General features: G+C 59.2%; 45 protein-coding genes and 4 pseudogenes (1 of these 49 only partly in view). 28 read left to right on the forward strand and 21 right to left on the reverse strand.

The features are described from left to right. The 3 genes in view from ACN0SD_RS11120 to ACN0SD_RS11130 are tightly spaced (each overlapping or abutting the next) and all read right to left on the reverse strand, a layout consistent with a single transcriptional unit that may run on beyond the window. Window positions 1-975, reverse strand: the start of a protein-coding gene (locus tag ACN0SD_RS11120) for a DUF4159 domain-containing protein (protein WP_417808311.1). It extends 1,767 nt beyond the left edge of the window; 975 of the gene's 2,742 nt are visible here — the first part of the coding sequence; its start codon is at window positions 973-975; the stop codon falls past the left edge of the window. After that, window positions 972-1,883 carry a DUF58 domain-containing protein gene (locus ACN0SD_RS11125; RefSeq protein ID WP_417808312.1) on the reverse strand — a complete coding sequence of 304 codons (912 nt, stop codon included), beginning with the start codon at window positions 1,881-1,883 and terminating at the stop codon, window positions 972-974. Before ACN0SD_RS11125 ends, ACN0SD_RS11120 begins: the two co-directional genes overlap by 4 nt. Then, a complete protein-coding gene (locus tag ACN0SD_RS11130) occupies window positions 1,880-2,911 on the reverse strand; it encodes an AAA family ATPase (RefSeq protein WP_417808313.1) in 1,032 nt (343 codons plus the stop codon). The genes ACN0SD_RS11125 and ACN0SD_RS11130 overlap by 4 nt, the downstream gene beginning before the upstream one ends. A gap of 73 nt (window positions 2,912-2,984) precedes the next feature. Here ACN0SD_RS11130 and ACN0SD_RS11135 point away from each other — a divergent pair, with 73 nt between their 5' ends. Both ACN0SD_RS11135 and ACN0SD_RS11140 read left to right on the forward strand, forming a co-directional pair. After that, complete coding sequence (locus ACN0SD_RS11135) at window positions 2,985-3,578, forward strand: DUF1285 domain-containing protein (RefSeq protein WP_417808314.1); 594 nt, start codon at window positions 2,985-2,987, stop codon at window positions 3,576-3,578. Beyond that, complete coding sequence (locus ACN0SD_RS11140; RefSeq protein ID WP_417808315.1) at window positions 3,579-4,343, forward strand: hydroxypyruvate isomerase family protein; 765 nt, start codon at window positions 3,579-3,581, stop codon at window positions 4,341-4,343. 78 nt (window positions 4,344-4,421) lie between these two features. Here the strand turns inward: ACN0SD_RS11140 and polA are convergent, their stop codons facing one another. Beyond that, on the reverse strand, window positions 4,422-7,238 hold the full coding sequence (polA, locus tag ACN0SD_RS11145; RefSeq protein WP_417808316.1) for a DNA polymerase I: 2,817 nt from the start codon (window positions 7,236-7,238) through the stop codon (window positions 4,422-4,424). Window positions 7,239-7,414: 176 nt separating this feature from the next. Between polA and ACN0SD_RS11150 the strand changes: the two genes are divergently transcribed. Then, window positions 7,415-7,549 carry a hypothetical protein gene (locus ACN0SD_RS11150; protein ID WP_417808359.1) on the forward strand — a complete coding sequence of 45 codons (135 nt, stop codon included), beginning with the start codon at window positions 7,415-7,417 and terminating at the stop codon, window positions 7,547-7,549. A 33-nt stretch (window positions 7,550-7,582) separates the two neighbouring features. On the opposite strand, the gene ACN0SD_RS11155 is transcribed toward ACN0SD_RS11150, so the two are convergent. Next, a complete protein-coding gene (locus ACN0SD_RS11155) occupies window positions 7,583-7,789 on the reverse strand; it encodes a zinc-finger domain-containing protein (protein ID WP_417808317.1) in 207 nt (68 codons plus the stop codon). Window positions 7,790-7,871: 82 nt separating this feature from the next. Between ACN0SD_RS11155 and ACN0SD_RS11160 the strand changes: the two genes are divergently transcribed. From ACN0SD_RS11160 to ACN0SD_RS11200, 9 genes are all read left to right on the forward strand, one after another. Beyond that, window positions 7,872-8,804, forward strand: a complete 933-nt coding sequence (locus tag ACN0SD_RS11160; RefSeq protein ID WP_417808318.1) for an ABC transporter ATP-binding protein — start codon at window positions 7,872-7,874, stop codon at window positions 8,802-8,804. 827 nt (window positions 8,805-9,631) lie between these two features. Beyond that, entirely contained in the window at window positions 9,632-10,480 is an 849-nt protein-coding gene (locus tag ACN0SD_RS11165) for a PAS domain-containing protein (protein WP_417808319.1), read from the forward strand. Further along, entirely contained in the window at window positions 10,477-11,907 is a 1,431-nt protein-coding gene (locus ACN0SD_RS11170; protein WP_417808320.1) for a sigma 54-interacting transcriptional regulator, read from the forward strand. The genes ACN0SD_RS11165 and ACN0SD_RS11170 overlap by 4 nt, the downstream gene beginning before the upstream one ends. Continuing rightward, the gene (locus ACN0SD_RS11175; RefSeq protein WP_417808321.1) at window positions 11,904-12,959 is read left to right on the forward strand and encodes an ABC transporter substrate-binding protein; all 1,056 of its coding nucleotides are present in this window, start codon (window positions 11,904-11,906) and stop codon (window positions 12,957-12,959) included. Before ACN0SD_RS11170 ends, ACN0SD_RS11175 begins: the two co-directional genes overlap by 4 nt. Before the next feature lie 78 nt (window positions 12,960-13,037). Continuing rightward, window positions 13,038-14,114 (forward strand): ABC transporter ATP-binding protein, encoded by a 1,077-nt coding sequence (locus tag ACN0SD_RS11180; protein ID WP_417808322.1) that lies wholly within the window; start codon window positions 13,038-13,040, stop codon window positions 14,112-14,114. Further along, on the forward strand, window positions 14,111-14,974 hold the full coding sequence (locus ACN0SD_RS11185) for an ABC transporter permease (protein WP_417808323.1): 864 nt from the start codon (window positions 14,111-14,113) through the stop codon (window positions 14,972-14,974). The genes ACN0SD_RS11180 and ACN0SD_RS11185 overlap by 4 nt, the downstream gene beginning before the upstream one ends. After that, the gene (locus ACN0SD_RS11190) at window positions 14,971-15,765 is read left to right on the forward strand and encodes an ABC transporter permease (RefSeq protein WP_417808324.1); all 795 of its coding nucleotides are present in this window, start codon (window positions 14,971-14,973) and stop codon (window positions 15,763-15,765) included. Before ACN0SD_RS11185 ends, ACN0SD_RS11190 begins: the two co-directional genes overlap by 4 nt. A 22-nt stretch (window positions 15,766-15,787) precedes the next feature. Next, the gene (locus ACN0SD_RS11195; RefSeq protein WP_417808325.1) at window positions 15,788-17,275 is read left to right on the forward strand and encodes an aldehyde dehydrogenase family protein; all 1,488 of its coding nucleotides are present in this window, start codon (window positions 15,788-15,790) and stop codon (window positions 17,273-17,275) included. Window positions 17,276-18,157: 882 nt separating this feature from the next. Next, window positions 18,158-18,580, forward strand: coding sequence for a hypothetical protein (locus ACN0SD_RS11200; protein WP_417808326.1), 423 nt, complete (start codon window positions 18,158-18,160; stop codon window positions 18,578-18,580). Window positions 18,581-19,196: 616 nt separating this feature from the next. Here the strand turns inward: ACN0SD_RS11200 and dapA are convergent. Beyond that, window positions 19,197-20,069, reverse strand: coding sequence for a 4-hydroxy-tetrahydrodipicolinate synthase (gene dapA, locus ACN0SD_RS11205; RefSeq protein WP_417808327.1), 873 nt, complete (start codon window positions 20,067-20,069; stop codon window positions 19,197-19,199). Window positions 20,070-20,238: 169 nt separating this feature from the next. Between dapA and ACN0SD_RS11210 the strand changes: the two genes are divergently transcribed. Further along, the gene (locus ACN0SD_RS11210; RefSeq protein ID WP_417808328.1) at window positions 20,239-22,182 is read left to right on the forward strand and encodes a transglycosylase SLT domain-containing protein; all 1,944 of its coding nucleotides are present in this window, start codon (window positions 20,239-20,241) and stop codon (window positions 22,180-22,182) included. Between the two features lie 7 nt (window positions 22,183-22,189). Here ACN0SD_RS11210 and ACN0SD_RS11215 read toward each other — a convergent pair whose 3' ends face one another. Then, window positions 22,190-23,062 carry a DMT family transporter gene (locus tag ACN0SD_RS11215; protein WP_417808329.1) on the reverse strand — a complete coding sequence of 291 codons (873 nt, stop codon included), beginning with the start codon at window positions 23,060-23,062 and terminating at the stop codon, window positions 22,190-22,192. Further along, window positions 23,055-23,729, reverse strand: coding sequence for a tRNA (5-methylaminomethyl-2-thiouridine)(34)-methyltransferase MnmD (gene mnmD, locus ACN0SD_RS11220; RefSeq protein WP_417808330.1), 675 nt, complete (start codon window positions 23,727-23,729; stop codon window positions 23,055-23,057). The genes ACN0SD_RS11215 and mnmD overlap by 8 nt, the downstream gene beginning before the upstream one ends. Before the next feature lie 49 nt (window positions 23,730-23,778). Between mnmD and ACN0SD_RS11225 the strand changes: the two genes are divergently transcribed. After that, complete coding sequence (locus ACN0SD_RS11225; RefSeq protein ID WP_417808331.1) at window positions 23,779-24,828, forward strand: NAD(P)/FAD-dependent oxidoreductase; 1,050 nt, start codon at window positions 23,779-23,781, stop codon at window positions 24,826-24,828. An 85-nt stretch (window positions 24,829-24,913) separates the two neighbouring features. On the opposite strand, the gene ACN0SD_RS11230 is transcribed toward ACN0SD_RS11225, so the two are convergent. From ACN0SD_RS11230 to ACN0SD_RS11245, 4 genes are all read right to left on the reverse strand, one after another. After that, window positions 24,914-26,485: a GMC family oxidoreductase gene (locus tag ACN0SD_RS11230; protein ID WP_417808332.1), complete on the reverse strand. Its 1,572-nt coding sequence runs from the start codon at window positions 26,483-26,485 to the stop codon at window positions 24,914-24,916. Between the two features lie 10 nt (window positions 26,486-26,495). After that, entirely contained in the window at window positions 26,496-27,020 is a 525-nt protein-coding gene (locus ACN0SD_RS11235) for a Twin-arginine translocation pathway signal (protein ID WP_417808333.1), read from the reverse strand. A gap of 36 nt (window positions 27,021-27,056) precedes the next feature. Next, window positions 27,057-27,452: a VOC family protein gene (locus tag ACN0SD_RS11240; RefSeq protein ID WP_417808334.1), complete on the reverse strand. Its 396-nt coding sequence runs from the start codon at window positions 27,450-27,452 to the stop codon at window positions 27,057-27,059. A gap of 115 nt (window positions 27,453-27,567) precedes the next feature. Beyond that, on the reverse strand, window positions 27,568-27,861 hold the full coding sequence (locus ACN0SD_RS11245) for a ribbon-helix-helix domain-containing protein (protein WP_417808335.1): 294 nt from the start codon (window positions 27,859-27,861) through the stop codon (window positions 27,568-27,570). Between the two features lie 240 nt (window positions 27,862-28,101). Between ACN0SD_RS11245 and ACN0SD_RS11250 the strand changes: the two genes are divergently transcribed. Beyond that, complete coding sequence (locus ACN0SD_RS11250; protein ID WP_417808336.1) at window positions 28,102-31,236, forward strand: valine--tRNA ligase; 3,135 nt, start codon at window positions 28,102-28,104, stop codon at window positions 31,234-31,236. An 18-nt stretch (window positions 31,237-31,254) separates the two neighbouring features. Here ACN0SD_RS11250 and ACN0SD_RS11255 read toward each other — a convergent pair whose 3' ends face one another. After that, window positions 31,255-32,547, reverse strand: coding sequence for an MFS transporter (locus ACN0SD_RS11255; RefSeq protein ID WP_417808337.1), 1,293 nt, complete (start codon window positions 32,545-32,547; stop codon window positions 31,255-31,257). A 118-nt stretch (window positions 32,548-32,665) separates the two neighbouring features. On the opposite strand from ACN0SD_RS11255, the gene ACN0SD_RS11260 reads away from it, so the two are divergent. The 3 genes from ACN0SD_RS11260 (at window position 32,666) to ACN0SD_RS11270 (ending at window position 34,556) form a co-directional block, all read left to right on the forward strand. Then, on the forward strand, window positions 32,666-33,784 hold the full coding sequence (locus ACN0SD_RS11260) for a pyridoxal phosphate-dependent aminotransferase (RefSeq protein WP_417808338.1): 1,119 nt from the start codon (window positions 32,666-32,668) through the stop codon (window positions 33,782-33,784). A 61-nt stretch (window positions 33,785-33,845) separates the two neighbouring features. After that, window positions 33,846-34,238 (forward strand): DUF6858 family protein, encoded by a 393-nt coding sequence (locus ACN0SD_RS11265; protein WP_417808339.1) that lies wholly within the window; start codon window positions 33,846-33,848, stop codon window positions 34,236-34,238. 111 nt (window positions 34,239-34,349) lie between these two features. Beyond that, window positions 34,350-34,556, forward strand: coding sequence for a hypothetical protein (locus ACN0SD_RS11270; protein WP_038132835.1), 207 nt, complete (start codon window positions 34,350-34,352; stop codon window positions 34,554-34,556). A gap of 16 nt (window positions 34,557-34,572) precedes the next feature. Here the strand turns inward: ACN0SD_RS11270 and ACN0SD_RS11275 are convergent, their stop codons facing one another. Continuing rightward, a complete protein-coding gene (locus tag ACN0SD_RS11275) occupies window positions 34,573-35,772 on the reverse strand; it encodes a pyridoxal-phosphate-dependent aminotransferase family protein (RefSeq protein WP_417808340.1) in 1,200 nt (399 codons plus the stop codon). A gap of 191 nt (window positions 35,773-35,963) precedes the next feature. Between ACN0SD_RS11275 and ACN0SD_RS11280 the strand changes: the two genes are divergently transcribed. Continuing rightward, on the forward strand, window positions 35,964-37,664 hold the full coding sequence (locus ACN0SD_RS11280; protein ID WP_417808357.1) for an ABC transporter ATP-binding protein: 1,701 nt from the start codon (window positions 35,964-35,966) through the stop codon (window positions 37,662-37,664). Between the two features lie 159 nt (window positions 37,665-37,823). Here ACN0SD_RS11280 and ACN0SD_RS11285 read toward each other — a convergent pair. Both ACN0SD_RS11285 and ACN0SD_RS11290 read right to left on the reverse strand, forming a co-directional pair. Next, a pseudogene (locus tag ACN0SD_RS11285) lies at window positions 37,824-38,009 on the reverse strand (IS3 family transposase); the annotation flags it as partial. A gap of 363 nt (window positions 38,010-38,372) precedes the next feature. After that, entirely contained in the window at window positions 38,373-39,608 is a 1,236-nt protein-coding gene (locus ACN0SD_RS11290; protein WP_417808341.1) for a response regulator, read from the reverse strand. Between the two features lie 373 nt (window positions 39,609-39,981). Between ACN0SD_RS11290 and ACN0SD_RS11295 the strand changes: the two genes are divergently transcribed. Both ACN0SD_RS11295 and ACN0SD_RS11300 read left to right on the forward strand, forming a co-directional pair. Next, entirely contained in the window at window positions 39,982-40,953 is a 972-nt protein-coding gene (locus ACN0SD_RS11295) for a response regulator (RefSeq protein WP_417808342.1), read from the forward strand. 17 nt (window positions 40,954-40,970) lie between these two features. Then, window positions 40,971-41,345 carry an Hpt domain-containing protein gene (locus ACN0SD_RS11300; RefSeq protein ID WP_417808343.1) on the forward strand — a complete coding sequence of 125 codons (375 nt, stop codon included), beginning with the start codon at window positions 40,971-40,973 and terminating at the stop codon, window positions 41,343-41,345. Window positions 41,346-41,359: 14 nt separating this feature from the next. On the opposite strand, the gene ACN0SD_RS11305 is transcribed toward ACN0SD_RS11300, so the two are convergent. From ACN0SD_RS11305 to ACN0SD_RS11325, 5 genes and pseudogenes are all read right to left on the reverse strand, one after another. Beyond that, window positions 41,360-44,521 carry a PAS domain-containing protein gene (locus tag ACN0SD_RS11305; protein WP_417808344.1) on the reverse strand — a complete coding sequence of 1,054 codons (3,162 nt, stop codon included), beginning with the start codon at window positions 44,519-44,521 and terminating at the stop codon, window positions 41,360-41,362. A gap of 160 nt (window positions 44,522-44,681) precedes the next feature. Beyond that, entirely contained in the window at window positions 44,682-45,077 is a 396-nt protein-coding gene (locus tag ACN0SD_RS11310; protein ID WP_417808345.1) for a response regulator, read from the reverse strand. Window positions 45,078-45,803: 726 nt separating this feature from the next. Continuing rightward, window positions 45,804-45,953, reverse strand: a pseudogene (locus ACN0SD_RS11315) (ATP-binding protein); the annotation flags it as partial. 167 nt (window positions 45,954-46,120) lie between these two features. Further along, window positions 46,121-46,291, reverse strand: a pseudogene (locus ACN0SD_RS11320) (ATP-binding protein); the annotation flags it as partial. Next, window positions 46,243-46,486, reverse strand: a pseudogene (locus ACN0SD_RS11325) (hypothetical protein); the annotation flags it as partial. The pseudogenes ACN0SD_RS11325 and ACN0SD_RS11320, both read right to left, overlap by 49 nt. A 356-nt stretch (window positions 46,487-46,842) precedes the next feature. On the opposite strand from ACN0SD_RS11325, the gene ACN0SD_RS11330 reads away from it, so the two are divergent. Genes ACN0SD_RS11330 through ACN0SD_RS11360 form a run of 7 tightly spaced genes read left to right on the forward strand, consistent with a single transcriptional unit; the run spans window position 46,843 to window position 53,228 of the window. Further along, window positions 46,843-48,438, forward strand: coding sequence for an ABC transporter substrate-binding protein (locus tag ACN0SD_RS11330; protein WP_417808346.1), 1,596 nt, complete (start codon window positions 46,843-46,845; stop codon window positions 48,436-48,438). Window positions 48,439-48,484: 46 nt separating this feature from the next. After that, window positions 48,485-49,492, forward strand: coding sequence for an ABC transporter permease (locus ACN0SD_RS11335; RefSeq protein WP_417808347.1), 1,008 nt, complete (start codon window positions 48,485-48,487; stop codon window positions 49,490-49,492). Between the two features lie 2 nt (window positions 49,493-49,494). Continuing rightward, window positions 49,495-50,394: an ABC transporter permease gene (locus tag ACN0SD_RS11340; RefSeq protein WP_417808358.1), complete on the forward strand. Its 900-nt coding sequence runs from the start codon at window positions 49,495-49,497 to the stop codon at window positions 50,392-50,394. Beyond that, window positions 50,391-51,218 (forward strand): ABC transporter ATP-binding protein, encoded by an 828-nt coding sequence (locus tag ACN0SD_RS11345; RefSeq protein WP_417808348.1) that lies wholly within the window; start codon window positions 50,391-50,393, stop codon window positions 51,216-51,218. Before ACN0SD_RS11340 ends, ACN0SD_RS11345 begins: the two co-directional genes overlap by 4 nt. An 8-nt stretch (window positions 51,219-51,226) precedes the next feature. Continuing rightward, window positions 51,227-51,988 (forward strand): ABC transporter ATP-binding protein, encoded by a 762-nt coding sequence (locus tag ACN0SD_RS11350; RefSeq protein ID WP_417808349.1) that lies wholly within the window; start codon window positions 51,227-51,229, stop codon window positions 51,986-51,988. After that, window positions 51,985-53,043, forward strand: a complete 1,059-nt coding sequence (locus tag ACN0SD_RS11355; RefSeq protein ID WP_417808350.1) for a dipeptidase — start codon at window positions 51,985-51,987, stop codon at window positions 53,041-53,043. Before ACN0SD_RS11350 ends, ACN0SD_RS11355 begins: the two co-directional genes overlap by 4 nt. Window positions 53,044-53,078: 35 nt before the next feature. Then, complete coding sequence (locus ACN0SD_RS11360; RefSeq protein WP_417808351.1) at window positions 53,079-53,228, forward strand: hypothetical protein; 150 nt, start codon at window positions 53,079-53,081, stop codon at window positions 53,226-53,228. Window positions 53,229-53,821: the final 593 nt, after the last annotated feature.

A 53,821-nucleotide genomic window follows, 5' to 3' on the forward strand; every position in this document is an offset into this window, starting at 1 on the left:
GAGTTGCAGCCCCTCGCGGGTACGCGCCCCCGACAGGATCGCGACTTTGCGCCGCTTGATCGCATCATCGGTCAGGCTGACTGCCCCGGCAGAACGCAGCCCGCTGATCTCAAGCCGGGTGATCCGGTTGCGCAGTTCGGGGGGCAGATCAAAGCGCAGATCGGTGCTCGTTTTGCCTGCGAAATCCAGCGGCAACCGGGCCAGTTCGCGCTCAATCCCCGCCGGATCGCGGCCAATCGCGGCCACCTCGCGCGGGCTCGGTGGCGGGGCCGAGGCCAGCGCGGGCACCACCAGCGCGCCGTCTTCAACACGCGCTGCGCCAAGTGCGAGCACTGGTAATTGCGATTGCCAAACGGTCACGGTCCCGCGCGCTTGCAGCGCTGTCAAAACAACGGCGCGATCGGGGCGCACCAGCCCGTCTGAGAGCCAGAGCGTGTCGAATTTGCCCTGCGGCAGCATCGTAGCGGCGTCAAATTTCTGCGCCATCCAAGGTTGCGGCTGCACCCCGGGCAAAGACAGCGCCACGCTTTGCGCATCGCTGAATTCGGGCATGACAAAGGGCGGCTCAGACAGTGAGATCAGCGCCACGCGCCGTCCCGCCTGCTCGGCCGCATTCAACGCGCGTTCCATCCGGTCCGTGCGCGCGCGCCAATTGCCAGCCGAGGCCCAACTGGCATCCGCGACAATCAGCAACGGCCCCGTGCCCGGCTCCGCGCGCTGCGGATTGAGCACTGGCCCGGCAAAGCCAATGATCGCCGCCGCCAGCGCCAGTAGCCGCAAAGCCAGCAGCCACCAAGGCGTGCGCGCGGCCTCTACCTCTTCATCCTTTAGACCCAGCAGCAGCGCGACACCCGGAAAGCGCCGCCGGATCGGCGCAGGCGGCACTGCACGCAGCAAAAGCCACAACAGTGGCAGCGCAGCCAACCCCAGCAAAAGCCAAGGTGCGGTGAAGCCGATGGGACCAAGCATCATCATCCGCGCCCCCGTCCCAGCGCCGAATACAGCCACAGCAACGCGCTTTGGGCGGGATCGCCCGTGTGATGGGTGGAAAACTGCCAGCCCGCGCTTTGGGCCAAACGCGTCAACGCATCGCGCCGCGCCGCCAGCCGATCCAGATAGCGCGCGCGCAAATCACCCGCCTTGCGAGTCTCATGCACCAACGCGCCCGACATCGACTGAAAAATCGTGCGCCCGTCATAGGGAAACGCCTCTTCGTCGGGGTCGAGCACCTGCAACATCACGCCGGTCGCGTTGCGATCCGCAAGCTGGCCCAAGGCGCGTTCGATCGGCTCCAGATCGCCCAAAAAATCCGACAGGAATGCCGCGCGCGATTGCGTCACGACGCCCGCAACCTGAGGCGATCCGTAATCAACCTGCGCGTTTGGTGCCGACAAAAGAGCCGCCAGCGCCATCAGCTGCGCGCGCCCCGGACGCGGCGGGGCGGCCACCCCGGTCAGGCCCACGCGTTCTCCGCCCCGGATCATCAAGACCGACAGCGCCAAAGCCAGCACACGCGCGCGCTCCGATTTCGTGACCCGTGCGGCACGCCCGCTCTCCGCCCCAGTAAAGCTCATCGAGGCCGCATCATCCACCCAGAGATGCACCGATTGCGCCAGTTGCCATTCGCGTTCGCGCACATATTGCGCATCCGAACGCCCCGAGCGACGCCAATCGACGAACCGCGCCTCATCGCCGGAATGGGCGGGGCGATATTGCCAGAACTCTTCGCCCGTGCCTGCGCGCCTGCGCCCGTGCACGCCCATTTGGACGGTCGCGGCCAACTGCTCGGCGGCCACCAGCAAGGGCGGCAACGCCGACGCCGCCGTTTCGGCCTCGCGGCGCAAAGCCAACGCCTGCACAGTTTTATCGGGGGATGCGTTCAAGCCGCAGCCCCTCTGGACCCGACTGTCGTTCCTTCGGCCCCCGTCACTTCGACCAACACGCGCCCGATCAGTGCATCCAGCGTTTCGCCCCGCGCCCGCGCCGCAAAGCTTAGCGCCATCCGGTGGATCAGAACGGGGCGCGCCATCGCCTGCACATCCTCAATCGTAGGGGCAAGCCTCCCGTTGATGAGCGCACGCGCACGCACCGTCAGCATCAAGGCCTGCGCAGCGCGCGGTCCCGGCCCCCAAGCCAGCGCATCGCGCACCTGCTCGGATGCCTCGGGTTCATTGGGACGACAGGCGCGCACCAGATCAAGGATCGCGTCGACCACCTTCTCGCCCACCGGCATCTGACGCACGATCCCCTGCGCCTCAATCAGCTCAACTGGGGTGAAAACGGCATGGGCCGAGTCCGCCAGCGTGCCGGTCGTGGCCAGCAAAATGTTGCGCTCGGTCGCGCGGTCGGGATAGTCGACATCGACCTGCACCAAAAAGCGGTCCAGCTGCGCCTCGGGCAGCGGATAGGTGCCCTCTTGTTCAATCGGGTTCTGCGTGGCGAGCACATGGAAGGGCGGGCCAAGCGGGCGGTGTTGGCCGGCAATCGTCACCTCACGCTCTTGCATCGCCTGCAACAGCGCGGATTGTGTACGCGGCGAGGCGCGGTTGATCTCATCGGCCATCAGAAGCTGGCAAAACACCGGCCCTTCGAGAAAGCGAAACGCTCGACTGCCATCGGGCGCCGTTTCCAGCACTTCCGAGCCCAAAATATCGGCAGGCATCAGGTCGGGCGTGAACTGGATGCGATTCGATCCAAGCCCCATCACGGTGGACAGCGTCTCGACCAACAGCGTCTTACCCAGCCCCGGCAACCCGACCAACAGCGCGTGCCCGCCCGACAGCATTGCGGCTAGGACCAACTCAACCACCCGATCCTGCCCGATGAATCGCCGGTCAATCGAGGCGCGTGCATCCGCAAGCTTCTTTCCCAGACGTTCAATATCATTCATCAGTTGTTCGGGCTCGGCCATGACATTCTCCCCATAGGTCCGTATGCTGCCCAGCAAAGCAGATATCCAAGCCCCAAGAAACGGCAAAACACCCATGACGGATCACAAAGAGACAGATTCCGCCCATTCGCCCTCTGCAGAGGGCCTTGCCAAGGCGGCGCGAAGTGCCTCAAAAAAGGGCCCGCCGCCGGTGCACTTGTGGAATCCGCCCTTTTGCGGCGATCTCGACATGGAAATTCGCGCCGATGGGACGTGGTTTTATCTGGGCACACCGATTGGGCGCGCGCCGCTGGTGCGCCTGTTCGCCTCGATCCTCAAGTTGGAGGACGGGAAGTATTTTCTGGTCACCCCGGTCGAAAAAGTCGGCATCCGCGTGCAGGACGCACCCTTTATCGCCATGGATTTCGAGGCTGACGGAAGCGGTGACGACCAAACCCTGCGCTTTGAAACTAATGTCGGCGACAGTGTTTTAGCCGACGGCGATCATAAAATCCGCGTGCAGCATAGCGAGGACGGCACGCCGCGCCCCTATCTGCATGTGCGCCGCGGCCTTGAGGCTTTGATCGACCGCAAAAGCTTTTATCGCCTTGTCGATCTGGCAGTGACGCGACCGCATGAGGGGCAGGATTGGTTGGGCGTGATCTCGTCTGGCGTGTTTTTCCCGATCCTTCCTGCCGCCGAGGTCTGAATGCCCAAATTCGCCGCCAACCTGACCTTTCTGTTCACCGAACTGCCCTTCATGGAGCGCTTCGCCGCAGCCAAAGAGGCAGGCTTCGATGCGGTTGAAGTGCTATTTCCTTACGAATTTTCCGCGCAAGAAATGCGCCATGAACTGGTGCGCCACGATCTGACCTTTGTGTTGATGAACGTGCCGCCTCCCAATTGGACCGGAGGTGATCGCGGGTTTGCCGCCGTGCCGGGTTGCGAGGATCGGTTTCGCCACGATTTCGACCGCACGATGCGATTTGCCAATGTGCTGGGGCCGCGCCATATCCACATTATGGCGGGCAAGGCGAAAGGTGCCGTCGCGCGCCAAACCTATATCGAAAACCTGAAATGGGCCGCAGCGCGCTCCCCCAAACGCTCGCTGACGATTGAGCCGATCAACCCGATCGATATGCCGGGATACTTTCTGAATGATTTCGACTTGGCGTCCGAGATTCTAGACGAAGTGGACGCTCCCAACCTGCATCTTCAATTTGACGCCTATCACGCCCATATCCTGACCGAAGACGTCGCTGCGACATGGGAAAAACACCGCGACCGCGTCGCGCATGTTCAGTTCGCCGATGCACCAGGGCGCGGGGCTCCAGGCAGCGGTCAGATCGACCTGAACGCGTTTTTCGCCACGCTGGGCGCAGATGGATATACGGGATTTGCTGCGGCGGAATACAAACCCGCAACCGATACCCGCGACACTTTGGGCTGGCTTACGGCCCAAGGCACAGACTGAGCGGGCCGCGCCCTTTTCATCTGGCCGTAAATACTCCCGCCGGAGGCATACCAGGTTTCAACGCAGCGCCCAGAGGCGTTAATGCGCCTCGGACCAACTCGCGCCCTGCCCCGCATCGACGACCAACGGCAGTGACAGTTTCACGACCGGCTCGGCGGCCCCTTCCATCGTCGCGCGCGCCACCGTGATCAGATCATCAACCGCGCTTTCCTCGACCTCAAAGATCAGTTCGTCGTGGACTTGCAACAGCATCTTCGCTGGCAAATCCCCCACCGCGGCGGGCATGCGGATCATCGCGCGGCGAATAATGTCAGCCGCCGCCCCTTGGATCGGCGCGTTGATCGCGGCGCGTTTGGCAAAGCCCGCAGCCGGCCCCTTAGCGCTGATCTCGGGGGTATGGATTTTACGGCCAAACAGGGTTTGCACGAATTTATGCTCTTTGGCGAAGGCGATCGTGTCATCCATATATTGGCGAATACCGGGGAAACGTTCGAAATAGCGGTCGATAAAGCCCTGCGCTTCTGCGCGCGGAATGCGCAGATTGCGCGCCAGACCAAAGCCGGAAATCCCATAGATCACGCCGAAATTGATTGCCTTCGCCTTACGGCGGATATCAGAGGTCATCTGATCGAGCGGCACATCAAACATCTCCGACGCCGTCATCGCGTGAATATCCAATCCCTCTTTGAAGGCCTGTTTCATCTCGGGCAGATCAGCGACATGGGCGAGGATGCGCAACTCGATCTGGCTGTAATCGAGCGAAACAATCTTCATCCCCGGCCCGGCAACAAACGCCTCACGGATGCGGCGACCTTCCTCAGAGCGCACGGGGATATTCTGCAAGTTCGGATCGGTCGAAGCCAGACGCCCGGTGTTCGCGCCCGCGATAGAATAAGACGTATGCACGCGGCCCGTATCCGGGTTCACATGGGTCTGCAGCGCATCCGTATAGGTCGATTTCAGCTTGGAAATCTGGCGCCAATCCAGCACCCGAGCGGCCAGTTTCGCCGCCTGCGGGTTCACATCCTCTAGCGTGGTGACGTCTTCCAGCACATCAGCCCCGGTGCCATACGCACCCGTCTTGCCCGTCTTGCCGCCCTCAACGCCCATCTGATCGAACAGGATTTCACCCAACTGCTTGGGCGAGCCAACGTTAAACGGAGTGCCCGCGATCTGCGCGATCTCATCCTCAAGCCCGGCCAGCTTTTGCGCGAATGCGTTGGACATGCGCGACAGAACCTGCGCGTCCACTTTGACCCCGGCCATCTCCATATCGGCCAGCACTGGGACCATCGGGCGTTCCAGCGTTTCATAGACGGTGGTGACCTGCTCGCGGTGCAGGCGCGGCTTGAACTGCTGCCATAGCCGCAAGGTAATATCGGCATCCTCGGCAGCGTAGCGCGTGGCGGTGTCGATGGCGACCTTGTCAAAGGTGATCTGGGATTTGCCCGAGCCGATCAGCTCTTTGATCGGGATCGGTTGGTGGTTGAGATAACGATCCGAAAGCGCATCCATGCCGTGATTGTGCAGCCCCGAGAACATCGCGTAACTCATCAGCATCGTATCGTCGATCGGGGCCACTCGAATGCCGTGCCGCGCAAAAATCTTGAAGTCATACTTCATGTTCTGCCCGATCTTGAGGATCGAGGCATCCTCCAGCACCGGCTTGAGCAGCGCCAGCGCCGCGTCCAAATCCATCTGCCCCTCGGCGCGCTCGGACCCGCCAAACAAATCGCCTTCGCCAGTTGTGTGCCCCAGCGGAATATAGGACGCTTGCCCCGCTTCAACGCACAAAGACACGCCAACCAGATCGGCCTGCATTTCATCGAGCGAGGTGGTCTCGGTATCGACCGCGACCCAACCGCGCGCGCGCGCCTGATCAAGCCATTGCTTTAGCGTTTCTGCATCGCGGATACAGACGTAGTTTTCCGGCGTAATCGGCGGCGCGTCTTGCGCAGGTGTTGCCGCATCCGTCGGGGCGGTGATCTCAATCGCGGGCGGCGGCTCGGTGTTGAATTTCTCCGCCACACGGCGCGTGAGGGTGCGAAACTCCATCTGGTTGAGGAAATCGAGCAGCGTTTCGACCTGCGGCTCGCGAATCTCCAGATCATCCAGCGTGAAGGTGATCGGCGTTTGTGGATCCAACGTCACCAACTGTTTCGACAGCCGGATTTGGTCAGCATTATCAACCAGCGCCTCGCGGCGTTTAGGCTGCTTGATTTCCCCTGCGCGTTCCAGCAGCGTTTCGAGATCACCGTATTCGTTGATCAGCAAAGCTGCCGTTTTAACCCCAATTCCCGGCGCGCCGGGAATGTTATCAACCGAATCGCCCGCAAGCGCCTGCACGTCGATCACGCGATCCGGGCCGACGCCAAACTTGGCCTCGACCTCTTCGACACCGATGGCTCGGTTTTTCATCGCATCGAACATTTCAACGCCGCCGCCGACCAGTTGCATCAAATCCTTATCCGAGGAAATGATCGTCACGCGCCCGCCCGCCTCGCGTGCCTGACGCGCTAGCGTGGCGATGATGTCATCGGCCTCATAGCCCTCAAGTTCTTCGCACGCGATGTTAAAGGCGCGCGTGGCCTCGCGGGTCAGCGGCATCTGCGGGCGCAAATCCTGGGGCATCTCGTCGCGATTGGCCTTGTATTTATCATACATATCATTGCGAAAGGTGTGGCTGCCCTTGTCGAAAATCACCGCCGCATGGGTCGGCGCATCTCCGCCCTTGGCGTCCTCGATATATTTCCACAGCATGTTGCAAAATCCGGCCACAGCGCCAATCGGCAAGCCATCGGATTTGCGCGTCAACGGTGGTAGCGCGTGATAGGCGCGAAAGATAAAGGACGATCCGTCGATCAGATGTAGGTGACAACCTTTGCCGAATGCCATGGAAACAGCCCTCCTTCGCGCGCTTTGGGTCGGTTGTGCCACAGTGCGCCACGCAGTGCCAGCACTCGCCCGACTTCGCGCGAGCCCTTGCGCAAAACGCCGTGATAGCCCATCTGTCTGCAAAGACTGCGCAAAAGGATCACGCGATGGATTATTCCAAATCAGGAGGTGCGAACATGGCGAAACATGCCCCCGCTCATAGCGAACACAACGCCAAGGGATCGAAGAAAAACCCCTATGGCAAAGCTGCCCCCAAGGCCGAATTGCTGGCGCGCATGAAGGCCGCCGCACAAAAGAAAAAGGACGGCTAAGCGCCGCCCTTCTTTGACAAACGCGACCCGCGCCTAGTGATCTTCATGTGCATGTTCGCGGTCGATCACATATTTTTTGTCGCAATAGCCGCATTCGACAAACCCGGTATCGCGCGGGATCGACAACCAGACGCGCGGATGACCAAGCGCGCCCTCGCCGCCATCGCAGGCAACCTTCCAATGCGTGACGATTTCGGTCTCGGGTGCCTCGGGGGCAGGATGCGAAGAAGTGGCAGTCATGGCGGCTCCGTCTATATAAGGGCGCAAAGGGACGCGCCCATCGCTTGGGTGCCATTCTAGCAATCGCGAAAGGCGGGGCAAGTTGGAACAGCAGGCAATCGAAGTCAAAGGTTTGCGCAAGACCTATGCTGGCGGCAAAAGGCAGGAAGCGAAAGAGGCGATCAAGGGGTTGGATCTGACAATCCCAGCCGGCTCGATCTTTGGGCTTCTGGGGCCGAATGGCGCCGGGAAATCAACGCTAATCAACATCTTGGCAGGTTTGGTCAAGAAAACCGACGGGCAAGTAGTGATCTGGGGGTTCGATCAGGATGTGAACCCGCGCCAGTCGCGTGCAGCCATTGGTGTGATGCCGCAAGAAATCAACATGGACCCGTTTTTCACGCCCCGCGCGGCGCTGGAAACCCAAGCGGGCCTGTATGGTGTGCCGAAATCAGAACGCTGGACCGATGAGATTCTGGAACTTGTGGGTCTAAGCGACAAAGCCGAGGCCTACGCCCGCAATCTGTCAGGCGGAATGAAACGGCGGTTGCTGCTGGCCAAAGCGCTGGTGCATCGCCCGCAAATCCTTGTGCTCGACGAACCCACAGCAGGCGTCGATATCGAGCTGCGCGCGATGCTGTGGCGCAATGTGCGCAAGCTGAACGAACAAGGGATGACGATCATCCTGACCACGCATTATCTCGAAGAGGCCGAGGAAATGTGTGACGAAATCGCGATCATCAACCACGGCGAACTGATCGTGCGCGATACCACCGCCAACCTGCTGGGCCGTATGGATCGCAAAGCGCTGGTCGTCGAACCACGCGCCCCCGCGCCCGCAGATATCACCCTGCCCGACGGGGTCAGCATGGAGGCCCGCCCCGGTGGGCGCCTCGCCTTTACCTATGCCCGCAACGAGACCGCTGCCGAAGATATCCTCGACGCAATCCGTGCCGCAGGTATAGAAATACGCGATGTTGCGACGGAACAACCGGGGCTCGAAGAGGTCTTCGTCTCGCTCACATCGAACCAATAGGCGGGCGCCGCCCCCGCGCTTGCGGCCTCCCCCGGGATATTTCCAACACTTGGAAGCCGGAATCCGCGTATCCTTCCTCTTGATCTAAATATCCCGGGGGTGAATGGCGAAAGCCAGAGGGGGCAGCGCCCCCCCCCAGCCCTTCCGATAGTTGTTTGAGATTACGATCTGTTCGAAACGCAGGCCCTTAGGATACTAAGATAGGGAAAGTTTCTTCCGCTAGTGATCACGACAAACGGGGTGAAATTTGCCTCGGCTCCACGCGAGCGCAGAACGAGGTCACCATCCTTGGCCATTCGCCACTATGTCGCTAGGTTCTTCGGTCGCAGGTCACATTTATGCGCCACGTCATTCACCATCACGCCTGGCGCCAGCGTTTCCACCACGATCTGTGCTTTCACGCGATCGGGCCATCGCCAATGAGACGCCTGGAGACCTCGACGCCCAAGCGCGTAAGAAGCTCTCTCGTACCCTCCGTGAAGAAACTCACCTCCTGCAATCCAACAGAGGGCGCGGCTCACATCAGACCGATTACGCGAAGGTTGGCCCCAAACACCGCATACCCTCAAACCGGAAAGGGTTAAAACTGGCCCGCTTGTACAGCACCCACGGCAGAATCATCCCGTCGCAACCGTAGCAGGCTTTCGCGCCGCAGTTTTGAGGTTGGGCGCCGCTTGGAAGCCACGAGCTGCCGCCCAACTCAATTTCAACGCTGATTTTGCGCAAAAATTCATCATAGTTTGATATATTTCATTTTATACATGAAAATCATGATGATCGAGTGATTCATTATTGCATCAAGTGATGTTATTTTGCAGCCTCACCTCATGAACAAAAAACCACACCCTTCACCCAAGCGTCACGCGCCCCAGCGCGCGACTGATAAATTTTCCGATGTTGATGTGCTGCGCGGAATGTTGGGTGCGTCTAACGATGCGTGCTGGTGCATGGAGTTCGGGACGCCGGTTGATCTCACGCTTTCGGATGATGACGTGGCGCGTCAGATCTTTGGGAACGATCCGTATTGGCGGCTTTGCAATGCGGCGATGGAACGGCTGTATCAGGTGCCCGCCGGGCAGAAACTGAGCGAACGTCCTGTGCGCGAGGTCTTTCCCGAAAATAGCAGCAACCTTGAATTCGTACGCAATCTTATCGCCAACGGTTTTGAGGTGGATGCCGCCCCCGCGCTGGACCGGGGCTATGACGGCGTCGAGATTTACGTAGAAAACGATGTGCGCGCCCACATCGCGGAAGGCAAACTGTACAGAATGTTCGGCGTCGTTCGCAATGTCGGCAAGCACCGGCGGCGCGAGCGAGAGTTGGAGAGCCGACTGGATGCGCTGCAAAGCATGATCTGGGCCATCCCTGCCCCGTTTTTGGCCGTGGATGCCGCCGGGATGATCGAGGTGGTGAACGCGGCAGGTGCCCTCTGTCTCGGGGCGCTTCCCGAGGCACTGCTCGGGCAGTCACTCGATTCGGTGCTGCCTACTGACGCGCCGCAGGCAAACGTGCTTCATGCGATGAGTAAGGTCCGGACCTTGGCGATACCGATTGCAGAACGGTTTTCCGGGGCTGTTGCTGGTGGCACGTGGCATTTCACGCCGTATGAAGCGCCCGGCGGCACCGGTTGTCTCGTGATGATCTTGCCGGAGATGGTGACCGAGGTGTGTTCATGAGCGACGGTATCTGGCCTGATCACCCAATTTTTTCGGCTCAAACACAACAGGAGGCCGAGGCGCGGCTTGAGTTGTTCGATGATGGTCTGGTTCTGCTGTCGGGCGATGGGGGTGTGGTTCAGATGACATCCGAGGCGGCACGCCAGCTTGGGCTACGGGCGGAACTGGCTGCGGGTCGGCCACTATCCGACTTTACACCTGCCTTGCGCGGCTGGGATGCGCTGGTGGCGGCGGTGTCGGACATGCAGGGTGCCGACTGCCTGTTGAAGCGTGAAGACGGGCGCGACATCCTTGCCGTGCTGCGCCAAATGCCGGGGCATGTGGAAGGTGCACCGGTGCGGATGATCGTGTTGCGCGATCTCAGTGGTCTGGATTACCGACGCGAGCGGGCGGGCGGGCACGACCCTGCGCGCAGCCATGTGATGGCGGAAAAGCGCACCCGCCCTGATTTCGTCACCCAACGTCGTCTTGCCCCGGACTTGCACAGGGTGCTGTCGCGGGGGGAGCGGGCGATCATGCAGGGCGCGCGCATCCTCATCACCGGCGAATCCGGCGTTGGCAAGACAGAGATCGCTAAGTTCTTGCACGGCACCGTGGCAGATGCCGATGCTCCCTTTGTCGTTGCGAACTGCGCGTCCTCCTCGGATGCGCTGTTCACAAGGGCGCTATTTGGCGGCGATGGAACCGCAGGGCTAATCGGGCAGGCCGAGCGCGGCACATTGTTTCTGGACGAGGTCGCCGAGATTCCGCTCAGCGCGCAGGCGCTGCTGCTGCGGTTTCTTGAAGACGGCCTTGTAACCAGTCCGACGGGCGGGCAGCAACGGGTGACCAATGTGCGGGTCATTGCGGCGACCAATGGCGATTTACGCCAGATGATCCGCGACGGGGCGTTCCGCGCGGATCTGTACTATCGGCTGGCTGTGGTTCCGTTACGGGTGCCGCCGCTGCGCGACATGCCGACCCTGATCGATCATCTGATCAACCGCTTTTTGCAAACAATCAACCAGCGCCGCAAGACACCGGTGGTGGTATCGCGGCGGATGCGTGAGGTGCTGGCAGATTACAGTTATCCGGGGAATATCCGAGAGCTTCTCAACATCGTTCAGAAGCTGGCGATCTTCCTCGAAGAGACCGACGACATGGCCGAACTGATGGAGGATCTGCTGTCGCCGATTGACATTCCGGGCACTGACCGGTCCGGCGCAAGCACCGGACCGGTGTCCACAACCTACGATCTCAGATCAGAAGTGCGCCGCTACGAGCGCACACTGATCGACCGGGCGATCCGGATCCACGGCAGCAAACGCAAAGCTGCGCAGGCGCTTGGCGTGGATATAGGAACGATCGTGCGCAAGACGGCCGATCCTGTGGCCGCAAATACTGACAACCATAAAAAAACAACCAACAGCGGAGAAAACAAACCATGAAGAAACGATTGACCCTGCTAGCGCAAACGAGCCTTTCGGCTCTGTGTGCCGTTTCCATCGCCTCGGGCGCGATGGCCGGAGAGCTGAACATCCTGACTTGGGAAGGCTATGCCGATCCCAGCGTGATCGAACCCTTCACCGCCGCCACGGGCTGCAAAGTGTCCGCGACCTATGTCGGCTCGAACGATGATTTCGCCCCCAAACTGGCGGCAGGTGGCGGCGTCTTTGACATCGTGACCCCCTCCATCGACTCGACCTATGCCTTGATTGAGGCCGGCTTCGTCCAGCCGATCGACGTATCCCGCGTGCCCGCCTTCAAGGACATATACGAACAGTTCCGCACCGCTGACGGCATCCAGAAAGACGGGAAAGTTTACGGCGTGCCTTATGCTTGGGGTGCAATTCCGTTCATGTATCGCAAGGACAAGTTCGACACGCCGCCGACTTCAATTAAGGCGCTTTGGGATCCGGCGCTTAAGGGTCGCATCGCACTTTGGGACGACAAGAGCGCACTCTATGTGGCAGCGCGTCTGAACGGGAACATGAACATTTATCACCTGTCGGACGATGAACTTGCGGCCGCTGTTGAAAAGCTGGTCGAGCAACGTCCGCTAGTGCGCAAATACTGGGCCACGGCCGGCGAGTTGGTGGATCTTTACAAGTCCGACGAAGTCTGGATCTCCAACACTTGGGGCGGCTACCAGTCCGGTCTGCTGGCGGCTGAGAACATTGAGGTGGTCGAGTTCATCCCTGAAGAAGGGGCCGAGGGCTGGATGGACAGCAACATGATCGTCGCTGACACGCCGAACGAGGACTGCGCCTATCAATTCCTCAACATGGCGATCAGCGCCCAGGGGCAGGAAGGTGTGTTCAAGGTGAACGGCTACTCCTCGACCAACCCGGTCGCAGCCAAGGAATTCATGAGCGACGCCGAGTTTTCGGCTCTGCATCAAGACGATCCTGAGTATCTCGACAGCCTGTTGCTGTGGGAAAACCTTGGCGATCGTCTTCCAGTGTATACCAACGCCTGGAACTCCGTGAAATCGCAGTAACCGCTGAGGTTGAGTGCGAAACGGGTCCGCAGTTTACGCTGCGGCCCCCCCCTTTTTCTGATGACGGAGCACACCCCCGTGAGCAAGATTATCGAGATTGAGAACCTAACGAAGACCTTCAGCAAGGTGGTTGGAGTGGACGATATATCGCTAAGCGTTGAGCAGGGCGAATTCGTTACGCTGCTGGGTCCCTCAGGCTGCGGCAAATCCACGTTGCTGAGGATGATTGGCGGCTTTGAAGAGCCGACACGGGGGCGCATCCTTCTTGATGGGCAGGACGTGACCTATGTGCCGCCCAGCAAGCGGGCGGTGAATATGGTGTTTCAGGATTACGCGCTGTTCCCGCATCTGTCGGTGGGCAAGAACGTTGGGTACGGCTTGCGAGTGGCCGGGATGGCGCGACGCGAGGTGCGGGAAAAAGCGCTGGAAGCATTGGCGCTGGTCGGGCTCGAAGATCGGTTCGATGCTGCGCCGCATATGTTGTCCGGTGGGCAGCGGCAAAGGGTTGCTTTGGCCCGTGCCATTGTCCGGCGTCCCAAGGTGCTGCTGCTGGACGAGCCGCTGTCGGCGCTGGACGCCAATTTGCGTGAACAAATGCAGGTGGAGCTGAAGGCGTTGCACACCAAGATGGGGTTGACGTTTATTCTTGTGACGCACGACCAGACCGAGGCGCTGACTATGTCTGATCGTATAGTTGTGATGCGTGGCGGAAAGATCGTGCAGATGGGCAGCCCCGTGGATTTGTATGAACGGCCCGCCACCGGCTATGTCGCCGGTTTCATCGGCTCCACCAACCAGTTTCGCTCCGTCGTCGCTACCGGGCCCACCGGGCCGCAGGTGCAGTGTTTCGGTCAGTCGCTCAGCGCACCAGCGGGGGTCGCGCCAGGGCAAGAGGCGCTGTTCGGCTTTCGCCCGGAAAAGGCGCTGGTACATTTCGGTGAGGAGGGTGGAGGGCCAGATACGCTGCGCGGATCGATCGCCGACATTCTGTATCACGGCCAAAGCGTGCGGCTGATGATCAACCTTGGCGCAGGGGAGGTCTTGGTGGATCTGCCGATGTCGGGCTCTGCCGGTATGCCGCAGCTCGGCGATGCGGTCAGCCTTCGGGTTGGCGCGGACAAGATCATGGTGCTTGCCGACGAGGTGGCGGCATGAGCGGCGCGCTACGCCTGAAACGCGCGCTGGTGCTGTCGCCGCCGCTGCTATGGACGTTTATGTTCATGTTCGTGCCCTACGCTATCTTGCTGGTTTATAGCTTCTGGCAGCAGAAATACCCAACCTTCGTGCCTGCGTTTCAGTTTGGCAACTACGTGCAGATCTTTACCGATCCCCAATACTTCCGGGTCATTCTGCGCACACTTAAGATCGCGTTTTTCGTCTCGCTTGGTGCGGCGCTGGTCGCCTATCCCTATGCCTATTTCCTAGTGTTCCGAGTGCGCAAACCGGGTCTGCGGTTGATGCTTTACATGGCGGTGGTCGCGCCGCTCTGGGTGTCCTATCTGTTGCGGGCATATACGTGGAAAACCATCCTTGGCACCACCGGCATCCTGAATTCGTTCCTGATGTCGACTGGGATTCTGTCCGAGCCGTCATCGGTGTTCCTGTACAATCAGACAGCGATGATCGTGACGCTGATTTATGTCTTCATCCCGTTCATGGTGATGCCGATCTATGCTGTTCTGGAAAAAATTCCGCACAGCTTGAAAGAGGCCTCTGCCGATCTGGGTGTTGGACGCGTACGGACGTTCTTAAACGTGACCCTGCCGCTGTCGATCCCTGGTATTGTGGCGGGCTTCACCATGACCTTTTGCCTGACTTTCGGCGACTTCATCGCGCCGTTCTTGGTGGGCGGGCCGGACGGGCAAATGATAGCCAACGTGATTGCTTCACAGTTCGGGGCCTCGCTCAACTGGCCTCTGGGGGCTGCGTTGGCGCTGGTGATGCTGATGATCGTGCTGAGCATCATCACCGTCTCGGACAAATTCGAACGCCTTGGACAGGGGAGATTCGCATGAGCCGCACTTTGTCCGAACGGGTCGCTTGGGTGGCCGGGGTCACGCTGATCCTTGCGTTCCTCTACCTGCCCATCGCTGTGCTGGTCGCCTACAGCTTCAACGATTCCCGCTCACTCACTTGGCCGATGACCGGCTTTACTCTGGGATGGTATCAGAAGCTGGCGGCCAATGACGGGCTGATCGACGCATTCTATAATAGCCTCTACGTCGCCATCAGCGCCACGACCTTGACGTTGATCATCGGCGTGCCTGCGGCGCTGGCGCTCGATCGGATCGACTTCCCCGGCAAGGAACTGTTTCGCAAGCTGATCCTGTTGCCGATTGCGCTGCCGGGAATCATCACGGGTATTTCCATGTTGATCCTGTTTCGCTCTCTGGACATCCGGCTGAGCCTTGAGGCGGTGATCGTCGGCCATGCCACGGCGTTGTTGGCGGTGGTGGTGACGCAAGTTTACGCGCGGTTGCAACGGCTGCCCAGAAGCCTGCAGGAGGCCTCGGAGGATCTGGGTGCCTCGGGGTTGCAGACTTTTTTTATGATCACTCTGCCGAACATCAAGACAGCTGTCATCGGCTCTGGGATGCTGGCGTTCACCCTGTCGTTTGACGAAATCCCGGTGACGTTTTTCCTAACCGGCCGCGACAACACCCTGCCGATGTTCATCTGGTCCACCATGCGAAGGGGGCTCACCCCTGAGATCAACGCCATCGGTAGTCTGATCGTGTTGATGTCGATCGTGCTGATCTTCGTTTCGGTTCGCCTGCAGCGAAATACAAAAAGCCAACAGAAATAATGCAATATCAAGGGAGACAAACATGAACGCTTATCCGAAGATCAAGGTCGATGTCACAAAAGGCGCATTAATCGGGGGTGAATGGGTGGACGGGTCTGCGGGCCAGTTCGACGTGAAGACGCCGCATGACGGATCGATCCTGCACAGGGTCGGCAAATGCAACGCAAGTGATGCCGAACGCGCCGTGGCCAGTGCCCGCGCGGCCCAGCCGGCCTGGGCGGCGCTATCGGTCATTGAGCGTGCGCAAATAATGCGCCGCATCCACCAACTGTTTCTTGAGCGGGCCGAACCCATCGCCCAGATGCTGAGCGCCGAGATTGGCAAACCGATCACGGATGCCCGAGAAGAGGTGTTCGAATATTCTGTCCCCTCTTGGTCCAAATCCGCTGAAGAGATCCTGCGTCATCGCGGGTTGTCATTTCCGTCAACGCAGGAGCGGACAACCAACAAGCGGCTGGTGATGAACCATCGCCCGTTGGGCGTGGTGGCGGCGATCACGCCGTACAATTTCCCGACCGACATTTCCTCGATCGCCCTCGCGCATATCGTGGCGGCGGGAAACACGGTGATCTGGAAACCCTCCGAGTATGCCGCCGTCTGCTGTGCCATGCTGGCGGATGTGTTCAAGGACGCAGGCGTACCCGACGGGGTGATCAACATCGTTCAGGGACATGGCGACGTGGGCAATGCACTGGTAGAAAGCAAGGGTGTGGACGGCGTATTCTTTACCGGGTCGACTAACACGGGCCGGGGCATCGCCGAGAAATGCGCGCTGCGTCCGCATTTGCTGGAACTGGGGGGCGACGGGCCGTTCATCATTCTTCCGGATGCCAATATCGACGCGGCAGTGGACGGGGCGATGAACGGCTGTTTCTACTATGCCGGGCAGGTCTGCACCTCGGCCGAACGGTTGCTGGTGCATGAAGATGTCCATGACGAATTTGTCGAGAAGCTCCGCGCTAAGGCGGCTTTGATGAAAATCGGCAACCCGGCGGAAGAGGACACCGAGATGGGGCCGCTGTGCAACGCCGCGACTCTAGCGCGGGTCAAAGCGCATGTTGAGGATGCGGTTGCGAAGGGCGCCAAGATCGAGCAGTTCGGCAAGGAAGAGGGGCTGTATTTCCCCGCCACTATCCTTACCGGTGTGACCACGGATATGTTAATCGCGCAGGAGGAAACTTTTGGCCCTGTCGCGCCGGTCATCAAGATTTCCTCGGCGCAGGAGGCGATCAAAATCGCGCATCAGTCCGGTCTTGGCCTGATCGCATCGCTCTGGACCCAGGATCTGGCCACCGCCTGGCGCGTCGGCGAGGCGCTGCCCCACGGCACGGTGAACATCAACGAAACCTCGAACTATTGGGACCAATTGGCGCCCTTTGGCGGCACGGGTCAATCCGGTGTGGGGCGCGAGCTCTCGCAGTGGTTCCTCGAGACCTTTACCGAACGCAAGCTGCTAGTGTTCAACCTCAGCGGCGATAAGTACGACCGGCGCGCCGAGGGCGGCTGGTAAGCTTTTGCTGTGGCAGGGGCTTTGCGGCCCCTGCCAGTCGCCCCATCGACAAAAATGTCAACGATATGAATGTAAGACCGCATGGCTTTTTCAGGCGGCACACGCGCGGCGGATCAGCCCGTAATTTGATCGCGTTGCGGCAGATGGCGGGACCCTGCTCTTCTTGATCGGCACGACCCGACAATTGTTGTCGCTACGTTGACCGAACGCCAGGGTCTGACCGTCATCACCGGCAACCCGACCCTCGTGGCCGAACATCGCTCAGGGTTTCGTTTTGAGACCCCACCCCCGTGGATCTGATAGCCGATCTGACCCTGAAAACTACTTCTTAAAAAAGCATGACCGGGACTGGAGAGTTCGAGGCATGAGATAAAAGAGCACGGCGAAGAGGATCTCCTCTTTTGAAACTGTGCGCCTTTGAAAGAGATCATCGCCCGCCGCCCGATGCCTGTTGCATTAGACAGAGACGGTCGATCCACCGCCCTCCTTCGCCAAGCGCCAAAGTTTGCGACAAAGCTGTTTAGAATTTGCGTATCCTAGTAAGATTCACGCAGACCTTGGCTAAGACAGCAGCGAAGTGCCACTCCCCACCGCTCTTTCAGTTGCGCCCTTCGGCGGCGGCCCCCGTGCAAGGGGTCGTAAATGGCTGACTCAGCCCTCACTGCACGTAGTGCTTGTGGCCAATTAGAGCCACTCGCAACCTCACCCCTCTTAGCAAATTGCCCCGCCGTAACAGCATGATCATTGCCGCGATTAGATCGCGGCAATAAGGATTTCTGCTTTGTCAGACACGGACCCACCTCGTGATCTCCTTCAAATGAGGTCACGAGATGTCAGAACAGTCGAAACGCGATGCCGTCGTCATGCGCATGTAGGGGGATATTGCCTGCGAGGCTTTCCGGATATGAAAGGCATGTCAGCCCACGCAAGTGGCGCGAGGCGCAGGAGACACAGCTTGCCGAGCGCGAGCGGGGCCTGGCTCAGGCTGAAATGGTGATGGCGGCAGGTAGGTCCGATCTTGCGACCAAGGTGGAAGATGCAGAATGTATGCAGCTCAATGCTCAGGCGGGTCTCGCTGGCGCTCAAGATCTGGCTCAAGGGCGTGTCGATGTGCTCTGCGACGACACAGACGACAATCCGGCGCAGACAGGTCCTGCCGCCCCACCAGAGCACCGCGCCAAACGGATCTTCGGGCGCGCGCTGGTGGTCGTTCGCGCGCGCGCCCGGAAGGAAACGCGGACCGAGCTTTCTTCTGAATTCGAAGAGATTAAGGGGGCTGACACGGCGATCTTGGAGATCCCATAGCTGCTCCCTCCGAACGCCCGCGAGAAGCTTGCGAAAACGCGTCTTACTCTCTCGCACCCCATCTCAGCCCTGATCCGGCTGTTCGCCTCCAAAGGGGAGTCACCTATGCGCCGAGATCAGAGCAAAGATTGGGGAGATTGAAAAAATCTCAGAATTGATTTCCGCGAAGCCGCACTTGAACCCACTTTAATATCATGAGCCGAAAAACCTCGCGATTGGCACACTGCAAGCACCGCCCACGTCAGGAAAGGGTATGAATATATGGCTACGAAACGCAGCAGACCTCTGATCGATTATGATCGGACGACCGAACACCAGCGAAAAATGAAGACGCGTGCCGAGGCAATGGCCGCCTCGCTCGCGCTTAGTCAAGACGCCGAATTTCACCGCGCGCAGAAAAATTGCGGCCCATATCGCCAAGAACCGCAAGGAACGCACGAACAGCGAGATCGACCAAGCTGCCAATGCGAAGGGCGACATCGGATCAAAGTGAGGCGGCGCAACGCATCACTAGGACGCTCAAGGGCGCGGATTTACCTCCGCGCCCTTTTTATTGCTCTTGCAAGCTAGCGGGCAAAGATATGACGATTATCGGTCGGGCTAGGCTCCTATCCCTTCAGATCAAATCAGCATAATCCATGGCCGCATCAATCGCCGCCTTCGTTCCGTCCAGCAATTCGGTCAGCGGCAGGCGAACCTCGGGCGAGATCAGCCCCAGTTTCGACATTGCATATTTCGCGCCTGCGACACCGGGTTCCAAGAACAGCGCCATGTGCAGCGGCATCAGCTTGTCCTGATAGCCAAGCGCCTTAGTGTAATCGCCTGCCAGAGTGGCCTCTTGAAACAGCGCGCACAGTTTCGGCGCGACATTCGCCGTGACCGAGATACAACCCACCCCGCCATGCGCGTTGAAGCCCAGCGCGGTCGCATCTTCGCCCGAAAGCTGGATGAAATCTGACCCGCAGGTCAGGCGCTGCATCGACACGCGCTCCAGCTTGCCGGTTGCATCTTTCACGCCGATGATCCGCTCCAGCTTGGCCAGTTCGCCCATCGTCTCGGGGGCCATGTCAATCACCGAACGCCCCGGAATGTTGTAGATGATGATCGGCAAATCGCAGGCGTCGTGCAGCGCAGTGTAATGCGCGATCAGCCCGCGTTGGGTCGGCTTGTTGTAATAGGGGGTGACCACCAATGCCGCATCCGCGCCGGTCTTGGAGGCATGCTGGATCAGCCGCACGCCCTCGGCCGTCGAATTCGACCCGGCACCCGCTATCACGGGAATGCGGCCTTTGGCGGCTTTCACGACCTCGGTGATCACAGTCATGTGTTCGTCATGGCTCAGCGTCGGGCTTTCGCCCGTCGTGCCCACAGGCACCAGCCCGTGGCTGCCCTGATCAATATGCCACTCGACCAGCTTTTTCAGCGCGTCCAGATCCAGTGCGCCGTTCTTAAACGGCGTGACCAGTGCGGGAAGAGACCCTTTGAACATGACACGCTCCTTGGTTTTAGACGTGGGTTTTCTCAAAGCCGGCGCACGCGGCGGCGCGGCGAAATTCGGCGGGGTTATAAGCTTTTGCCGCGCCGTTGCCAACTTGTGAATCGTCCCCATCTATGAGAGTTGACGCCAAAGGGGAAAACCCCATGAAAAATGAGCAGCCATGATGATTCGACGCCAGTTCCTCGCGGCACTTGCCGCATCGACCGCCGTTCTCGCACCCGGTGTCTTGCACGCGGCAACCGGCGCGCTGGCGCAGGCACTGGCCGCCGCAAAAGCTGGCGATTGGGCGCGTGCGGATGCTTTGGCGCGACGTGACGGGTCGCTTGGCGGTGATCTTATCGAGTGGCAACGGCTGCGCGCGGGCAACGCCGATTTCGCGGATTATTTCGCTTTCGCAACGCGGCGCGCGGATTGGCCGGGCATGGCGCTGTTGCGTGAAAAAGGCGAGGCGACGCTGGGCTCGATCCCACCAACGCAAGTCTTGGCCTATTTCGATCTTGGCCCGCCGCAAACCGGCACGGGCGCGATGGCGCTGATCGGCGCGCATCTGGCGCTGGGGCAGAAAGCGGCAGCGGCCAAGCTGGCCGAGTCCGCTTGGCGGCATCTGTCGTTGAGCGCAAGCGAACAAGACGCCTTCCTCGCGCAATACCCCGCCCTGATCGCCCCTCATCACGGTGGGCGGATGCAAAACATGCTTGATACCGGAGAGTTGACGCAGGCGCGCCGGATGCTGGATCTGGTCGGTCCGGGCACGCAGGCTGTTGCACGCGCCCGCATCGCGTTGCAGGCCCGCGAAGACGGTGTCGATGATCTGGTCGCGGCGGTGCCTGATTACATGGTGCAGCGCTCGGCCGGGCTGGCGCGCGATCGCGCGTGGTGGCGCTGGCGCAAGGGGCTTGAAGACGGCGCAGCAGAGCTGATCCTTGAACGATCCGGTTCGGCCAGCACGCTTGAAGACCCCAAACTTTGGGCCGATCTACGCGGCGCGCAAGCGCGTTGGGATCTGCGCAATGGCAATTCCAAGCGTGCCTATCAACTGGCCGCATCCCACCATCTTAAGCCGGGCGGGTCGGATTACGCTGATCTGGAATGGGTGGCGGGATATGCCGCGTTGAAACTGGGCGACACGGCCAGTGCGCTGCGCCATTTTCAAGCGCTAGCGCAGGCAGTGGACGGCCCTATTTCGTCGGCGCGCGCCTATTACTGGCAGGGCCGTGCGCTTGAGGTGATGGGCAAGACCGACGCAGCCAGAGCCGCGTGGCAAAAGGGTGCAACCGAGCAGAGCGCCTATTACGGGCTGCTCTCGGCCGAACGCCTTGGCCTCCCCCTGCCGTCCAGTTTCGCCGCCACCCCAAAACTACCCAATTGGCATGAATACAAGTTTCGCCACAGCGATGTCTTCAAGGCAGCGCAACTGCTTTATCAGGCCAATGAAAGTGAGTTGGCGGCGCGCTTCATCCTGCATCTCGAAGAAAGCCTTGGCCCCGGAAATTTCGGTGCTTTGGCACAATATGCGATTGAGCAGAAGGACGTTTACCTGACGCTGATCATCGGCAAGCGCGCCGCCGCCAAGGGTGAGATCATCCCGCAAGCGCTGTGGCCGATCCCGCCTTTGACGAGCCACGATCTGGGCGTCCCCGAGGCGCTGGTTCTGGCCGTAGCGCGCCGCGAAAGCCAGTTCGCGGTGGGCGTGGCCAGTGGCGTGGGGGCGCAAGGGTTAATGCAGTTGATGCCGGGCACGGCTAAGATGATGGCGGCCAAGACGGGCCTGGACTATTCGCTGTCACGCCTGACCAGCGATGCGACCTATAACTTGCGTCTTGGCGGGGCCTATCTGGCGCAGTTGCGCGAGGAGTTTGGTGCGTCAACGGTCCTTGTGGCGACTGGTTACAATGCCGGGCCGGGGCGTCCGCGCCGCTGGATCGAGGATAAGGGCGATCCCCGCGTGGGCACGGTCGATGTGGTCGATTGGGTTGAGATGATCCCGTTTACCGAAACCCGCAATTATACGATGCGCGTGGCCGAGGCGATCCCGCCTTATCGTGCGCGCCTGCGCGAGCCAGAGCTGGAATTTACCGATATTCTGCGTGGCACAGCCGGGTAGCTGCGCGCTACGCCGCCTCTGCAACCCGCGCGCGCCACAGCGTGAACAGCCCCGCGCAGACCACAACGCCCGCGCCAATGACCACGTTCGTCTCAAGCGGTTCACGAAACACGACGACACCAATCGTCGCCGCGAAGACCAGTTGCAAATAGGCGAATGGCTGGATCGCCGAGGCTTCGGCCATCTCATAGGCTTTGATCAGCAGGAAATGTCCGGTGGCCGCTGTGACGCATAAAACGGCCATCCACGCCCAATCGCTTGCGATCATGTTTTCCCAATGCCAGATGCCGACCGCTGTCACGATCAGCGCTCCCACGACGCCCGTATAGAAGAACGATACCGAGGCCGGATCGACCCGCCCAACATAGCGCGTCATCAGCGAATACAGCGCAAACAGCGCCGCCGCCGCCAGCGGGATCAGCGCATAGGAAGAAAATACACCCACGCCGGGCTGCAAAATAATCAGCACCCCGACGAAGCCAATCGCGATTGCCACGAGCCTGCGCCAGCCGACCTTTTCGCCCAGAACAGGGCCAGACAGCGCCGCCACCAATAGCGGATAGCAGGCGAACACCGCATGGCTGTGCACCAGCCCGAGATAGACAAAGCTTTGCACCATCACGATCACTTCGACGATCAGCACGACCGAGCGGAACAGCTGCGCCCAAGGCAGACCGGACCGGCTGGCGCGCCGCAGTCCTCCGGGGCTGCGCGCAGCGATCACCAGCACAAACCCCGCGAAGAACCAGAACCGCACCATCAGCGCCATATAAACGTTGTAGGTCTCGGCCAGATGGCGCGAGATCCCGTCTTGCAGCGCGAAGATGAAGGTCACCATGACCATCAAGATGATGCCGCGACGGTTGTCTTGCTCAACCATGAAACACGCCTTTCGACATATGCCGCTTATGGCCGAAACCGGGGCTACGCGTGACCTCGAACCCGGCATCCGCCAAGGCACGGCGCACGAACCCGGCGGCGGTATAGGTGGCAAACGTGCCGCCCTTGGCGGTATGCGCGCCCACCTGTGCCATCAGATCATCGCTCCACAGTTCGGGGTTCTTGGCCGGGGAAAAGCCATCCAGAAACCACGCATCTGCGCAACCCTGCCAATCTGGCAGGCTTTCGCGGGCATCGCCCTCAATCACCTCAACGGCAATCGGGCCAAACGGGAACGACCGCGCGCCTTGCGCCCAAGCGGTTAAAAACGGTTCGGCAATCGCCTGTGCTTGCGGGAATGCGTTTAGAGCGCGCGCGATTTCCTCGGCGCTCATCGGATAGGCCTCAAACGAAGTGAAACGGATCGGGCAATCATCAGGGCAGATCAGCCGCAGCGCCAGCAAGTTTAACCCCGTGCCAAAGCCAAGCTCGGCCACCTGAAACCCTGCCACCAACCGCGCCGGCAGATCATTGCCCGCCAAAAACACATGGCGCGTTTCATCCAAACCGCCGCCAAGGCTGAAATACGGGTCATCAAACCGGCGCGACACTGGCAAAACGCCATCGCGCCAATCCAGATCGGCTTTGCTCTGGTCAGGCTGGGTCATCAGGGATAGTCCGTTGCTTACATCCGAGCAGTGACGCAAGGGGCGGAAAATGACAAGCGGGCGAGCAGACCTGACAGTGCGCGGCGGCGGTATCTTTGGCCTCGCCATCGCCTATCAAGCAGCGCGGCGTGGCGCGAAGGTCCGGCTGATCGAGGCCGTGCGGATTGGCGCGGGCAGTTCGGGCGGGCATGTCGGCGCGCTCGCCCCGCATGTGCCCGAGAACTGGAACGCCAAGAAGCAGTTTCAATTTGAAAGCCTGATGATGGCCGAGACGTTCTGGGCCGAGGTCGCACAGATCGGCGGGAGCGATCCGGGCTATGCACGCATCGGGCGCATCCAGCCGCTGATGGACGCCGCGCAGATCGCGCGCGCGCAGGACCGTGCGGCAAGCGCCGCTGATCTGTGGCAGGCGCGCGCGATTTGGCAGGTGGTGGAGGCGGCGCAGTTCGCACCCTTCGCCCCGCCCTCACCCACTGGCTTGGTGATCCATGACACGCTGAGCGCGCGCGCTGCGCCGCGCGCCGCTGGTGCCGCCCTTGTCGCGGCTTTGCAGGCGTTGGGCGCAGAAATTGTGATTGGTGAGGGTGCCGAGATCGGCCCGGTGATCCACGCAACCGGCGCGCCCGGCTTGGCCGCGCTGAGTGCCGCGTTCGACAAGCCCGTTGGCAATGGCGTCAAAGGGCAATCCGCGCTGTTGCGCCATGACGCGGGTGCTGCGCCCCAGATTTATGCCGAAAGCCTACATCTTGTCCCGCACAGCGATGGCATGGTCGCGATTGGCTCGACATCTGAACGGGAATTTGACGCCCCCGACACGACCGATGCCCAGCTTGACGGGCTAATCGACAAGGCCCGCCGCCTTTGCCCCGCGCTGACCAACGCCCCGGTGATCGACCGCTGGGCAGGCGTGCGCCCCCGCGCCAAGACGCGCGCCCCGATGCTGGGCGCTTGGCCCGAACGGCCGGGGCATTTCATCGCCAATGGCGGCTTTAAAATTGGCTTTGGCATGGCCCCGAAAGTGGCTCAGGTGATGGTTGATCTAGTGCTGGACGGGCACGATACGATCCCCGAAGGGTTTCGTGTCGAGGATAACCTATAAGGGGCACTGGCCTGCGATCCACACCGAAAAAGGGCCACCCGTAGGCAGCCCTGTCTCATATCTTCTCGCAAGGCGTAAAGCGGCCTTACATATTGCCCTTCGATATCTCACCCGCGATGTGATCGGCCTGACGGATCGCAAGTGCAACAATGGTCAGCGTCGGGTTTTCCGCCGCGCTGGTGGTAAATTGCGAGCCGTCCGAGATGAACAGATTGGGCACGTCATGGGCCTGACCATGCTTATTCACCACACCATCGCGCGGATTCTCCGACATCCGGTTGGAACCAAGGTTATGCGTTGACGGATAAGGCGGCGTTGGAAGCGTCCGGGTTGCGCCCACCGCGTCATACACCGCAGCCCCTTGCGCATAAGCGTGCTTGCGCATCGCCACGTCGTTGGGGTGGTCGGTGTAGTTCACATTCGCGACCGGCAGCCCGTAGGCATCCGTGACCGCGTGATTGAGCGTAACGCGGTTGGTTTCCTGCGGCATATCCTCGCCGACAATCCACATCCCGGCCATGTTTTCATAGCTATCAAGCGCCGAGGTAAACTCACGCCCCCAGCCGCCCGGATCAAGGAAGGCCGCCATGAAGGGCAGGCCAAGGCTGAGCGTTTCGAACTCATACCCGCCGACAAACCCGCGCGACGGATCATGGCGCGATTCATCGCGAATGATGCCCGCCATCGTCGTGCCGCGCCACATCTTCACCGGCTTGTCGAACACACCATAAACCGAACCCGTCATGTGGCGCATGTAGTTGCGCCCGACCTGACCCGAGGAATTGGCCAGACCGTCAGGGAACATCGCGGAATGCGAATTGAGCAAGATCCGCGGGCTTTCTATCGAATTGCCTGCAACGCAGACGATCTTGGCCTTTTGCATCTGCAAATTGCCGTCCTTGTCGAAATACTCGACGCCCGAGGCCAGCCCCTTATCGTCATGCAGAATGCGTGCAGCATGGACGTGATCGCGCACCTCCAAATTGCCCGTCGCCTCGCCTCGCGGAATGTCGGTATAGGCCGAGGACCACTTCGCGCCCCATTTGCAGCCTTGGAAACAAAAGCCCGTTTGCTGACAGGCATTGCGCCCGTCATATTCGACCGAGTTGATCGCCATGCGGCCCGTCGAGACATCCTTGTAGCCCAGCGCCAGCGCCCCCTTCTCGAACACCTTGTAGTTGTTGCTACCCGGCAGGCCCGGACGATCGCCGGTGCGCGTCACGCCCAGCTTGGCCTCGGCCTTTTCGTAATAAGGTTCCATTTCAGCGGGGTCGATGGGCCAATCCAGCAGGTTCGCCCCGTCGACAGCGCCGTAATGGGTCTTGGCTTTCCACTCGTGCTCATGAAAGCGCAGGCTGGCCCCGGCCCAGTGAATCGATGTGCCTCCGACCGCTTTGACGATCCACGCAGGCAAACCCGAGAAGTCCTTGGCCACGCGCCAATCTCCCGAGGTCGTGCGCGGTTCGGTCCAGGCAAGCTGGCCAAAACTGTCCCACTCGTCGTTGATGTAATCCTCGGGCAGATAGCGCCCACCCGCTTCAAGTGCGACCACTTTGACGCCCTTTTGCGCCAGTTCATTTGCAAGCACACCGCCGCCAGCGCCAGTGCCGATGATAACGACGATGCTGTCGTCGTTCAGATCAAATTTCGCAACCATGTCTGCCTCCTCACAGCCAGTCGATGTCGTCAAAACCGCGGTTGATGTAGCCGCCTTTGGAATAGGACTCGCCCTCATATCCAAAGACCGGCCAAACCGCTTTCTGGTTGTAGAGACCCGTCACAAGGCCGCCGCGAACCTTTTGGAAAAACGCGCTTTCCTCGGTGCCGCGCAAGATCGCTACGCGATCCTTTTCCCACGCCGTATCAAGGTAGCTCGCATTGCCCTTGCCGCGCGCGGCGGCATCAAGGGCTGCGATTCCGGCCTCGATTTCAGGGGCGGCGTCTGTGGTGTCATACCCTTTGACGGCCATGACGTAATACTGATCGTCAATCTTGTCGTGGGGATAGATATCGCGCGCCATCTGCACGAGTGTCGCGAATGTGGTGGGTTTCAGCGCCGTAAGTTCGGTCGCCCAAGCGGCATTGCGCGCCGCCATGAACCCCGATCCCACAACGAAACTTGCCCCCGCTACGGTTGCCCGTGAAAGCAGCTGCCGACGGGTCAGCCCTTTCGAGCCTACCTTAGTTGCCATTGTCGTCTCCTCCCTGTTGTCTCCCGTGAAACGGGCCTATTTGTAGCGACCGCCCCGCTGTAGCACCTCGATCTGGTATCCATCGGGATCGGCCACGAAAAAGAACTTCGCGATGACCTCCCCAGCCGGCGCGAATTCCACGAGTTTGCGAGGTGCGAGCCCCTGCGCCTCAAAGCGCTGATGTTCGGCGTCAATATCATCGACCGAGACGGCGAGATGGCCGTAGCCATTGCCAAGGTCGTAGGGCTCGGTCTGGCCCTTGTTGACCGTCAGTTCCAATTCGAACCCGCTTTCGGCGTTGCTGAGATAAAGCAGCGTGAAATCGGGGAAATCGAGGCGGTCCGCAACCTTGAGACCAAATGCCTTGTCGTAAAACGAAACCGAGCGGTCCTCATCAAGGACACGGATCATGGAATGGATGGTTTTTGCCACCGTTTGCTCCCGCTACATTGCTATCACTTACCTTTGAAAGCGTAGCAGCGGGCTCAGGTGGGGCAGGTAGTAGGTCTATACTACCTGCAAAAAATCTTCGTGGGTGCGTCGGTGCTCACTCCGCCGCGACGGCGAGTGGCGTGCAATCCGTAGAGATTTCCAAGAATTTCAGACAAGCACAGCGCAAGAGTGACGTAAAGTTCGATGGCTCTCCGCGTTGCTCCAACACCTCGGCATGCAGCGCCGAGATAAAGGTGGGCGTGGACACCCCGTCGCGCGCGGCGATTTCATCCAGAATATCCCAAAATGCGTTCTCAAGCCGAATACTTGTGCTTTGACCGTTCAGGCGAAGCCGACGCGTTTCACTGGAATAGCGTTCCGGGTGCTGACCGGCGAATACATGGCACATATCGTCTCTCCTCCCTTAGATCCGATTGCCGCTGCGCGCTTTGCAACGCGCTGGACAGAAAGGATACCCGCTGGTTTTGATACGTCAACGTGCTTGTTCGGCCAGCTTGGGCGGGCGCACGCCAACGGCAAGAACACAGCGCGCAGATCGTGCGATCCTGCATCCTTAATGTGGTGAAGGGTTTTCCTTGCCTCGCGCGCGCGCTACACAACGCTCAAGCTGAGCCAAGGATGCCATGACATGACGATGGATAAAACTTTCGACGCCGCCGCAGCCGAACCGCGGATTTACGAAAAATGGGAAAAGGCGGGCGCGTTCAAAGCGGGCGCAAATGCCTCACGCGAGGAAACGTTTTGCGTGATGATCCCGCCGCCCAACGTTACGGGCGCGTTGCATGTCGGTCATGCGTTCAACAACACGGTGCAAGATATCCTTGTGCGCTGGCACCGGATGCGCGGCTTTGACACGCTCTGGCAGCCGGGTCAGGACCATGCGGGCATCGCCACGCAGTTGATGGTCGAAAAGGAACTCGCCAAGACCGGACAGCCCAAGCGGGTCGAGCTGGGGCGCGAGAAGTTTCTTGAGAAGGTCTGGGACTGGAAAGGCGAATATGGCCAAACCATCGTCAACCAGCTTAAACGGCTTGGCTCTAGCGCCGATTGGTCGCGCAATGCATTCACGATGGCAGGCGCACCGGGTGATCCGCGCACAGGCCATGAAAACAGCGCCAATTTCCACGATGCCGTCATCAAGGTGTTCGTGGATATGTATGAAAAGGGCCTGATCTATCGCGGCAAGCGGTTGGTCAACTGGGATCCCCATTTCGAAACCGCGATCTCTGATCTTGAGGTCGAGAATATCGAAGTCGCGGGCCATATGTGGCACTTCAAGTATCCGCTCGCGGGGGGGGGAACCTATACTTACGTCGAGAAAGACGAGGACGGAAATATCGTCGTGCAGGAAGAGCGCGACTACATTTCCATCGCCACGACGCGCCCCGAAACGATGCTGGGCGATGGCGCGGTTGCGGTGCATCCCTCAGACACGCGCTATGCGCCAATTGTCGGCAAACTGTGCGAAATTCCCGTCGGCCCCAAAGAACACCGCCGTCTGATTCCGATCATCACCGATCAATACCCCGACAAGGATTTCGGTTCTGGTGCGGTGAAAATCACTGGCGCGCATGATTTCAACGACTATCAAGTCGCCAAGCGCAACGGCATCCCGATGTATCGCCTGATGGATACCAAAGGCGCGATGCGCGATGACGGGTTGAGCTATGCGGAATGTGCCGCGCGCGCGATGGAGATCTCAAAAGGCGCCAATTTTACCGAGACCGAAATCGACGCACTCAACCTCGTGCCCGACGAGTTGCGCGGTCTCGACCGCTTTCAGGCGCGCAGGGCGGTAGTGCAGCAGATCACCGATGAGGGGCTGGCGGTGATGATCCCCGGCGAGCCTGACGATTCCGATGGCAAGGTGTGCTTTGATGGCGGCATGGTGCCGCTGGTCGAGGCCAAGCCGATCATGCAGCCCTTTGGCGACCGCTCAAAAGTCGTGATCGAGCCGATGCTGACCGATCAGTGGTTTGTGGACGCCGAACAGATCGTGGGCAAAGCGCTGGATGCGGTGCGCAACGGCGACACGGTGATCCTGCCCGAGGCGGGCGAAAAGACCTATTACCACTGGCTGGAAAACATTGAGCCGTGGTGTATCTCGCGCCAGCTTTGGTGGGGCCATCAGATTCCGGTTTGGTACGGACTTGATCTTAAGGCCCCCGATTTCCGCGATGACGAGGGCGATGGCACCCTTGATCTGGTCGAGATGGGCCGGTTGCTGGTGGAAACCAAGATGGTCCATCAGGGTGACGTGTATCACTGCGCGCCCGAATTTGACGGTGTAATCGCACATTTCAAAGCAGGTATCGCGGGGCTTCCGACGCCGCTGAACGTCGCGCGGGTGGTTGAGGTTGCCGACCGTCACGCTGCCGTTGAGGCGCTGGCCGCAAGCCTTGCGAACTATGAGATGACCGAAGACCCCACGCAGCTGATCTACCCGGTCTGGCGTGACGCGGATGTGCTGGATACATGGTTTAGCTCGGGTCTGTGGCCGATTGGCACGCTGGGCTGGCCCGAAGAGACGCCCGAACTGGCGAAATACTTCCCGACCGATGTATTGGTCACCGGCTTTGATATCCTGTTCTTCTGGGTTGCCCGGATGATGATGATGCAACTCGCCGTGACCGATCAGGTGCCGTTCCACACGGTCTATCTGCACCAGCTCGTGCGCGACGAGAAGGGCAAGAAGATGTCCAAAACCACGGGCAATGTGATTGACCCGCTGGAGATCATTGACGCTTACGGGGCGGATGCGTTGCGCTTTACCAATACCGCGATGGCGGCATTGGGCGGCGTGCTGAAACTCAGCGAAGAGCGCATCAAAGGCTATCGCAACTTTGGCACCAAGATCTGGAATGCCACCCGCTTTGCCGAGATGAACGGCGTGTTTGACGGCCCCGTCGTCAGTGCGATCCCACAGCCGAAGCATACGGTTAACCGCTGGATCATCGGGGAAACCGCGAAAGTGCGCGAACTGGTCGATGACTCATTCGCGGCCTATCGGTTCAACGATGCGGCGCTGGGGCTGTATGGCTTTGTTTGGGGGCAAGTCTGCGACTGGTATGTCGAGTTTGCCAAACCGCTGTTTGATGGCGAATATGCCGAGGAAACGCGCGAAACGATGCGTTGGGTGCTGGATCAGTGCTATATCCTGCTGCACCCGATCATGCCCTTCATCACCGAGGAGTTGTGGGATCTGACCGCGCCGCAAGGCGACCGCGCCAAGATGCTGATCCATGCCGATTGGCCCAGCTACACCGCCGCTGACTTGGTCGATCCGACCGCTGATCGCGAGATGAACTGGGTGATTGATCTGATCGAGGCGATCCGGTCGTCGCGCACGCAAATGGGGGTTCCGGTGGGGCTGAAGCTGCCGATGGTTCTGGCGCAGGCCGATGACGCGGCCCGCGCCGCATTGGCCAATAACGAGGCGCTGATTTTCCGTCTTGCGCGCATTGAGTCGATCACCGAAGGCCCCATTCCGAAAGGCGCGATCTCGATCCCGGCGCAGGGTGCATTGTTCGGTCTGCCCCTCGAAGGCGTGATCGACATCGGCAAGGAAAAGGCACGCTTGGAAAAGGCGTTGGGCAAGATGGAAAAGGATATCGGCGGGCTGAAGGGGCGGCTGAACAATCCGAAATTCATCGAAAACGCCGATCCCGAGGTCGTGATCGAGACCCGCGAAAACCTCGCGCGTGCCGAAGAAGAGGCCGACAAAGTGCGCGGCGCAGTCACCCGCCTTGCAGAGATCGGCTAAACAAAATGGGGCGGGCGTTTAGCCCGCCTCTTTCATCGTGAACGCGACGCCCGAGGCAATCACGCAGATCACCGCGTAAGCGATCAGCACCGTCTCTGGCCCCATCATCGCGACGGCAGAACTGACCACGCCAAACCCTAGCAGCATAACCCCCACCGTTGTGTTGGACACCGCCGTATAGGCGGCGCGATTGTCCTTGGGTGCCATGTCGACCAGATAGGTTGATCGCCCCAGCCGCACCCCCTGATAGCCGATCATCAGCCCGAATAGCGTAACCGGTGCGGCCCAGATCGTGCTCATCAACTCGGCCTGATCCAGCCCGATCCCCAACGTCAGAAACACCGCAGCGACCAAGCCGGTGAAAATCAAAACCTTGCGCGAGGACCGATCCGCCAGCCGCCCCCAGACATAGGAACTCACCAGCGAGGCGAGCGCCGAAGCCAGCACCATCGCCCCGAGCGCGCCAAAGCGATTATCGCCCGCCTGAGCTGCGAGCAGCACGATATAGGGCGGCGCAAGGGCGGTGGGCAGCAATAGCGTGCGCGCGATCACGAATTTCCCCAGATCATGGTCCTGCCACAGCAACGCCAATTCATGCCAGCCCACGCCTTTGGCTGGCGCACCCGGTTGGTCCTCTTCGCGCAGTGTCGAGAACACCGCCGCCGCTGCGACCCATAGCAATGCCGCGAGAGAAATCGCCCCGATCACAAGGTTCATCCGCCCGAAAATACCGCTAATCAAGATCACCGCAAACAAGATCACCCCCGCCGCAGAAATCGTCGTCGCGATCCCGGTCGTGGTGCCCCGACGCGTGCGATCCACCGTCTTGCCCAGCACGTCCTTATAGCTCACCGACGAGACTGAGCGCGCCACCGCCAACACTGCCAGCGCCGCCAATATCGCCAGCCCCGCCCCCATCCCCTGCATCGTTGCCGCGATGCCCACGATCGCCGCGGCCGCAAGCCCCTGAAACAGACTGCCTGCCGCCCATGCCCATTTGCGTTGCGGCAACCGGCGAATACGCGGCGCGGTGAACAGTTGCGGTAGTAGCGAGCCTGCCTCGCGGATCGGAACCAGCCATGACACCAGCGACGCGGGCGCGCCCAGCGCCTGCATCAGCCAGCTCAGCACCAGTTTCGGGTCGATCAGCCCATCGGCCAGCTTGGTCATCGACAGCGAGGCGACATGGCGCAGGAAATTGGCGGGTTCGGCGCGGCTGGCTTCCCGGCTTAGCTCTTTGGCCTCACCGCTACGATCGCCAGTGAGGGTCTGAAACAAGGTGGTGGCAAAGGAGGTGTCACTGGCGTTCATCGGCTGGCTCTCCGGTCGGGTCGTCTCGAATTGCATACTCCAGCATAAGGCCTAGACCCAGCACCAAGTTCCACACGCCCTCTTGCCGCAGAAACGCTTTGCGCTTACCCCTTGGGCCATGATTGGACCTCGCTATACCAAATTGATCGACAGCCTTCCCGCCAACGTGCCCTTCGTCGGGCCCGAGGAACAGGAGCGCCTTGCTGGCCGCCCCTTTGCCGCAAGGTTGGGCGCGAATGAAAATGGCTTTGGCCCCAGCCCGCGCGCGATTGCAGCGATGGCCGCAGCGGCGGGCGATGTCTGGAAATACGGCGATTCCAGCAGCCATGATCTGCGCGCAGGTATTGCCGCCGCGCATGGGGTCGGCATTGAGAACGTGCTGGTGGGCGAGGGGATCGACGGGCTGCTGGGCTATCTGTGCCGCCTGATGATTGAGCCGGGCGATGCGGTCGTGACCTCAGACGGGGCCTATCCGACATTTAATTACCATGTCGCAGGCTTTGGCGGGGTACTGCACAAGGTTGCCTACCATGCGGATCACGAAGACCCGCAAGCGCTGCTTGCCAAGGCTACCGAGGTCAACGCCAAGCTGGTCTATCTTGCTAATCCCGACAACCCGATGGGCAGCCATCACCCCCGCGAAACGGTCGAGGCGATGATTGAGGCCCTGCCAAAAGGCACGCTAATGGTGCTTGATGAGGCTTACGTCGAATTTGCCCCAGAGGGGAGCGAAGCGCGTATCGCCACAGATGATCCCCGCGTGATCCGAATGCGGACATTTTCCAAAGCGCATGGGATGGCAGGCGCGCGGGTTGGTTACGCGCTGGCCGCCCCATCTCTGATCGCGGCTTTCGACAAGATCCGCAATCATTTCGGCATGTGTCGGATCAGCCAAGCGGGCGCGCTGGCGGCGCTGCAAGATACCACTTGGCAAGCCTATATGCGGCTACTGGTGACGGGAGCGCGCACGCGCATCACCCAGATCGCGGCGCAAAATGGGCTTACCGCGCTGCCCTCTGCAGCCAATTTCGTCGCAATTGACTGCGGCGCAGATGGTGCTTTCGCCCGCGTCGTTCTTAGCGAATTAGGCAAAAAAGGCGTTTTCGTGCGCATGCCTTTCGTTGCGCCGCAAGATCGCTGCATCCGCGTTTCGGTCGGCCCCGAGGCGGAACTCGACGCCTTTGCCACCGCCCTGCCCGCTGCGCTGAAAACTGCCCGCGCCACACTGTCACGTTGATTGGCGCCGCGATCGGGTGCATCTGAGCCATAAAGCTGAATCTCAGATAAAGGAAAACGCGATGAAACAATCTCTGCTGATGGAAAAATACCCGGTTTTCGATATGACCCTGCCCAAGGGTGAGACCTCTTGCACGTCGGTGGATGATATCATCGCCAAGTTGCACGCCAAGATCGACGCCCATCCCAAGGTCGCTTATATCGCGACGTTCGATCACTACGCGCATACGAAATCCATCGACGGCACCGTTGCCGATGGGATCAAGGACGCCAAGAACATCGTGTTCTGTTTCGGCGTAGCTCTGCCCAACCCGCATGTTCTGGCCGTACGTCCGCGTGCGATTGGCGTGGCCGATATGGGGGACAACTTTCATCTGACATTCCTTGAGCCGCCGATGGAAGTGGCGACCAAGGAAATGGAAAGCTGGTGCAAGGCACTGGCTGACAAGGCGTAAACCCGCCATGCAAATCGGCGGAAGGGGGCCGATCAAGCGCCCCCTCCGCCATTGGTGAGTTGAACCGACTCACCACACTGCTCATGTTCTGTCGCAAAACAGGAGCAGTCCATGAGTCGCAAAACCCGTAACACCCGCATCGCTATGCTTAGTCCGCTGGCATTTGCTTTGGCCTTTGGGGCCTATGCCGGCACCACGCAGACAGGGCGTGAACAGCGCCTGTCGGCCACCTATGAGCAAAGCACCCCGATCCGGCGCGAGGATGAGGACGAGTTGGGCTGGCTGACTGAATGGCTGGAGCGCCACGGTCAGTCCTGACATCCTTTGGGAAACCTCAGCCCTTAGCGACCTCGGCGGCGGCGGCGGCAAGCGCCCCGCCCCCATGCGCGATCCCCAGCGCCTGTAGTCCGGCCTCCATCGTGGCCAGCGCACCCAGCGTCATATGGGCATTCACATGCCCCATATGCGCCACGCGCAGGAAATCATTGGCCTCGGGCGTGCCGGGTTCTGCCATGCCCAAGCCGATGCCCAACGTCACGCCCGCCTCAGTCTCCAGCCAGTGGCGCAAGCGCTGCGCCCCCCCGCCACCGATCCGCGCCGCCGTCACCGAATGGGCGCGTTGCGCGGGGTTTGCGACGTTGAGCGCGATATCTCCGTCCTGCCCCCAGGCCTCAAACGCCGCCCAGACGGTGCGCGCCAACGTGCCGTGGCGTGCCCAGATATGAGGCAGGCCCTCTTCTTCGAGGATCATCTTGAGCGATTCATCCAGCCCGAACAGGTGATGCGTCGGGGAGGTGCCGCCGAAATACTGATAGACCATTTCCGGAAACGCGCGCGGCTGCCAGTTCCAATAGGGCGACGCAAGATCAGCATTTTTGCTGGCCTCGTTGGCCTTGTCCGAGAACCACACAAATCCCAGACCGGGAGGAACCATCAGCCCTTTTTGACTGGCCGCGACCATAACATCGACGCCCCAATCATCCATGCGAAACTCATCACAGCCAAGCGACGCAATTGCATCAACCATCAGCAGCGCTGGATGCCCGGCCGCATTGATCGCCGCGCGCACGGCAGCGATGTCATTGCGCAGCGAGCTAGCTGTATCGACATGTGTCAGCAGCACGGCCTTGATTTCATGGCCCGTATCCGCGCGCAAAGCGGCCTCGACACGGTCGGGATCGACCGAGGCTTTGATACCAAACTCAAGGCGCTCGACCTCGACACCCATCGCCGCCGCAGAGAGCGCCCAGATATCGCCAAATCGGCCGGTGATCAGCGCCAGCGCCTTGTCACCACGCGAGAAGATATTGGCGAGCGAGGCCTCCCACGCGCCATGCCCGTTGGCGATATAGATCGCGACGTGGCTGGTGCTGAGTGCGACGCGGCGCAGCCCATCGGCGATCCGTGCGGCCAGCAGTTCGATGTCACCTTCATAGATATTGGGCGCAGGCCGGTGCATCGCGGAAAGCACGCGATCAGGCATCGTCGAGGGGCCGGGAATGGCAAGATAAGGGCGGCCTTGGGACAAGCTCATAGCGATACTCCGGCATTGAAATCGCCCTATCGGTAATCGCGCGCGCAGGGGGCGTCAATTGCTGCCGCGCTTGCACGGCCTTCGCTGTCACGCTAAGCCGAGAACTCTCCCGCGCCGTGGTGCGCCAAAATTGCAGGACCGCCTTGGCCGATCAAAACGATCCCTATAGCTCGAAACACCTGATGAGCCGGATGTGGCGCGATTATTTGCGCCCGCATTGGCCGATGATGGTGCTTGCAGGGGCGCTGCTCACTATCGAAGGTGCGACACTTGGCGCGCTAAGCTGGATGCTGGAGCCGCTATTTGACAAGGTGTTCAAAGAGGGAAACTCTGGCCTTCTTTGGCTGGTTGGCGGGGCGATCTTCGGTCTCTTTCTGATCCGCGCGGTCACCTCGATCGGGTCACGCACCGTGATGGCGCAGGTCGCCTATGGCACCAGCTCGGCGCTTCAGGTTGACCTGCTGCGCCATATGCTGCGCCTTGATCAGCGGTTTTATAGCGACAATTCTCCCGGCGATTTGATGGAGCGCGTGCAGGGCGACACCCGCGCGGTTCAGGGCGTCTGGCAGGTGTTCATCACCGGTGCGGGTCGCGATGCGGTGGCGCTTGTCTCGCTGTTTTCGGTCGCGATCTCGATTGATCCGATCTGGACGCTTTGGGCGGTCATCGGCGCGCCGCTGTTGATTTTTCCTGCCGCAATTGTGCAGCGCTATATCCGGCGTAAAACGCGCCAGATGCGCGAGCGGTCCTCGGATCGCTCGACCCGGCTGGATGAGGTGTTTCACGGCATTGCAGCCGTCAAACTGAACGGGATTGAGGATTATCAAGCTAACCGCTTTGGCGCGCTGGTCGATAATATCCGGGTCGCGATGCTCAAGGTCACAGCGACGCAGGGCACAATTCCGGCCCTGATAGATGTGGTGACGGGGTTTGGCTTTTTCTTGGTGCTGGTGCTCGGGGGGCGTCAGATTATCGAAGGCGAACGGACCGTCGGCGAGTTCATGTCGTTTTTCACCGCGATGGCGCTGGCCTTTCAACCGTTGCGTCGCTTGGCGAACCTCACGGGCACATGGCAAACGGCGGCGGCCAGCCTAGAGCGGATCTACCGGCTGTTTGACACTGCGCCCAGCATTACCTCGCCTGCCCAGCCCCAAGCTATGCCCAGCGAAAAGCGCATCGTTCTAGAGGATGTGCGGCTACGCTACGGCGAAAAACAGGTGCTGCACGGTCTGAGTTTTGTAGCCGAGCCCGGCCAGACGACCGCTCTTGTCGGGCCATCGGGTGCTGGTAAAACCACCGTTTTCAACCTGCTCACGCGGCTTGTGGATTGCGAAAGCGGGCAGATCACCCTCGGCGGCGTCCCGATTGAGGCACTCGATTTGACAGAGCTGCGCGCGCAGTTTTCAAGCGTGTCGCAAGATGCCGCGCTGTTTGACGAAACGATCCGGGAAAACGTGTTGCTCGGTCGAAAGGATGTCGCGCCGGAGACCGTACAGCGCGCGTTACAGGCCGCGCATGTCACGGAATTCACCGATACTTTGGCCGATGGAATAGACGCACATGCAGGGCCGCGCGGCTCTGCCCTGTCGGGCGGACAGCGTCAACGCGTCGCAATCGCCCGCGCCGTGCTGCGCGACGCGCCGATCCTGTTGCTTGATGAGGCGACCTCGGCACTTGATACCGTGTCCGAAGCCAAAGTTGCCCAAGCGCTGGCCGATCTGAGCGTTGGCCGCACCACCTTGGTCATTGCGCATCGCCTGTCCACGGTGCGCAACGCCGACAAGATCGTGGTGATCGTCGAGGGGCGTGTCGTTGAGCAGGGCACACATGAGACCCTTCTCGCCCAAGACGGCCCCTATGCGGGCCTGTGCAGGATGCAGCTTCTCGACTAGGGGTGGCAGCGTTCGCCACGTGCAGAACGGAGTAGTGCAAGTCAAGAACTGCGCGCCCCAGAATGTAGGCGACCCCACCCGGTATTTCGCTATTGTGTCCCACCGAAGCGAGGGAACACTAAGGACCTGTTACGTTTTCGTTCCGGTCCCGGTGCTCGTTTAAGCCACCTCTCGTTCGAAGGCGTCCGGACTTTTCCTGCCCAGTTCTGACGGTTGTCGGCGTGGATTATAGACGCCGTTGATATATTCGTAGATGGCCATGAAAGCCTGCCTGCGTGTTTCCCATGGCCGCCGCCAAATCAGTTCGGCCTTGATGGTCCTGAAGAACCTTTCGACTGCGACGTTGAAGCTCTTATATGCGTCAAGCTGCATTTTTCAGCGGATTTTGGCACATAGAGTGACTGTAGATTTCTCGAACGACGTAGCGTTTTAGGCATGAGCCACAGCTCGCGCGACCTGCGATCGCCAGGGTGCCAAGTCGCAGGTTTGACAGTGACGCCGCACTCCTTGAGAAATCTCTCCAGTTCGCGATCGAAAACGGCGTAGCAAACTTAGAAAACCCCGCATGGGAGATTTCAGCTTTTGGGCAATGTACGCCCTTGAAAGCGTTTATATTTCGGCCCCGTTCGCCTGCAGCATCTGTGGAAAGCGTATTGCGACCTTTGTGTCCCGAGTGAGCCCCCAAGAAATTTACGACAGAGCCTGCACCTATCCCAGCAAGCGAAGTGCCGGGGGCGTCTGATCCGCGTATTTGGAGGCGAACCGCGCTTCGACATTGCCAAGGGCCTGTTTGATAGCCATTTCGGCGCGATCGGTCGCGCGGGCTTGGGGATGAACCGAGCCACCCACTGAAACATGGAACGCGATCCCAAGATCCGCCCCGAGCTTTGAGAGCTTGTGGTTCAGCATGCGGCCGGTTGCTTGCTCAAAATCGAGCGAAGCGATGTCTCGGGTTTGGCTTGTGACCGTCACGAATGTTCCGTTGCCGGAATATGCCATCATGAAACCGTTCGAGGCAAAAACTTCGGCGATGCTTTCGGCGGCCTCGGAGAGAAGCGACATAAACTGCGCCGAGGTTGATTTCTGATAGATCAGGTCGAGTTGGTCGATCTTGAAGGCCGTTACGCGCGCTTGCGCCGTGGCCGAGATCGGCATTTGCCGCAGATAGTTTTGCAGGGACTGGTAGTCGATCAGGTTCGGCAGGGCGCCATGAACAAGCGTGTCATAAAGACCAGCTTTGCCTTGGCTATCCTGGCGGGAAATTCCGTGGGCCTGCGCGGCCAACTGGTCGTTGCGACGCAAAGTGCAGTGTTTATGTGCAGATTTGAGGCGGTCTTCAAAGGCCGCGATCTCGAAAGGTTTGGTCACGAAATCGGTCGCGCCCGCCTTGTAGGCGCGCCCGAGGCTCTCGATATCGCGCATGCCGGTCAGCATGATGATCGGGGCGTCGCTATAGACGGAATTCGTGCGAACACGCGCGCACAGGTCAATCCCGTCCATGCCCGGCATACGAATATCGAGCAAGAGGCAGTCGAAGGGTGTCGGGCTTGCGGCGATTAAATCAAGCGCCTCCTCGGCGCTCGATGCCACGGTGACATCCGCAAAGCCCGCATTGCCTGCGATGGCGGGCACAATATCAAGAATGAAGGGGTCGTCGTCGACGGCCAAAATGCGAATCGCGTCATTCGCACCACGTCCGATCATCGGTTCGGTCCCGGTGATCTCGATAGCTTCCGACTGCGCCTGTTTCGCGTTTCTGCCCAGACCGAACCGGCGCATCACGCTATCAGTCGCGAAGAATAGCAGCGCTGCGCCGAGCACGGCGGATGAACCGATCAGCATGTAGATTCCAACGGCCGAGAGGAAGGAATATCCACGCGCCAATGCTACGAAGAAAGCGACGAACCCGGCAGAAACACCTGCAATAATATAGCCTAAAATCAATTTCCTGCTCCTACGTTCAGTCGCACTGCCTCTATTTTCTTGCTGCGGTGCAGAACGCGGCACATTAAATCGCGCCATTCTTGTTTTCAGCCCTGCCCACAAATTTTTGGTAGGGCTGAAATGTGTTCGAAATTGGGCAAATCGCGCACAACCTCTACGTGCGATGAAGTTTTTTTTGAATTCGTTGCCAATTTCATCGAAGCACAGCACAGCGGCGACGCTCACCGCCAGATTTATTCGACAATCTACACAATTCTATTAATGAGCCATGAATTGACCACATTCATGGGGTCAAACTCGCCTTAAGGTTTCAGATTACGTCTTTGATCAACCCATGCATTGGTTGGTTCAAAGTTCAGAGAAAGGTTCAGGCATGCAGATCCTAGTTGTAGACGACGAGCCAATCTTCCTTCGGCTGCTCACTGCGCAACTGGAAACTCTTGGGTATTGCGACGTGAATACGGTAGGATCGGGTCGTGAGGCGCTTTCCCGTCTGCAAACACCAACTGACACCTATGATTTGATCATGCTGGATATTCGGATGCCCGAGATGGATGGCGTCACGTTGTGCCGCCATATTCGGACCATCCCGGCATATCGCGAGACGCCGATCATCATGGTTACGGCGATGTCTGATAAATCCTATATCGACGACGCCTTTGCGGCCGGGGCGCTGGATTATATCACGAAGCCACTCGACCGGGTCGAACTCAAGGCCCGCCTTGGAATTGTCTTGCGATTGCATATGCAGCAAAAGGCCACTGCCGCTGCGGCAGCGAACGCCTCCCTGTCATCCTATTCGATCGCTCCGCCCCTTGAATTCGACGATCCGATTGCTCTGCTCAATGTTGATCGCCTTCTGAGCGCGACCGCTTTGGAAAACTACCTGCTGACGCTCGGCTTGGGACGCATGCACGGGCTTCGCGCGTTTGCAGTCTCGATAAAGAACGCCGATCAGTTCTTTATGGCAGGAACCCCTGGGAGCTTTGTGGACATGATTGGCGATGTTGCCACCGTCGTTCAGGACTGCCTGAAGACAGAAGATGTCATGATGTCCTACTCTGGCGGCGGCATATTCGTCTGCATATTGCGGGGTGAGCACGGTTATGACGCCGAACTCCTGACAGCGACAGCGAACTTTAGTATGAGTGATTTCGAACCGATCTACAGCGACGCGAACATGTCCTTGCCTGACATTCAATTTGGAAACCTCGCACGCATGCCGTCGCTGTCCTTCGGGCGGCCGACGCGTCTGTTGCAACTGGCAAAGATGCAGGTCAACGCCGTCGAGACTTATTCACCTTTGAAACGTCGTCTGAATCGCCGACGCATTGGCGACCTGTGAAAAGAAGGGATGACACGATGGCTATCTTGCAAGCAGAACACTCCTCCGAAGATCAGAGCATCGCTTCGGTGATCGCGCGTATCCGAGGGGAATTCGTCGCGACGCTCATGGAGCGCAGTCTTGTGCTGGAATCTCTCAAGAAAGAGGCGACCTCTACTCAACACCCGGACCGCGCGATTTCCGAGATGGGCGAAATGGCCCACAAAATTGCCGGGGTCGCCGAGACATTGGGGTTTCCACAGCTCGGCAGAATATCGCTGCAGCTGGACGGCATCATCGGGTCTGCGCGATCAACCAAACAGGCAGCGTCACAGACGTGGCGCATCGCTGAAGATGTCGTAGAGGATCTGCTCGACGAGATGGAAGCGCTGCTCGATCAATCCGAAAGCTGAGCCGAGGCGCGCTTTTAGACCTCCTCCAGAAGCGCCACGGCCGCATGACAAATCTGTTTCGCGGAAACAGGTTTGGCGATGGTCACGTCGAACCCCGCCTCGATATATTCGCTGATCTGGTAGGGCATGACATTCGCGGTCACTGCGATTGCACTCGTGTAGGGCCGGCCACTGCTGGCTTCGGCTTCCCGAATCTTCTGAAGCGCAGTTTTCCCGTCCATCACCGGCATGGCGATATCCAGAAGCAGAAGATCGAATTTCTGCTCTTCCCACGCATTTAGTGCCTCCAACCCGTTTGACGTGACAACACTGGTTGCGCCAAGTTGATGAACGAGGTGCTTGAGAACGGTACAGTTGGTCGCGTTGTCGTCAGCGATGAGAACATGGCGCCCTTTCAGCGACATATCAGCCGCTTCGACTCGTTTTGGCTGCACGGGTAAGCCCTCATCGACAGGGAGCGGCAATTCTACGGTGATCTTCGTCCCTACGCCAAGCTCGGACTGTATCGAAATGGTCCCGTGCATCATCTCGATCAGGGTTTTGGTAATCGACATGCCCAGACCTGTCCCACCGAAGCGACGCGTGATCGACGAGTCCGCTTGCGTGAAATCGTTGTGAATCTCGGCGATGTGCTTCTCGCTCATCCCGATGCCTGTATCAGAAACCTCAATGACAAACGGGCGGCCCGGTTTCCCTTTCAGGTTGACGCTCACTTCACCCGTGTCAGTGAACTTGATCGCATTGCTGATCAGGTTATTCAGGATCTGTCGAATGCGATGTGAATCGCCGACGCGGGATTTCTGCGCGCCCATCCCAATACTGACTTCGAAGTCGAGACCTTTCTCATCAGCGCGCAATTGGTGCAGTTCTTCGACGCGCATCGCTAGCTCAGTGGGGTCGAACGGGAGCAACTCTAGTTCAAGCTTACGGGCTTCGATCTTCGACATATCCAAGATGTCGTTGAGAATGTTGAGTAACGATTCCCCGGAATTTCGTATTGTCTGGATCATCTTTTTCTTGGCGGGGTCCCTCAGCGTATTGTCCAAAACCTCGGCCATCCCAAGCACGCCGTTCAAAGGGGTTCTGATCTCATGACTCATATTCGCCAAGAACAGTGTTTTCGATTTGCTGGCTTCCTCGGCGTTCAACTTGGCACGATAGAGCTGCGTGATATCCGAACCGACTCCCCTGAAGCCCAGAAATTCACCCTCGGCATTGTACGCCGGAGCGCCGTTGAAACGTAGCCAACGATGTTCTCCGCTTTGCTTGGAATAGACTTCGCAAACGAAATCCCGAAACGACTCGCGGGCCTCCAGCTTGGCCACCAAATTATTCCAGTTCGGGCTTGCCCGTTCATAAGGGCGATCCTCAAGCCATTCCTGTAAGGTGCTGCCCAAAAGTTCGCGCTTGTTCTCGCCCGACATGTTGCGAAACTTGCGATGCGACAGGAATTGAAAACGCATATCGCTATCTTGTTCCCAGAACAGATCGTCACTGACCGCCGCGATATCGGCCAGCCGTTTTTCAGCCGTATTGCGATCGTTGAATGCGCGTACCAGATCAGATTTTGCGGCCTGAAGTGCCTCTTCACGAGCCTTCTGTTCGCTGATATCAATCTGAAGCCCTGCTATGAACGCCGCACGCCCGTGACGGTCACGCGATACGACCTTCGCCCGGTCTAGCAACCAGACCCAATGCCCGTCCTGATGGCGCATTCGGTATTCTGCAATGAGCGAATCCGTTTTTCCCGCGATGCTACGCTTCACGCCCTCTTCGACAGCGTCGATATCGTCAGGGTGCACGAGAGAGCGCCACGAGTTGTAGGTGATCGGCCCGACGTCACTGGAAGAGTATCCAAGCATTTCAACCCATTGTTGATTGCCTGTCTGAGTATCGGTGATCAAATCCCAATCCCAGGTCCCGATATGTGCCCCTTCGAGAAGGTTCAACAAACGACTTTCTGCCAGCTTGAGGTCTGAAATTTCCATGTGAATCCCTGACATGATCGCAGGGACTCCGTTCGCGTCAAAAGCGGCCACACGCCCTTGAGATTTCACCCACACCAGACGACCGCTCTTGTGAAACATTTGTATCTCGGCTTCGATTGTATCTATCTCACCGGCCTGAACCTTTTCCGACTCTTTCTTTAGAAGTTCGAGAGAATCCGGATGCACGAGGTTTTCGAACCGATCAAACGTCATGAGATCGAACTCATCAATCGAATAACCCAGCATTTCCGCCCAACGCGCGTTAATCTTGTGCTGGCCCGTGGAAAGTGTCCATTCCCAAGTGCCAAGCCCCGCACCGTCGATTGCAGCCCGCATGCGCGCCTTTTCGATTGGACAACCACCAATGTCGACGCATTGAACAAGTGTCGTCCCGCTGGGCAGCAATCTGATCTTGAGATCAAGGATGCGCCCATTGGAAATCATGACTCTCTTGTTTCCTAGGTCACTGGACTCAGCTGACTCCCCCCCCGGAAGGGCAAGTTTCAACGCGAGCTTTTCGATCGTTTCTTTCGCGCCATCCAAGGTCTCCAGAGACCCCTCATACTCCTTGAAGAAAAGCTTGAAGGGGCCATTGCGAAAGCTGATCTGACCATTTGCATCGAAAAAGGCGATGCCCATGTCCACCCTATCGGCGGCTTCGACGAGATCGCTTCTCAAGGCACCTTCGCCCAGCGGGGCACGATGTAAAGCATTGCTGATCGCTTGAAGAATCTTGACGATTTCATCGTCACAAATATTGGCTTGCCGAGCGACCTGTTGGGCAACATCGAACGTCAGGACTACGCAAACATTTCCTACCGCATCTTTCGCCGCCAAGCTTTGAACCGCAGCGCTCTCGACGCATTCGCCACAGGTATTCGCACGGTTTTGAGACGACAATTTGGCGGCCAAACGATGCGCTTCCAACGTGGCCTCATGGCGCATTTCGATGCCAATCTGCTGGATCAGATCAAGCTCTTTGCTGGGCGCGACGGCAAAGAGACAAATGGTTTCAGCGTTGATTTCACACTTCAGCAAGTTCAAAACGCCATCAAGACCTGAGCGAATTTCATGATCCGCCAGAGCCGCGAGCTTGAATAATGCCTGGATGAGGATGGGGCTATCCGTTTTCCCAGTATGGTCGGTCTGCGAAGCTTCGCTGGCTACCACTTTTGTGTCTTGCCTCATTCAATCTCACCATTTTTTCGCTGCTCGGCGCTTGTTATGAGATCGACTATAGAGCGATAGCCTTCGCAACAGTCCAGCCCCTGAGCGTCTCTTCCTGACATTGATCGATAATGTGACCAAAACAACTCAAGGGAGATCAGTAGGTTGGCCGCCCCGACAGCTACGTGTTCGCCAAAAGCGAATTGATTGTATCAATCAGATCGTCTCGTCGAAGCGGCTTGGCAAGATGGATGCATCTGGAGCCGGCAATGGACGCATCTTTTGTATGCGATGTGTCAGCGCTGAGGCGGATGATGGGTGTGCGTGCGTTGAGCGATGCGCTGGCCTTCAGGTGCCGAATGATGCGGTCACCGGTTATGAAGGGCATATTTTGATCGAAGATCATCAGATCATACTGGTTGGTCGTAGCCGTTTCCAACGCGGCGCGCCCATCCTTGACCACCGTCAAGTCAAGCGTGGGGATAGCCGACAGATAGGCGAGTATAACCTGTCTGTTCGTCTCATCATCTTCGGCCAGAAGCACCCGGGTGGCCGGACTTGTATTAGGTTTGTTCATCGCTGCCTCTCAAGCAAACCACGTTTACCTCACGTTTAGCCTGCTTGCACTGCTTATCGTTAAGAAAAGGCTAAAAATGGTCGTTTTCTGAGCAAAGCCCGATCAACTGTGGCCGAAACCTGTCCGCTGTCAGTCGCGCATACCAATTGTCGCTACCTTGCCGCTTATCCGGCCTGAACTTGTTAGCAGACTTGCAGTGCTGCTGACGTAACTCTCCGTGCGCCGTTTTCGCTAAACATCTGTTGCTAAAGACTGTTCAGGAAAACGAGATGAAAATGCAGCCAAAACCACATGCGGACTGTGTACTGTTGTGCACGAAGCGCCCCTGCAGCATCTTATGTTGAATGTGTGGATATGCCGTTACTCGCGGGACATTTCCTTTAACCTCCCAAGATTGGGAAGAAGGGGATGTTGATGACCAAGGATCAACGAAGGAACGACCACACAGTATTCGAAGCCGAACGCATGCACCTGTCGATAAAGGCCATCTCGTGTCGAACCTGCCAAATAGTATACTAAGACAGTCCCACCACCCGGAAAGCCTCTTGGGCAACCGGTTGTCAACAGCGGAGTAAAAGTCGACCACGCGGGGGCGCAAAATTAGGCCACTTTGGGGTTGATCGTGACGGATGCAAACGGCGGTAACGGCCAGCCATCCGTGCTCACCAAATAGCTGGCGGTTGACTGGCTGCCTTGGCCCGTTAGGGCCAAGTCTATTTGTTTTGGTCAGTGGATAACGCCAGCCTTGCGCGCACGGCTTTGTGCAAGGCGATATCTCTCGCCGTTCATCTCCAGGATATTGACGTGATAGGTTAGGCGATCGAGGAGCGCGCCGGTGAGCCGCTCAGAGCCGAAGGTCTCGGTCCATTCATCGAATAACCTGTGTGGATGGCTCCTGCATAGCAAGACATTTTTGATCTGATTTGTGCATTTGTCAGAAGCAGTCATGTGTCCGGCCTGTTTGCACGATTTTGACCGCTAGCCCTGATGGGCTCCGCAAACCAAGTCCCTATCAGCTTAGCGGGCTACAATGCCCGAGCTATCCGCCGTTCACGATCGATCAGTTCCAGTTCGACCAGGCGCGTCAGGAACTGGACATGGTCCAGTCCCTCGGTGGCGCATTGGTGCGCCACCTTCTCATACTCACGCAGGAAGGTTGGCAGCTTCAGCATTTTGAGGTGATGGCTGAGCAGGAGCTTGAGGTCATGGGGCATTCCGCTGCCTCCGGCATCAGAGCCATGTAGCTGGCCGCCGAGGTCGTCTCGACCTTGGCCCTTGGCAAATAGGGATAAGCATCGAGAGCGAGCCTTAGGGGGGCGCCTCTCGACTTGACAGAGGACAAGGTGCTTGACCGCGTCGAAGCCGACCGCGCCGAGCTTCGGGGCCTGCTTCGCGGCGGCGTGCAGATCATCCATGAACTGGCGGAAGTGACGCCGATGCCGAATAGTAACGGGTCGCTCGGTCATGCCTACGCGCCGCCTGCAAAAGGAGCAAGTCGCACATAGTTTTGGCATTTTGTTGAAAAACAATGGCGCTCACTGGCGCGGATAAACAGTCACTTTGGCGGGGGAAAGCCCGCGCGCGCAACGTAGTCTCGCGGTGCGCGCGCTTTGCGCCCAGTTCACGTTTTGCAAACATTGTTGACACGAAAAATTTTATCCGTTTGGTTTAATTTATGTCGGAGCCGGGGCCGAGGCGGGCTGCTGATGGCAGGGTCGCACCGCACCCAATCACAATAAACCGATGCCAACAGAGAGAGACTGAAATGTTCCATAGCCGTTTTCTGGCCAGTGTCGCCGTAAGTAGTTTGCTGCTTGGCGCTGCCCCCACGCTCACCTATGCCGAGACCCCGCCCGATACGTTGATTCAGGCGTGGTCGATTGACGATATCATCACGCTTGACCCCGCGGAAATCTTCGAATTCACCGCCTCTGAAATCGCGGGAAACACCTATGAGACGTTGATCGGATACAACCCGAAGGACGTGTCCGACATCTACGGTCGCGCGGCTGACAGTTGGACTGTGTCCGACGATGGCAAGACCATTCACTTCAAGATGAAAGAGGGGCGCAAATTTGCCTCGGGCAACCCGATCACGGCAGCGGATGCGGTATTCTCGCTGGTGCGCGCGGTCAAATTGGATAAATCGCCCGCCTTTATCATCGGCCAGCTTGGTTTCACCCCCGACAATGTCGAGCAGAACATCAAGCAAACCGGCGAATACACGTTCGATTTCACCATGGATAAACCCTATGCGACGACGCTGGCGCTGTATTGTCTGACCGCAACCGTGGCCTCGGTTGTGGATGAGAAACTGGTGATGGAGCACGCGAAGGACGGCGATTACGGCTATGACTGGCTCAAGACGCATTACGCGGGCTCTGGCCCCTTCACGATCAAGGACTGGCGCCCGAACGAGGCCGTGATCCTTGAGCGCGACGAAAATTACTCCGGTGATGCCCCAGCGATGAAGCGCGTGATTTACCGCCACATCCCCGAGACATCGACCCAGCGCCTGCTCTTGGAAAAGGGCGATATCGACATCGCGCGTAACCTGACGGCGGATGATATCGCGGCGCTCAAAAGCGACGAGAATATCGAGCTTGAAAGCGGCATCAAAGGCACGCTTTACTACCTCGGTCTGAACCAGAAGAACGAATACCTGTCCAAGCCCAAGGTCCGCGAGGCGATGAAATATCTCCTTGATTATGACACGATCGCCAACACGATCATGTCGGGCAAGGTCAAGGTTCACCAAGCCTTCTTGCCCGAAGGTTTCTTAGGGGCCTATAACGAAAATCCCTATAACCTGAATATCGACAAGGCAAAGGAACTGCTGTCAGAAGCCGGCCTGTCGGACGGGTTCAAGGTGACGATGGACACGCGCAACACCCCCGAGATCACGGCGATGGCGCAAGCGATGCAACAGACGATGTCCAAGGCGGGCATTGATTTGGAACTGATCCCGGGCGATGGCAAACAGACGCTGACGAAATACCGCGCGCGCAATCACGACATCTATATCGGGCGTTGGGGGCCGGATTTCCAAGATCCCCATACGAACGCGTCGACCTTTGCCTTTAACCCGGACAATTCCGACGATGCCACGTCGAAACCGCTAGCATGGCGCAACGCTTGGGACATCCCCGAGCTGACCAAGGCAACCGATGCCGCGATGCTAGAGCGTGACGCCAAGAAGCGCGCCGACATGTATGTCGATGAACAGAAGAAAGTGCTCGATAACGGTCCCTTCGTGATCTACGCGCAGGAAATCGAGGTGCTGGGCGCGCGCAAGGATGTCAAAGGCATCGTCATCGGCCCGTCGTTTAACGACAACAACTTCGCGCATGTGACCAAGTGATATGGTGACAACGACTCTCAGCGGGCGCCGTAGCGCCCGCTGGATCATGAAGATCCTCTCCACATTGGGTACGGTCGCGGTCACCTTTCTGGGGCTGCTGATCGTAACATTCCTGATCGGGCGCGTCGTGCCGGTCGATCCGGTGCTGTCGGTCGTCGGAGACCGCGCAACGCAGGCGCAATATGACGCGGCTTATCACGCGCTTGGCCTTGATAAACCGCTGATCGAGCAATTCTGGATCTGGCTAATGAACGTGTTTCGGGGCGATCTGGGGATTTCGAATCTGACCACTCGCCCGATTTCCGAAGACATTGCGCGGGTTTTTCCCGCCACGCTGGAACTGGCAACGGTGTCGATCATTCTGGGCACTTTGATCGGCATTCCGCTGGGTGTCTGGGCGGCGGTGCGTCAGGGCAAACTTGTCGATCAAGTTGTGCGGGTCGTGGGGTTGATTGGCTATTCCGCGCCAGTCTTCTGGCTGGGTCTGATGGGACTGCTGCTGTTCTACTTCAAAATGGGTCTGATTTCGGGGCCGGGGCGGATCGATCTGTCTTACGAATATGATTTCACGCCAGTGACCGGGCTGTTCCTGATCGATACCGCGATGCAGGGCGCATGGGGCGCGTTTGCCAATGTGTTTTCACACATCATCCTGCCCGCCTCGCTGCTGGGCTATCTGTCGTTGGCCTATATCAGCCGGATGACGCGATCCTTTATGCTCAATGAGCTGGGGCAGGAATATATCACCACCGCGCGCGTTAAAGGCGTGCCGGAATGGCGCATCATCTGGGGGCAGGCGCTGCGCAATGCCGCGGTGCCGCTGGTGACGGTTGTCGCCCTTAGCTATGCGAGCCTGCTTGAGGGCTCTGTGCTGACCGAAACGGTCTTTGCTTGGCCCGGACTTGGGCAATATCTGACCAATTCGCTGCAAAACGCCGATATGAACGCGGTGCTGGGAGGCACGCTGGTGATCGGCGCGATTTTTGTCGGGCTGAACATGCTTTCGGATCTGCTTTACACCCTGCTGGATGCGCGCACGAGGAACCAGAAATGAGCATGACCCGAGAGTGGCTTCTCAGCGATGCCCCGCTGTCGCGCCGTCAGGCAAAGCTGGGGCAAGCCTATCGCACATGGCTTGGCTTTCGCACCAACGGCTTGGCGATGTTTGGCCTGCTGATCGTTGTGGTGCTGGTGCTGCTGGCACTGTTTGCGCCTTGGCTGGCACCGCATAACCCGCTGACGGGGGATCTCAACACCACGCGCCTGCTGCCACCCCTGACCGAGGGCTACTGGCTGGGCACCGACGATCAGGGGCGCGATATTCTTTCGCGGTTGATCTATGGCTCGCGCATCACTTTGGCGGTGGTGGCGCTTGTGGCGATCTTGGCGACGCCGCTGGGACTGCTGATTGGCACAACGGCTGGCTATTTCGGCGGCTGGGTTGATACAGTGTTGATGCGCTTCACCGATATCGTTCTGGCCTTCCCCAAGCTGATCCTTGCGCTGGCGTTTGTGGCCGCGCTCGGGCCGGGAATTGAGAACGCGATCATCGCCATCGCGATCACCGCTTGGCCGCCCTATGCCCGCCTTGCGCGCGCCGAGACGCTGACGATCCGCAATTCCGATTTCATCGCCGCGACCAAGCTGCAAGGGGCGTCATCTGCGCGTATCATCTGGAAACATGTCGTGCCGCTGTGCATGTCCTCGATCATTGTGCGCGTCACCTTGGATATGGCGGGAATTATCCTGACGGCTGCGGGGCTTGGCTTTCTGGGGCTTGGCGCGCAGCCGCCGCAACCCGAATGGGGCGCGATGATTGCGGGCGGGCGCAACTTCCTGATCGATTACTGGTGGGTCGCCACGATGCCGGGGATTGCGATCTTTGTCGTCTCGCTGGGCTTTAATCTGCTGGGTGACGGGCTGCGCGACGTTCTTGATCCGAAGGGACAAAAATGAGCCTTCTCGAAGTTCAAAACCTTCACGTTACATTTCCGACCCGCAATGGTCCGGTTGATGTGGTGCGCGGCGTCAGCTTTAACCTTGGTCGGGAACGCCTTGGAATCGTCGGGGAAAGCGGATCTGGAAAATCGCAGACTGGGCGCGCGATCTTGGGTCTCACGCCGCAACCAGGCAGCGCGCGCGCCGACCGGCTGAACTTTGACGGGACCGATCTGCGCAACCTCTCACCAAAACAATGGCGCGGCTTGCGGGGCAAGCGGATGTCGATGGTGATGCAGGATCCGAAATTCTCGCTCAACCCGGTGGCGGCGGTGGGCAAGCAGTTGATGGAGGTTCTGCGCACCCACGGCGCGGGCCGCGCGGCCGCCAAGAAAGCGGCGCTTGAGATGCTGGAAGCGGTGCAGATCCGCGACCCTGAACGCGTCTTTCGGGCCTACCCCCACGAATTGTCGGGCGGAATGGGACAGCGCGTGATGATCGCGATGATGCTGGTATCCGAGCCCGATCTTCTGATCGCGGATGAGCCGACCTCAGCGCTTGATGTCACAATCCAGATCGAGGTGCTGCGCATTCTCGACCGCCTCGTAACGAAGCGCGGGATGGGGCTGATTTTCATCTCGCATGACCTGCGCCTTGTCAGCTCGTTCTGCGACCGGGTGCTGGTGATGTATGCCGGGCGCGTAGTTGAGGAGATTAGGGCCTCGGAACTGGAACAGGCCAAGCACCCCTATACGCAAGGGCTGATCAACTGCCTGCCCGACATTGATGAAGATCGTCATCCCCTTCCGGTGCTGGATCGTGACGGGGCTTGGGCAGAATGAGCGCACACATGCTGAAAGTTAATGATCTGGAAGTGACCTTTGTCAGCGGGTTGGATCAAGTCCACGCTGTGCGGGGGGTCAGTTTCGAGGTCAAACCGGGCGAGAGCTATGGCATCGTGGGCGAGTCCGGCTCGGGGAAATCCACCGTGCTGCGCGCGATTTGCGGTCTGGCGCCGACCACGGGCGGGGAGCTGCGCTTGAACGGGGCCGAGATCGCCACGCCGCGCCGCCCAGATTTCTATCGTCAGGTGCAGATGGTGTTTCAAGATCCCTACGCCTCGCTGCATCCGCGCCACACGATTGATTCCGTCTTGTCCGAACCGCTGGCGATCCAAGGGTTTGATCGCCGCGACGAACGCATTGCCCAAGCGCTCGAAGATGTGGGCTTGGGCGTCGGGTTTCGCTTTCGCTACCCCCATCAACTGTCAGGCGGACAGCGCCAGCGAGTCGCTGTGGCGCGCGCGCTGATCCTTGAGCCGCAGGTGATTTTGCTTGATGAGCCAACCTCAGCGCTCGATGCCTCGATTCAGGCCGAGGTGCTAAATCTGCTAGAGCGGCTGCGCGCCGAGCGCGGGCTGACCTATGTGATGGTGTCGCATGACCTGGCCGTGATTTCGCATATGTGCGAGCGCCTTCTGGTGATGGAGCGTGGGCTTGCAGTTGAGGAATTGACGCGCGAAGACCTGCGCGCGCGCCGCTCCAAAACTGACTACACAGCAAAACTTCTGCGCGCTTCCGCAGGCTACACGAAAGAGGACATACCAGCATGAGCGATCTGGTCCCGGTTTTTGACGGTCACAACGATTTCCTACTGCGGCTCTTGCGCGATCCCGAGGCCCGCGAAACCACCTGGCTGAGCAATACCGGCCAGGGGCATCTCGACCTGCCACGGATGCAAACGGGCGGTTTCGCGGGGGGCTTTTTCGCCGTCTATATTCCCTCGCCCAAGGCGCATGACGATCCCGATTTCGAACGCCAGATGCGCAACCCGCCCTATAACCTGCCGCTGCCCCCCGAAATCCCGTTCGGGCAAGCGCTGCCAGTCGCGATGGCAATGGTGGGCCATCTGCACTGGATGGAGCGCGAAGGCCATCTAAAGATTTGCCGCACAGTGGCCGAGATCAAATCCGCGATGGCGGCAGGCAAGATCGCCGCGATCCTACATATGGAAGGGGCGGAGGCGATCGGCCCTGATCTGGACGCGCTGCATGTTTGGCACGCCGCCGGACTGCGCAGTCTTGGCCCGGTTTGGTCGCGCCCGACGGCGTTCGGCCATGGCGTGCCTTTTGCCTTTCCTAGCTCGCCCGACACGGGCGATGGCCTAACCGACGCGGGCAAGCGATTGGTCAAGGAATGCAACGCTTTGCACATCCTGATCGACCTGAGCCATCTAAATGAAAAGGGCTTTGATGATGTCGCGGCGCTGTCGAATGCGCCCCTGATCGCAACCCATTCCAATGTCCATGCGATCTGTCCGTCCTCGCGCAATCTTACCGATCGCCAGCTTGCAATGATCCGCGAAAGCGACGGCATCGTGGGGTTGAATTATGCGGTGGGCTTTCTGCGCGAAGACGGGTTGTCCGAACCTTTCGCGGGATTTGATCCGATGTTGCGCCATCTCGATTATCTGATCGAAACACTGGGCGAGGATCGTGTCGGACTGGGGTCAGATTTCGACGGCGCGGAAATTCCGGCTGATCTGGGTGATGTCGCGGGCCTGCCGCGCCTGATCGAGGCGATGCACGCGCATGGCTATGACGCGCCGCTGATCGAGAAACTGGCCCATCGCAATTGGCTCGCCGCGCTGAATCGGGTCTGGGGGTAGGTGCCGCGCCGGAGGGTTTCTGCGCGGCGCAATGAATGACGATTCTCGAGCGCTGCACCCCGACATCGGCGATCAATATGCAAGGTCTGCTCTGGGCCGCTCAGGTCATAGCGTTGGATCGGCTGCCGCCCAACGCGCTGCGAGGCGGCTCAGGGCCATGGACCACCGATGCTTCGGAGGTCTAACGAGACCAAATAGGACATCTGGCGACCACTACGCCAGGCTCGTTCGGTTTTCGGGGCTGAGCGTCGGTAGCTCGCAGGAGTTGGACCTAGATCGAAAGCCCCATCACATCAATGATACCCTAAGTCATACAAGACGTTGGCGCTAAATTATCATGGTCACAAAACTTGATATTGTCGAGTTGCTCACGATCTAGGTCAGGCAATTCAAGGCTGAATTCCGCTTCGTCCAAAGGGGCGATCCAAATCGGTGTATCGGCAGAAAACTCCTTCTCCGTTCCATCCGCGTCACAGATGCTGACTGCAAGCCGCATCCAAGCAGTCACATGGTCAGGTGTCTTGTTTTGAAGCGTGCCACCCCAGCTCACTGTCCGTTGGTCCAATCGTGGTCCAGCGCGACCAGTCGCATGACAGTGTCTTTCCCCTTGCCTGAGTGGAAGGGCGCTGTGGCCTGCGAGTAACTGCGCGCCCTTCCCCGACATTGGCGACATGACCTTCAGCCCGAGATCTGAATTCCGATTTTGCCAATATGAGACTTATGGAGAAATGCCTCTTGCGCCGTAGGTAGCTCGCTTAGCGGGTAGGTTTCAGCGATA

The organism is Thioclava sp., from assembly GCF_048263065.1.
In the GTDB taxonomy this organism is placed as follows: domain Bacteria; phylum Pseudomonadota; class Alphaproteobacteria; order Rhodobacterales; family Rhodobacteraceae; genus Thioclava.

Coding starts and splice junctions, on each gene's coding strand:
- ACN0SD_RS11130 (WP_417808313.1), bottom strand. CDS start 2,911: ATGGCCGAGCCCGAACAACTGATGAATGATATTGAACGTCTGGGAAAG.
- ACN0SD_RS11135 (WP_417808314.1), top strand. CDS start 2,985: ATGACGGATCACAAAGAGACAGATTCCGCCCATTCGCCCTCTGCAGAG.
- ACN0SD_RS11140 (WP_417808315.1), top strand. CDS start 3,579: ATGCCCAAATTCGCCGCCAACCTGACCTTTCTGTTCACCGAACTGCCC.
- polA (WP_417808316.1), bottom strand. CDS start 7,238: ATGGCATTCGGCAAAGGTTGTCACCTACATCTGATCGACGGATCGTCC.
- ACN0SD_RS11150 (WP_417808359.1), top strand. CDS start 7,415: ATGGCGAAACATGCCCCCGCTCATAGCGAACACAACGCCAAGGGATCG.
- ACN0SD_RS11155 (WP_417808317.1), bottom strand. CDS start 7,789: ATGACTGCCACTTCTTCGCATCCTGCCCCCGAGGCACCCGAGACCGAA.
- ACN0SD_RS11165 (WP_417808319.1), top strand. CDS start 9,632: ATGAACAAAAAACCACACCCTTCACCCAAGCGTCACGCGCCCCAGCGC.
- ACN0SD_RS11170 (WP_417808320.1), top strand. CDS start 10,477: ATGAGCGACGGTATCTGGCCTGATCACCCAATTTTTTCGGCTCAAACA.
- ACN0SD_RS11175 (WP_417808321.1), top strand. CDS start 11,904: ATGAAGAAACGATTGACCCTGCTAGCGCAAACGAGCCTTTCGGCTCTG.
- ACN0SD_RS11185 (WP_417808323.1), top strand. CDS start 14,111: ATGAGCGGCGCGCTACGCCTGAAACGCGCGCTGGTGCTGTCGCCGCCG.
- ACN0SD_RS11190 (WP_417808324.1), top strand. CDS start 14,971: ATGAGCCGCACTTTGTCCGAACGGGTCGCTTGGGTGGCCGGGGTCACG.
- ACN0SD_RS11195 (WP_417808325.1), top strand. CDS start 15,788: ATGAACGCTTATCCGAAGATCAAGGTCGATGTCACAAAAGGCGCATTA.
- dapA (WP_417808327.1), bottom strand. CDS start 20,069: ATGTTCAAAGGGTCTCTTCCCGCACTGGTCACGCCGTTTAAGAACGGC.
- ACN0SD_RS11210 (WP_417808328.1), top strand. CDS start 20,239: ATGATGATTCGACGCCAGTTCCTCGCGGCACTTGCCGCATCGACCGCC.
- ACN0SD_RS11215 (WP_417808329.1), bottom strand. CDS start 23,062: ATGGTTGAGCAAGACAACCGTCGCGGCATCATCTTGATGGTCATGGTG.
- mnmD (WP_417808330.1), bottom strand. CDS start 23,729: ATGACCCAGCCTGACCAGAGCAAAGCCGATCTGGATTGGCGCGATGGC.
- ACN0SD_RS11225 (WP_417808331.1), top strand. CDS start 23,779: ATGACAAGCGGGCGAGCAGACCTGACAGTGCGCGGCGGCGGTATCTTT.
- ACN0SD_RS11230 (WP_417808332.1), bottom strand. CDS start 26,485: ATGGTTGCGAAATTTGATCTGAACGACGACAGCATCGTCGTTATCATC.
- ACN0SD_RS11235 (WP_417808333.1), bottom strand. CDS start 27,020: ATGGCAACTAAGGTAGGCTCGAAAGGGCTGACCCGTCGGCAGCTGCTT.
- ACN0SD_RS11245 (WP_417808335.1), bottom strand. CDS start 27,861: ATGTGCCATGTATTCGCCGGTCAGCACCCGGAACGCTATTCCAGTGAA.
- ACN0SD_RS11250 (WP_417808336.1), top strand. CDS start 28,102: ATGACGATGGATAAAACTTTCGACGCCGCCGCAGCCGAACCGCGGATT.
- ACN0SD_RS11255 (WP_417808337.1), bottom strand. CDS start 32,547: ATGAACGCCAGTGACACCTCCTTTGCCACCACCTTGTTTCAGACCCTC.
- ACN0SD_RS11260 (WP_417808338.1), top strand. CDS start 32,666: ATGATTGGACCTCGCTATACCAAATTGATCGACAGCCTTCCCGCCAAC.
- ACN0SD_RS11265 (WP_417808339.1), top strand. CDS start 33,846: ATGAAACAATCTCTGCTGATGGAAAAATACCCGGTTTTCGATATGACC.
- ACN0SD_RS11270 (WP_038132835.1), top strand. CDS start 34,350: ATGAGTCGCAAAACCCGTAACACCCGCATCGCTATGCTTAGTCCGCTG.
- ACN0SD_RS11275 (WP_417808340.1), bottom strand. CDS start 35,772: ATGAGCTTGTCCCAAGGCCGCCCTTATCTTGCCATTCCCGGCCCCTCG.
- ACN0SD_RS11280 (WP_417808357.1), top strand. CDS start 35,964: ATGTGGCGCGATTATTTGCGCCCGCATTGGCCGATGATGGTGCTTGCA.
- ACN0SD_RS11295 (WP_417808342.1), top strand. CDS start 39,982: ATGCAGATCCTAGTTGTAGACGACGAGCCAATCTTCCTTCGGCTGCTC.
- ACN0SD_RS11300 (WP_417808343.1), top strand. CDS start 40,971: ATGGCTATCTTGCAAGCAGAACACTCCTCCGAAGATCAGAGCATCGCT.
- ACN0SD_RS11305 (WP_417808344.1), bottom strand. CDS start 44,521: ATGAGGCAAGACACAAAAGTGGTAGCCAGCGAAGCTTCGCAGACCGAC.
- ACN0SD_RS11310 (WP_417808345.1), bottom strand. CDS start 45,077: ATGAACAAACCTAATACAAGTCCGGCCACCCGGGTGCTTCTGGCCGAA.
- ACN0SD_RS11330 (WP_417808346.1), top strand. CDS start 46,843: ATGTTCCATAGCCGTTTTCTGGCCAGTGTCGCCGTAAGTAGTTTGCTG.
- ACN0SD_RS11335 (WP_417808347.1), top strand. CDS start 48,485: ATGAAGATCCTCTCCACATTGGGTACGGTCGCGGTCACCTTTCTGGGG.
- ACN0SD_RS11340 (WP_417808358.1), top strand. CDS start 49,495: ATGACCCGAGAGTGGCTTCTCAGCGATGCCCCGCTGTCGCGCCGTCAG.
- ACN0SD_RS11345 (WP_417808348.1), top strand. CDS start 50,391: ATGAGCCTTCTCGAAGTTCAAAACCTTCACGTTACATTTCCGACCCGC.
- ACN0SD_RS11350 (WP_417808349.1), top strand. CDS start 51,227: ATGCTGAAAGTTAATGATCTGGAAGTGACCTTTGTCAGCGGGTTGGAT.
- ACN0SD_RS11355 (WP_417808350.1), top strand. CDS start 51,985: ATGAGCGATCTGGTCCCGGTTTTTGACGGTCACAACGATTTCCTACTG.
- ACN0SD_RS11360 (WP_417808351.1), top strand. CDS start 53,079: ATGACGATTCTCGAGCGCTGCACCCCGACATCGGCGATCAATATGCAA.